Source organism: Streptomyces sp. SS8, from assembly GCF_054072955.1.
Map to the genome: position 1 here is coordinate 1 of NZ_JBSVCZ010000016.1, position 56346 is coordinate 56346.

The 56346-nt window shown below is 73.2% G+C and carries 53 protein-coding genes and 7 tRNA genes (1 of these 60 only partly in view); 15 read left to right on the forward strand and 45 right to left on the reverse strand.

The window, feature by feature from the left end:
* Window positions 1–112 precede the first annotated feature (112 nt).
* The 7 genes from ACW69E_RS16620 to rpsD form a co-directional block, all read right to left on the reverse strand.
* Entirely contained in the window at window positions 113–958 is an 846-nt protein-coding gene (locus ACW69E_RS16620) for a shikimate dehydrogenase (RefSeq protein ID WP_457499030.1), read from the reverse strand.
* The gene (gene mltG, locus ACW69E_RS16625) at window positions 955–2811 is read right to left on the reverse strand and encodes an endolytic transglycosylase MltG (protein WP_457499031.1); all 1857 of its coding nucleotides are present in this window, start codon (window positions 2809–2811) and stop codon (window positions 955–957) included. Before mltG ends, ACW69E_RS16620 begins: the two co-directional genes overlap by 4 nt.
* 127 nt (window positions 2812–2938) lie before the next feature.
* Window positions 2939–3406, reverse strand: coding sequence for a Holliday junction resolvase RuvX (gene ruvX, locus ACW69E_RS16630; protein ID WP_457499032.1), 468 nt, complete (start codon window positions 3404–3406; stop codon window positions 2939–2941).
* Window positions 3406–6069 carry an alanine--tRNA ligase gene (alaS, locus tag ACW69E_RS16635; protein WP_457499033.1) on the reverse strand — a complete coding sequence of 888 codons (2664 nt, stop codon included), beginning with the start codon at window positions 6067–6069 and terminating at the stop codon, window positions 3406–3408. The genes ruvX and alaS overlap by 1 nt, the downstream gene beginning before the upstream one ends.
* Window positions 6069–6410 carry a DUF6167 family protein gene (locus ACW69E_RS16640; protein WP_093850789.1) on the reverse strand — a complete coding sequence of 114 codons (342 nt, stop codon included), beginning with the start codon at window positions 6408–6410 and terminating at the stop codon, window positions 6069–6071. Before ACW69E_RS16640 ends, alaS begins: the two co-directional genes overlap by 1 nt.
* Window positions 6411–6417: 7 nt before the next feature.
* Entirely contained in the window at window positions 6418–6855 is a 438-nt protein-coding gene (locus tag ACW69E_RS16645; RefSeq protein WP_412720382.1) for a DUF948 domain-containing protein, read from the reverse strand.
* A 302-nt stretch (window positions 6856–7157) separates the two neighbouring features.
* Window positions 7158–7769, reverse strand: coding sequence for a 30S ribosomal protein S4 (gene rpsD / locus ACW69E_RS16650; RefSeq protein ID WP_457499034.1), 612 nt, complete (start codon window positions 7767–7769; stop codon window positions 7158–7160).
* Window positions 7770–7983: 214 nt separating this feature from the next.
* Between rpsD and ACW69E_RS16655 the strand changes: the two genes are divergently transcribed.
* The gene (locus ACW69E_RS16655; RefSeq protein WP_457499035.1) at window positions 7984–8721 is read left to right on the forward strand and encodes a DUF2470 domain-containing protein; all 738 of its coding nucleotides are present in this window, start codon (window positions 7984–7986) and stop codon (window positions 8719–8721) included.
* A gap of 64 nt (window positions 8722–8785) precedes the next feature.
* Here the strand turns inward: ACW69E_RS16655 and ACW69E_RS16660 are convergent, their stop codons facing one another.
* Genes ACW69E_RS16660 through ACW69E_RS16675 form a run of 4 tightly spaced genes read right to left on the reverse strand, consistent with a single transcriptional unit; the run spans window position 8786 to window position 12944 of the window.
* Window positions 8786–10168, reverse strand: a complete 1383-nt coding sequence (locus ACW69E_RS16660) for a replication-associated recombination protein A (protein ID WP_457499036.1) — start codon at window positions 10166–10168, stop codon at window positions 8786–8788.
* 11 nt (window positions 10169–10179) lie between these two features.
* Window positions 10180–10890 carry a vitamin K epoxide reductase family protein gene (locus ACW69E_RS16665; RefSeq protein ID WP_457499037.1) on the reverse strand — a complete coding sequence of 237 codons (711 nt, stop codon included), beginning with the start codon at window positions 10888–10890 and terminating at the stop codon, window positions 10180–10182.
* Window positions 10891–10948: 58 nt separating this feature from the next.
* Window positions 10949–12208, reverse strand: coding sequence for a histidine--tRNA ligase (hisS, locus tag ACW69E_RS16670; protein WP_457499038.1), 1260 nt, complete (start codon window positions 12206–12208; stop codon window positions 10949–10951).
* Window positions 12209–12221: 13 nt separating this feature from the next.
* Window positions 12222–12944: an MBL fold metallo-hydrolase gene (locus ACW69E_RS16675; protein ID WP_457499039.1), complete on the reverse strand. Its 723-nt coding sequence runs from the start codon at window positions 12942–12944 to the stop codon at window positions 12222–12224.
* A 195-nt stretch (window positions 12945–13139) separates the two neighbouring features.
* On the opposite strand from ACW69E_RS16675, the gene ACW69E_RS16680 reads away from it, so the two are divergent.
* Together ACW69E_RS16680 and ACW69E_RS16685 are read left to right on the forward strand one after the other, a co-directional pair.
* Window positions 13140–14003 carry a peptidylprolyl isomerase gene (locus ACW69E_RS16680; RefSeq protein ID WP_457499040.1) on the forward strand — a complete coding sequence of 288 codons (864 nt, stop codon included), beginning with the start codon at window positions 13140–13142 and terminating at the stop codon, window positions 14001–14003.
* Window positions 14004–14268: 265 nt separating this feature from the next.
* Window positions 14269–15498, forward strand: coding sequence for a DUF349 domain-containing protein (locus ACW69E_RS16685; protein WP_457499041.1), 1230 nt, complete (start codon window positions 14269–14271; stop codon window positions 15496–15498).
* Between the two features lie 93 nt (window positions 15499–15591).
* On the opposite strand, the gene ACW69E_RS16690 is transcribed toward ACW69E_RS16685, so the two are convergent.
* The 15 genes from ACW69E_RS16690 to pgsA all read right to left on the reverse strand — a co-directional run bounded on the left by ACW69E_RS16690 (window position 15592) and on the right by pgsA (window position 31418).
* A complete protein-coding gene (locus ACW69E_RS16690) occupies window positions 15592–18096 on the reverse strand; it encodes a RelA/SpoT family protein (protein WP_457499042.1) in 2505 nt (834 codons plus the stop codon).
* Window positions 18097–18365: 269 nt separating this feature from the next.
* Window positions 18366–18926 (reverse strand): adenine phosphoribosyltransferase, encoded by a 561-nt coding sequence (locus ACW69E_RS16695; protein ID WP_457499043.1) that lies wholly within the window; start codon window positions 18924–18926, stop codon window positions 18366–18368.
* A gap of 4 nt (window positions 18927–18930) precedes the next feature.
* A complete protein-coding gene (gene secF, locus ACW69E_RS16700; protein ID WP_457499044.1) occupies window positions 18931–20052 on the reverse strand; it encodes a protein translocase subunit SecF in 1122 nt (373 codons plus the stop codon).
* A 1-nt stretch (window position 20053) separates the two neighbouring features.
* Window positions 20054–21871 carry a protein translocase subunit SecD gene (secD, locus tag ACW69E_RS16705; protein ID WP_457499045.1) on the reverse strand — a complete coding sequence of 606 codons (1818 nt, stop codon included), beginning with the start codon at window positions 21869–21871 and terminating at the stop codon, window positions 20054–20056.
* A 115-nt stretch (window positions 21872–21986) separates the two neighbouring features.
* On the reverse strand, window positions 21987–22424 hold the full coding sequence (yajC, locus tag ACW69E_RS16710) for a preprotein translocase subunit YajC (RefSeq protein ID WP_457499046.1): 438 nt from the start codon (window positions 22422–22424) through the stop codon (window positions 21987–21989).
* A 163-nt stretch (window positions 22425–22587) separates the two neighbouring features.
* Window positions 22588–23676 carry a Holliday junction branch migration DNA helicase RuvB gene (gene ruvB / locus ACW69E_RS16715; RefSeq protein WP_457499047.1) on the reverse strand — a complete coding sequence of 363 codons (1089 nt, stop codon included), beginning with the start codon at window positions 23674–23676 and terminating at the stop codon, window positions 22588–22590.
* A gap of 164 nt (window positions 23677–23840) precedes the next feature.
* Window positions 23841–24476 carry a Holliday junction branch migration protein RuvA gene (ruvA, locus tag ACW69E_RS16720; protein WP_457499048.1) on the reverse strand — a complete coding sequence of 212 codons (636 nt, stop codon included), beginning with the start codon at window positions 24474–24476 and terminating at the stop codon, window positions 23841–23843.
* Entirely contained in the window at window positions 24473–25126 is a 654-nt protein-coding gene (gene ruvC, locus ACW69E_RS16725) for a crossover junction endodeoxyribonuclease RuvC (protein ID WP_457499049.1), read from the reverse strand. The genes ruvA and ruvC overlap by 4 nt, the downstream gene beginning before the upstream one ends.
* A 156-nt stretch (window positions 25127–25282) precedes the next feature.
* Window positions 25283–26035 (reverse strand): YebC/PmpR family DNA-binding transcriptional regulator, encoded by a 753-nt coding sequence (locus tag ACW69E_RS16730; protein WP_206351465.1) that lies wholly within the window; start codon window positions 26033–26035, stop codon window positions 25283–25285.
* 69 nt (window positions 26036–26104) lie between these two features.
* On the reverse strand, window positions 26105–26698 hold the full coding sequence (pdxT, locus tag ACW69E_RS16735; protein WP_457499050.1) for a pyridoxal 5'-phosphate synthase glutaminase subunit PdxT: 594 nt from the start codon (window positions 26696–26698) through the stop codon (window positions 26105–26107).
* Between the two features lie 120 nt (window positions 26699–26818).
* On the reverse strand, window positions 26819–27748 hold the full coding sequence (pdxS, locus tag ACW69E_RS16740; RefSeq protein WP_457499051.1) for a pyridoxal 5'-phosphate synthase lyase subunit PdxS: 930 nt from the start codon (window positions 27746–27748) through the stop codon (window positions 26819–26821).
* Between the two features lie 253 nt (window positions 27749–28001).
* Window positions 28002–28562, reverse strand: coding sequence for a hypothetical protein (locus ACW69E_RS16745; protein ID WP_457499052.1), 561 nt, complete (start codon window positions 28560–28562; stop codon window positions 28002–28004).
* A 32-nt stretch (window positions 28563–28594) separates the two neighbouring features.
* On the reverse strand, window positions 28595–29767 hold the full coding sequence (locus ACW69E_RS16750; protein ID WP_457499053.1) for a glycosyltransferase family 4 protein: 1173 nt from the start codon (window positions 29765–29767) through the stop codon (window positions 28595–28597).
* Window positions 29764–30711 (reverse strand): phosphatidylinositol mannoside acyltransferase, encoded by a 948-nt coding sequence (locus ACW69E_RS16755; protein WP_457499054.1) that lies wholly within the window; start codon window positions 30709–30711, stop codon window positions 29764–29766. Before ACW69E_RS16755 ends, ACW69E_RS16750 begins: the two co-directional genes overlap by 4 nt.
* Window positions 30708–31418 (reverse strand): phosphatidylinositol phosphate synthase, encoded by a 711-nt coding sequence (pgsA, locus tag ACW69E_RS16760; RefSeq protein ID WP_457499055.1) that lies wholly within the window; start codon window positions 31416–31418, stop codon window positions 30708–30710. The genes ACW69E_RS16755 and pgsA overlap by 4 nt, the downstream gene beginning before the upstream one ends.
* A gap of 286 nt (window positions 31419–31704) precedes the next feature.
* Between pgsA and ACW69E_RS16765 the strand changes: the two genes are divergently transcribed.
* Window positions 31705–33927, forward strand: coding sequence for an elongation factor G-like protein EF-G2 (locus ACW69E_RS16765; protein ID WP_457499056.1), 2223 nt, complete (start codon window positions 31705–31707; stop codon window positions 33925–33927).
* 137 nt (window positions 33928–34064) lie between these two features.
* Window positions 34065–35735 (forward strand): hypothetical protein, encoded by a 1671-nt coding sequence (locus tag ACW69E_RS16770; RefSeq protein WP_457499057.1) that lies wholly within the window; start codon window positions 34065–34067, stop codon window positions 35733–35735.
* A 111-nt stretch (window positions 35736–35846) separates the two neighbouring features.
* On the opposite strand, the gene ACW69E_RS16775 is transcribed toward ACW69E_RS16770, so the two are convergent.
* Window positions 35847–36410 carry an HIT family protein gene (locus ACW69E_RS16775; RefSeq protein WP_457499058.1) on the reverse strand — a complete coding sequence of 188 codons (564 nt, stop codon included), beginning with the start codon at window positions 36408–36410 and terminating at the stop codon, window positions 35847–35849.
* A gap of 105 nt (window positions 36411–36515) precedes the next feature.
* A complete protein-coding gene (thrS, locus tag ACW69E_RS16780) occupies window positions 36516–38495 on the reverse strand; it encodes a threonine--tRNA ligase (RefSeq protein ID WP_457499059.1) in 1980 nt (659 codons plus the stop codon).
* Between the two features lie 251 nt (window positions 38496–38746).
* Between thrS and ACW69E_RS16785 the strand changes: the two genes are divergently transcribed.
* Window positions 38747–39472, forward strand: a complete 726-nt coding sequence (locus ACW69E_RS16785; RefSeq protein ID WP_457499060.1) for an exonuclease domain-containing protein — start codon at window positions 38747–38749, stop codon at window positions 39470–39472.
* A 126-nt stretch (window positions 39473–39598) separates the two neighbouring features.
* Here the strand turns inward: ACW69E_RS16785 and ACW69E_RS16790 are convergent.
* Together ACW69E_RS16790 and ACW69E_RS16795 are read right to left on the reverse strand one after the other, a co-directional pair.
* Window positions 39599–39670: transfer RNA gene (locus tag ACW69E_RS16790), tRNA-Val, on the reverse strand.
* Window positions 39671–39718: 48 nt separating this feature from the next.
* Window positions 39719–40267 (reverse strand): SRPBCC family protein, encoded by a 549-nt coding sequence (locus tag ACW69E_RS16795; protein ID WP_457499061.1) that lies wholly within the window; start codon window positions 40265–40267, stop codon window positions 39719–39721.
* A gap of 164 nt (window positions 40268–40431) precedes the next feature.
* On the opposite strand from ACW69E_RS16795, the gene ACW69E_RS16800 reads away from it, so the two are divergent.
* Entirely contained in the window at window positions 40432–42921 is a 2490-nt protein-coding gene (locus ACW69E_RS16800) for an SCO7613 C-terminal domain-containing membrane protein (RefSeq protein ID WP_457499062.1), read from the forward strand.
* A gap of 190 nt (window positions 42922–43111) precedes the next feature.
* Here ACW69E_RS16800 and ACW69E_RS16805 read toward each other — a convergent pair whose 3' ends face one another.
* The 6 genes from ACW69E_RS16805 to ACW69E_RS16830 all read right to left on the reverse strand — a co-directional run bounded on the left by ACW69E_RS16805 (window position 43112) and on the right by ACW69E_RS16830 (window position 47735).
* A complete protein-coding gene (locus ACW69E_RS16805; RefSeq protein ID WP_457499063.1) occupies window positions 43112–43711 on the reverse strand; it encodes a DUF624 domain-containing protein in 600 nt (199 codons plus the stop codon).
* On the reverse strand, window positions 43708–44616 hold the full coding sequence (locus ACW69E_RS16810; RefSeq protein WP_457499064.1) for a carbohydrate ABC transporter permease: 909 nt from the start codon (window positions 44614–44616) through the stop codon (window positions 43708–43710). Before ACW69E_RS16810 ends, ACW69E_RS16805 begins: the two co-directional genes overlap by 4 nt.
* Complete coding sequence (locus ACW69E_RS16815) at window positions 44613–45617, reverse strand: carbohydrate ABC transporter permease (RefSeq protein WP_457499065.1); 1005 nt, start codon at window positions 45615–45617, stop codon at window positions 44613–44615. Before ACW69E_RS16815 ends, ACW69E_RS16810 begins: the two co-directional genes overlap by 4 nt.
* Before the next feature lie 20 nt (window positions 45618–45637).
* A complete protein-coding gene (locus tag ACW69E_RS16820; protein ID WP_457499066.1) occupies window positions 45638–46909 on the reverse strand; it encodes an ABC transporter substrate-binding protein in 1272 nt (423 codons plus the stop codon).
* A 210-nt stretch (window positions 46910–47119) separates the two neighbouring features.
* Window positions 47120–47191, reverse strand: a tRNA-Val gene (locus ACW69E_RS16825).
* Between the two features lie 79 nt (window positions 47192–47270).
* Window positions 47271–47735, reverse strand: a complete 465-nt coding sequence (locus tag ACW69E_RS16830; RefSeq protein ID WP_457499067.1) for a TIGR02611 family protein — start codon at window positions 47733–47735, stop codon at window positions 47271–47273.
* A 121-nt stretch (window positions 47736–47856) separates the two neighbouring features.
* Here ACW69E_RS16830 and ACW69E_RS16835 point away from each other — a divergent pair, with 121 nt between their 5' ends.
* Both ACW69E_RS16835 and ACW69E_RS16840 read left to right on the forward strand, forming a co-directional pair.
* Window positions 47857–48270, forward strand: a complete 414-nt coding sequence (locus tag ACW69E_RS16835; protein ID WP_003959770.1) for an SsgA family sporulation/cell division regulator — start codon at window positions 47857–47859, stop codon at window positions 48268–48270.
* A 192-nt stretch (window positions 48271–48462) separates the two neighbouring features.
* Complete coding sequence (locus ACW69E_RS16840) at window positions 48463–49023, forward strand: CGNR zinc finger domain-containing protein (protein WP_457499068.1); 561 nt, start codon at window positions 48463–48465, stop codon at window positions 49021–49023.
* A gap of 74 nt (window positions 49024–49097) precedes the next feature.
* On the opposite strand, the gene ACW69E_RS16845 is transcribed toward ACW69E_RS16840, so the two are convergent.
* On the reverse strand, window positions 49098–49340 hold the full coding sequence (locus ACW69E_RS16845; RefSeq protein ID WP_457499149.1) for a hypothetical protein: 243 nt from the start codon (window positions 49338–49340) through the stop codon (window positions 49098–49100).
* A gap of 53 nt (window positions 49341–49393) precedes the next feature.
* The gene (locus tag ACW69E_RS16850) at window positions 49394–49867 is read right to left on the reverse strand and encodes a hypothetical protein (protein WP_457499069.1); all 474 of its coding nucleotides are present in this window, start codon (window positions 49865–49867) and stop codon (window positions 49394–49396) included.
* 141 nt (window positions 49868–50008) lie between these two features.
* On the opposite strand from ACW69E_RS16850, the gene ACW69E_RS16855 reads away from it, so the two are divergent.
* Complete coding sequence (locus ACW69E_RS16855) at window positions 50009–50560, forward strand: DsbA family protein (RefSeq protein ID WP_457499070.1); 552 nt, start codon at window positions 50009–50011, stop codon at window positions 50558–50560.
* A 6-nt stretch (window positions 50561–50566) separates the two neighbouring features.
* Here the strand turns inward: ACW69E_RS16855 and ACW69E_RS16860 are convergent, their stop codons facing one another.
* The 3 genes from ACW69E_RS16860 to ACW69E_RS16870 all read right to left on the reverse strand — a co-directional run bounded on the left by ACW69E_RS16860 (window position 50567) and on the right by ACW69E_RS16870 (window position 53423).
* The gene (locus ACW69E_RS16860; RefSeq protein WP_457499071.1) at window positions 50567–51397 is read right to left on the reverse strand and encodes a GNAT family N-acetyltransferase; all 831 of its coding nucleotides are present in this window, start codon (window positions 51395–51397) and stop codon (window positions 50567–50569) included.
* 89 nt (window positions 51398–51486) lie between these two features.
* On the reverse strand, window positions 51487–52311 hold the full coding sequence (locus ACW69E_RS16865; protein WP_457499072.1) for an aminotransferase class IV: 825 nt from the start codon (window positions 52309–52311) through the stop codon (window positions 51487–51489).
* Window positions 52308–53423 (reverse strand): chorismate-binding protein, encoded by a 1116-nt coding sequence (locus tag ACW69E_RS16870; protein ID WP_457499073.1) that lies wholly within the window; start codon window positions 53421–53423, stop codon window positions 52308–52310. Before ACW69E_RS16870 ends, ACW69E_RS16865 begins: the two co-directional genes overlap by 4 nt.
* 135 nt (window positions 53424–53558) lie before the next feature.
* Between ACW69E_RS16870 and ACW69E_RS16875 the strand changes: the two genes are divergently transcribed.
* From ACW69E_RS16875 to ACW69E_RS16895, 5 genes are all read left to right on the forward strand, one after another.
* Window positions 53559–53631 (forward strand) — tRNA-Gly (locus tag ACW69E_RS16875).
* Between the two features lie 27 nt (window positions 53632–53658).
* Window positions 53659–53729 (forward strand) — tRNA-Cys (locus tag ACW69E_RS16880).
* A gap of 1 nt (window position 53730) precedes the next feature.
* Window positions 53731–53802, forward strand: a tRNA-Val gene (locus ACW69E_RS16885).
* A gap of 27 nt (window positions 53803–53829) precedes the next feature.
* Window positions 53830–53901 (forward strand) — tRNA-Val (locus ACW69E_RS16890).
* Between the two features lie 18 nt (window positions 53902–53919).
* Window positions 53920–53991 (forward strand) — tRNA-Val (locus ACW69E_RS16895).
* Between the two features lie 78 nt (window positions 53992–54069).
* Here the strand turns inward: ACW69E_RS16895 and ACW69E_RS16900 are convergent.
* The 4 genes from ACW69E_RS16900 to ACW69E_RS16915 form a co-directional block, all read right to left on the reverse strand.
* Window positions 54070–54348: a TFIIB-type zinc ribbon-containing protein gene (locus tag ACW69E_RS16900; RefSeq protein WP_206348116.1), complete on the reverse strand. Its 279-nt coding sequence runs from the start codon at window positions 54346–54348 to the stop codon at window positions 54070–54072.
* 134 nt (window positions 54349–54482) lie between these two features.
* Window positions 54483–55448, reverse strand: coding sequence for a phosphotransferase family protein (locus ACW69E_RS16905; protein WP_457499150.1), 966 nt, complete (start codon window positions 55446–55448; stop codon window positions 54483–54485).
* Window positions 55449–55680: 232 nt separating this feature from the next.
* A complete protein-coding gene (locus ACW69E_RS16910; protein WP_457499074.1) occupies window positions 55681–55890 on the reverse strand; it encodes a hypothetical protein in 210 nt (69 codons plus the stop codon).
* Window positions 55891–56129: 239 nt separating this feature from the next.
* Window positions 56130–56346, reverse strand: partial view of a hypothetical protein gene (locus ACW69E_RS16915; protein WP_093850830.1) — the 3' portion only. It continues 26 nt past the right edge of the window; only the last 217 of its 243 coding nucleotides appear in the window; its start codon lies beyond the right edge, outside the window; the stop codon is at window positions 56130–56132.

Genomic DNA, 56346 nt, shown 5'->3' on the forward strand with positions numbered 1-56346 from the left:
TGCTCCTCAGTAGTCCAGGCCCGTGTGTGCACCCGATCTTTTCACGATCGCACCGCGGGACAGGCCGTCCGTCCAGCAGGCGGGACGCCCGTCTCGGCCACCGGTCCCGTTCTCAGGCCGTACGCGCCGCCAGCGCGGCCTCGCCCGCCGCGCGCATCGCGACCAGCGGGGCCGGGGAGCGGCCGGTCATCATCTCGACCTGGAGGACCGCCTGGTGGACCAGGAGGTCCAGGCCGCCCAGGACCCGACCGCCGCGTGCGGACCAGGCGGCGGCCAGCGGGGTCGGCCAGGGCTCGTAGAGGACGTCGAAGAGGGTGCCGGGACGCTCGGGCACGGCCGCCGCCAGGGCGTCGGCGGCGCCCGCGGGCGTGGTGGCGATCACCAGCGGAGCGGTCAGCGCCCGCGGCGCGTCCGCCCAGTCGGCGGTCGTCACCGCCACGCCCAGCCGCTCGCCCCAGCCGCGCATCTCCTCGGCCCGCTCCCGGCTGCGGACGTACGCGGTGACCTCTCCGGCGCAGACCCGGGCGAGCGCCGCGAGCGCGGAGGAGGCCGTGGCCCCGGCACCCAGCACCGCGGCGTGCGGAACGCTTTCCACGCCGCGTTCGCGCAGCGCGGCGACCATGCCGGGGACGTCGGTGTTCTCACCGAGACGGCGGCCGTCCGCGGCGAAGACCACGGTGTTGACGGCCCCGACCGAGGCCGCGGTGGCGCCGACCTCGTCCAGCAGGGGGATGACGGCCCGCTTGAGCGGCATGGTCAGCGACAGCCCGGCCCACTGCCCGCCGCTCGCGGTGAGCTTCTCCAGGAACGGCGCGATGCCGTCCTCGTCCACCTCGAAGCGGTCGTACGACCAGTCGGTCAGGCCCATCTCCCGGTAGGCGGCCCGGTGGAGCACCGGGGAGAGGGAGTGCGCGATGGGCGATCCCAGGACCGCCGCGCGCCTTCCGGCCGGGCTCACTGGCCCTCCCCGTTCTTCTCCTGCTCCGCGTTGTACTTCTCCACGTGCCGGCTGTGTTCCTCGTAGGTGTCGGAGAAGACCGTGTTCTCCTCGGTGATCGACACGAAGTAGTACCAGCCCCCCTCGGCCGGCTCCACCGCCGCGTGCAGCGCCTCGGCGCCCGGGCTGTTGATCGGGCCGGGCGGCAGACCCTTCTTGGCGTAGGTGTTGTAGGGGTGGTCGAACTTGGCCATGGTGCTGGGCGAGGGCACGTCCAGGGTGTACTGGTTCTTGGCGTAGTTGTAGGTGGAGTCGAACTGCAGATAGCCGTTGGTCTCGGTGTTGCCCGGCTTCAGGCGGTTGTAGACCACGCGGGAGACCTTCACGAAGTCGTGCTTGTACTTGCCCTCCGCCTGCACCAGGCTGGCGACGGTGAGCACCTGGAGCGGCGACTCCAGCCCGAGCCGCTCCACATGGCCTTCCAGGTCCGCCTTCTCGAACTCCCGGTCGGCCCGCTCCACCATCTTCCTGAGCAGGTCCTCGGGCTCGGTCTTGTCGCCGACCGTGTACTTGGCCGGGAAGAGGAAGCCCTCGGGGTTGCCCTCGGCCCACTCGGGCAGGCCGATGTCGGCCTTCTCGGCGGCCTTCTCGGTGCTGCCCTCCTCCAGGCCGAGTTTCTCGTCGATCAGCGCGTAGATCTCCGAGGCCCGCTTGCCCTCGGCGATGATCAGGGCGTTCTGGCTGGAGGGGTCGAGCATCATCTCGATGGCCGCCGCCGAGGACATCTCCTTGCGGAGCATGTAGACGCCCGGCTGGATGCTCTGCGCCTTGGAGTTGGCCTGGGACGCCTCGACGAACCCCTGCCGGCTCTTGACCACTCCGGCCTTCTCCAGGATGGCGCCCATCTGTGCCAGCGTGCTGCCCTCGGGGATCTCCACCTGGGTGTCGCCCTTGCCCTGACCGGAGAAGTCGGGCGCGGCTGCGAATCGGCTCTGGTAGAAGTCGTAGGCGAAGTAGCCGGCCGTGCCGACGCCGCCGACCAGGACGAGGACGACGGTCAGGCAGGCGACACCGTTGCGGCCCTTCCTGCCGCCCTTGCCCTTGCCCCTGCGTCCGGACCGGCCGTCGCCCTCGTCGCCGTACTCGTCGTCGCCGTCGTCCGAGAAGAAGGCGTGCTCGCCCTGGTCCGGGCCCGGGTCCCAGCCGGTCTCCTCGTCGGGCCCGGGGCCGGGGTCCGGCTCGTCGCGGCGCCGCCCCTGCCGGGACGGCGAGGGCCGCTGCCCGTACTCCTCGTGCTGCCCGGGCTGTTCGGAGTGTCCGTGCTGCCCGGGGTGGCGCGAGTGGGCGTCCTGGGCTCCGGGGTGACCGGTGTGGTCGGCGTACTGCCCGCCGCCGTACGGGTCGCCCTGCTGCTGTTCCTGCTGCTGCCCGTAGGGATCGCCCTGCTGCTGGTGCTGGTGCCCGTACGGGTCGCCGTACTGCTGCTGGTGCTGCTGGCCGTAGGGGTCGCCCTGCTGCTGCCCCTGGTGCTGCCCGTAGGGATCGCCCTGGTGCTGCTCCTGGTGCTGCCCGTAGGGATCACCGTGCTGCTGGTGCTGGTGCCCGTACGGGTCGCCGTACTGCTGCTGGTGACCGTACTGCTGCCCGCCGCCCTGGGTGTCCCAGTCCTGCTGACCGTAGCCGGGCTGCTGGTGGCCCTGGTGCCGCTGGTGCTGGGGGTGGTACTGCTGCTGTCCGCCGTAGGTGTCCCAGTCGCCGTGCTGGGTCCCCTGCTGGGGTCCGTGGTGCGCTCCGTCGTTCCACCCCTGGTCCCCGTAGAGGGGGTCTTCGGGGTGCCACGGTTCGGAGCCGGTGCCCCGGCCATACTCAGTCATCGATCCCCTAGAGCCGTCGGACGGCAGCCGGTTGCGGTACTCACGGACGCCGCTGTCCGAACTGCCGTCTCCGGCGTACGGCTCGGTGTTCGAACGGCGCCGTCCGAAGCGGAACGTTACCGTACCGCTATCGGGCGGCCGTCTCGACGCACTCCCCCGGGGCCCGACCGGACACCCGCTCGGTCTCCAGGGCGCTCTGCAGGATGACCACGGCCGCGGCCTGGTCGATCCGGCCGCGCCCCTTCTTCGACGAGACGCCCGAGGCGCGCATGGACTGGGCCGCGGTGACGGTGCTCATCCGCTCGTCCACCAGGCGCACCGCCACCGGGGCGACGGCCTCGGCCAATCCCTGGGCGAAGGCCCTCACCCGGGCCGCGGCCGGGCCCTCGCGCCCGTTGAGGGAGCGGGGGAGCCCGACCACGACCTCCAGCGGCTCGTACTCCGCGACGAGTTCGGCCAGCCGGCGGCGGGCGGCCGGGACGTCGCGTCCCGGCACGGTCTCCACCGGTGTGGCCAGGAGCCCGTCGGGGTCGCAGGAGGCGACCCCGATCCGGGCGTCCCCGACGTCGACGGCCAGCCGCCTGCCGCGCCGCATCAGGCGGCCGCCACCAGGCGCTCGACGGCTGCGACGGCCTCGTCGACGGCCTCGGGGTTCTGGCCGCCGCCCTGGGCGACGTCCGGCTTGCCGCCGCCTCCGCCGCCGAGGGCCTTGGCGGCGGCGCGGACGAGGTCACCGGCCTTCAGACCGCGGTCGCGGGCGGCGTCGTTGGCGGCGATGACGGTCAGCGGACGGCCGTTCGCCACCGAGAACAGGGCCACCACGGCCGGGCGTCCGCCCTGGAGGCGGCCGCGCACGTCGAGGACGAGCTTGCGCAGGTCGTCGGCGGTCGTGCCGTCGGGGACCCGGGCGCCGACGAAGGCGGTCCCGTTGACGTCGCGGGCGGAGGAGGCAAGGCCCGCGGCGGCGGCCAGGACCTTCTCGGCGCGGAAGCGCTCGATCTCCTTCTCGGCGTCCCTCAGCTTGGCGAGCATCCCGGAGATCTTCTCCGGGAGCTCCTCGGGACGGCCCTTGAGCAGGTCGGTGAGCTGGGAGACCACCGTGTGCTCGCGGGCGAGGAAGTTGTAGGCGTCCACGCCGACCAGGGCCTCCACACGGCGCACACCGGAGCCGATGGAGGACTCGCCCAGCAGCTTCACCAGACCGAGCTGGGCGGTGTTGTGCACATGGGTGCCGCCGCACAGCTCCTTGGAGAAGTCTCCGATGGTCACCACGCGGACCCGGTCGCCGTACTTCTCGCCGAACTCGGCGATGGCGCCCTGCTTCCTGGCCTCCTCCATGCTCATCACCTCGGCCATGACGTCGAGTTCACGGGCGAGGACCTCGTTGATCCGCTGCTCGACGTCGGTGAGGACGGTGCCGGGCACGGCGGTCGGCGAGCCGAAGTCGAAGCGGAAGCGGCCCGGGGCGTTCTCGGAGCCGGCCTGGGCGGCCGTCGGGCCGAGCGCGTCGCGCAGCGCCTGGTGGGTGAGGTGGGTGGCGCTGTGGGCGCGGGCGATGGCCCGGCGGCGCTTGACGTCGATGGCGGCGTACGCCGAGGCGCCGACGGTGACCTCGCCGACCTGGACGGTGCCCTTGTGCACGGTGACGCCGGGCACCGGCTGCTGGACGTCGCGGACCTCGATGACGGCGCCGGAGTCCAGACGGATACGGCCGGTGTCGGGCTGCTGCCCGCCGCCCTCGGCGTAGAACGGGGTGCGGTCGAGCACGACCTCCACGTCGTCGCCCTCGGAGGCGGCCGGCGCGGGCAGGCCGTTCACCAGCAGGCCGACGACGGAGGTCTCGCCCTCGGTGTCGGTGTAGCCGGTGAAGACGGTGGTCCCGGCGGTGTCGGCGACCTCGCGGTAGGAGCTGAGGTCGGCGTGGCCGGTCTTCTTGGCCATGGCGTCGGCCTTGGCGCGCTCCCGCTGCTCCTTCATCAGGCGGCGGAAGCCCTCCTCGTCCACGGACAGGCCCTGCTCGGCGGCCATCTCCAGGGTGAGGTCGATGGGGAAGCCCCAGGTGTCGTGGAGCAGGAAGGCCTTCTCGCCGGGCAGGACGGCCCCGCCCGCGGCCTTGGTCTCGGTGACGGCGGTGTCGAGGATGTTGGTGCCGGCCTTGAGGGTCTTGAGGAAGGCGGCCTCCTCGGCGAGCGCGACGGTCTCGATGCGCTGCCGGTCGGTGAGCAGCTCGGGGTACTGCTCGCCCATGGTGCGCAGCACGGTGCTGGCCAGCTCGCCCACGACCGGCCGGTCGGCGCCCAGCAGGCGCATGTTGCGGATGGCGCGGCGCATGATGCGGCGCAGCACGTAGCCGCGGCCCTCGTTGCCGGGGGTGACGCCGTCGCCGATGAGCATCACGGAGGTGCGCATGTGGTCGGCGACCACGCGCAGGGAGACGTCGGTGTCCTCGGCGGCGCCGTAGCGCACGCCGGTCAGCCCGCCGGCCGTGTCGATGACCGCGCGCAGGGTGTCGGTCTCGTACATGTTGCGCACGCCCTGCAGGATCATCGCCAGGCGCTCCAGGCCGAGCCCGGTGTCGATGTTCTTGCTGGGCAGCTCGCCGAGGATCGGGTAGTCCTTGCCCCGGCCCGGCCCCCGCTCGTACTGCATGAAGACCAGGTTCCAGATCTCCACGTAGCGCTCGTCGTTGACGGCCGGGCCGCCCTCGGGGCCGAACTCCGGGCCGCGGTCGTAGTTGATCTCGGAGCAGGGGCCGCAGGGACCGGGCACGCCCATGTCCCAGTAGTTCTCCTCCTTGCCCAGGCGCTGGATCCGCTCGGCGGGGACGCCGACGACGTCGCGCCAGATGCGCTCGGCCTCGTCGTCCTCCTCGTAGACGGTGATCCACAGCTTCTCCGGCTCAAGGCCGTAGCCGCCCTTGTCCTGGGGTGTGGTGAGCAGCTCCCAGGCGAGCTTGGCGGCGCCCTCCTTGAAGTAGTCGCCGAAGGAGAAGTTGCCGCACATCTGGAAGAAGGTGCCGTGGCGGGTGGTCTTGCCGACCTCCTCGATGTCCGGGGTGCGCACGCACTTCTGCACGCTGACGGCGCGCTCGTACGGCGGGGTGGCCTCGCCCAGGAAGTACGGCTTGAAGGGCACCATTCCGGCGGGGACCAGCAGCAGCGTCGGGTCGTCCGCGATCAGCGACGCCGACGGCACGACGGTGTGCCCCCGCTCCTCGAAGAAGCGCAGCCAGCGGCGGCGGATTTCAGCCGACTCCATCAGTGGTCCTCATTCCGGTCGTACGGGTGGGTGGCTCCGAGGGCGGGGCGGTGCGGGGCCCGCCCGGCGATCCCCCGGCGTTCTTCTGCCTGGCCGGCGGCCCCGGGGTCGGCGGGGGCCGTCAGTCCCAGTGCGTCGTTCAACTCGATCTCCCGCTGTGCCATTCCGGCGCGGACGTCGAGCGCGAAGTCCTTCAGCCGGTGCCCGGCCGCCACGGCCTGGTCCGCCGCTCGTACGGCGAGGCTGTCGGGCGCGAGGCTGCGCAGCTTGCGGTTGACCTTGGTGGTGGCCCAGACGCCGGTGGCGGCGCCGGCACCGAACCAGAAGGCACGGCGGAACACGGTGGGATCAGTCCTTTCCGTCGCGGCGCCGGCCGGTCCCCCGGCGCGCGGCCGGCACGGACCGGCCCACGACGACGGAACGCCTCGACCGCGGCGGGTCGCTCCTGCGGCCGAGGGCGCGGCGCACTCCGTAACCGAACGCGGCGACCTTCACCAGCGGGCCGCCGAAGGCGGTGGAGACGGTGGAGGAGAGCGCCGAGGCGTTGGCGGTGACCTCCTGGACGTCGGAGGCGATGGCGTCCACCCGGCTGAGCTGGCTCTGCGCCGAGCGGACGGTCTCGGACGCCTCGGTGAGGAGGGGGACCGCACGCTCGGTCACGTCCGTCACCAGTCTGGTCGCCGCCTTGAGCGTCTGTGCGAGCCTCACCAGCACCACGGCGAGGAACGACACCAGGATCGCCCAGAAGACGGCCACCAGGAGGCCGGCCACCTCTCCACCGGACACGCTGCACCGCTTCCCTCGGGTCGTATGGGGTCGGCCGCCGCGTCCTGCGGTTCGTGGGGGTACCTGCCCACCGATCTCACGGGTGCGACGGCGGATACCGACCTTATCGCGCCGCGGGCCGTCGCCCGTACCGCAATTCCTTCCGGCCGGCGGGCGGGGCGGTGTGTGCGGCCGCGCGCCGCGTGCCGGGGCGGGCGGTACGCCGCGGCCCTCCTGCCGCGCGGCGCGGCGGGAGGGCCGGGGACCTGGAGGTCCGGGCGTCCGTGCCGCCCGGACCCGGGCGGCACGGGCAGGCCGGAGGATCAGCGGGCGTAGTACTCGACGACGAGCTGCTCGTCGCAGACGACCGGGATCTCCCTGCGGTTCGGGTCGCGGTCCAGGCGGAAGGCCAGCGCCTGGAGATTGACCTGGAGGTAGCGCGGGGTCTCGCCGTCGGGCGCGTAGCCGCCCTCGCGCGCCACCAGGAAGGGGTGCTTGGCGCGGCTGCGCTCGCGGACGGACACCACGTCGTCCGGGCGGACGCGGAAGGAGGGCTTGTCGACCTTGCGGCCGTTGACCTCGATGTGGCCGTGCACGACCATCTGGCGGGCCTGGTAGATGGTGCGGGCGATGCCCGAGCGCAGGACGAGCGCGTCCAGGCGGCGCTCCAGCTCGACGACCAGGGCCTCGCCCGTCTTGCCCTCGGCCTTGCGGGCACGGTCGTAGGCGCGGGCCATCTGGCGCTCGCTGATGTCGTACTGGGCGCGCAGCCGCTGCTTCTCCAGCAGCCGGACCTTGTAGTCGCTGTTCTGCTTGCGGCCCCGGCCGTGCTCGCCCGGCGGGTACGGGCGCTGCTCGAAGTACTTCACGGCCTTCGGGGTCAGCGCGATGCCGAGCGCACGCGACTTCTTGACCTTGGGACGCGACTGGTTCACGTTGAACGGACCTCCGTGTAATTTAGGTGAGCCTAACCTTAGCGGAGGAGAACGCATGTTTCGACCTGGGAGCCCCCTGCCCGGCACCGGTCCCGCACACGGCGGCGCCCCCGGCGGCAGTGCCGGAGCCGCCGCCGGGGCGGAGAGCGCGAGGAGGGGTCAGCCGCGTCCCGGGGCTGAGCCTGACACACGGCGGCCTGGAGCTGCCGAGCGGATGCGTACCCTCGTCGAGTCGAACGCCTCGGCCGCCCTGGTCATTCCCGGCGCTGACCCGGCCGGTCCGCAGTGGCCGGGCCAGGGCTGCTGCGAGTCCCGCGCCGTCACCCCCGAGGGGGACGTGCTCCTGCTGGTCCCGGCCGCCTCCCCGGCCGCCCGGGCCGCGGCCCACGCCCGGGACGGCGAGCTGGCCGCCGTGATGGAGATCACGGACGTGGCCCCCGTCGCGGTGCCCCACCGCGTTCGCGGCCGGGCCGGGGTGGCGGGCTGGCTCACCCCCGTGCCCGGCGGCGAGCGGGCGGCCTGCGCCCGGTTGCTGGCCGGGCGGCATCCCTCGGGGCCCCTTCCCGGCGCCGCGTGGACACCGCTGCGCCTGGAGGTCGGCGAGGGGTGGATCGGCGATCTGTGGGGCGAGGGGCACGTCGAGCCGGACGAGTTCGCCGCCGCGTCGCCCGACCCCCTGGCACGCCACGAGGCCGAGCTCCTTCAGCACCTGGCCGCCGCCCACGGCGACCTGCTGCGCGGGTTGTGCTCGCTGCTGGGCGAGCGGGAGCGGGCCTGCGGCGCCTGGGAGGCCGTGGTGCCCGTGGCCCTGGACCGCTTCGGACTGCGGGTGCGGTTCCGTGCGGACGGGCGGAGCTTCGACGCCCTCTTCGACTTCCCCCGGCCGGTACGGGACGCCTCCGGGCTGCGCCACGCGATCCGGGCCCTGTTCGAGGCCGGCTCCACGCCCTGACCGGGCCAAAGGCGCCGTGGGGAGGACCGCGAGGCCCGGCGGTCCGCCGGGGCCTGCCGGCCCCTCAGGGCCTGTCCGGCGGCGCCCCCTCCTCCCGCGGTTCCTCCCGCAGCCGGGCCCGCACCCGCTCCGCCACCTCGGCGTACCGGGCCTCCGCCCCGTACCGCGTCGGCTCGTAGTAGCGCCTGCCGTGGACGCCGTCCGGGGCGTACTGCTGCGCGGCGATGCCGCCGGGCATGTCGTGCGGGTACCGGTACCCCTCGCCGTGGCCCATCTTCCTCGCGCCCTGGTAGTGGCCGTCGCGCAGATGCCGCGGCACGGGGCCGGCCAGGCCCGCCCGTACGTCCGCCAGGGCCGCGTCGATCGCCAGATAGGCGGCGTTGGACTTCGGGGCGAGGGCCAGGGCCACGGTCGCCTGGGCGAGTGTGATCCGCGCCTCGGGGAAGCCGATCATCGCCACCGCCTGGGCCGCGGCCACGGCGGTCTGCAGTGCGGTGGGGTCGGCCAGGCCGATGTCCTCGCTGGCGGAGATCATCAGCCGCCGGGCGATGAAGCGCGGGTCCTCCCCCGCCTCGATCATCCGGGCCAGGTAGTGCAGGGCCGCGTCCACGTCCGAACCGCGGATGGACTTGATGAGCGCGCTGGCCACGTCGTAGTGCTGGTCGCCGTCGCGGTCGTACTTCACCGCCGCCCGGTCGACGGCATCCTCCAGCGTCGCCAGGGTGATCTCGCCCTCGCCCTTGTCCAGGGCCGCGCCCGCGCCCGCCTCCAGCGCGGTGAGCGCACGGCGCGCGTCGCCGCCGGCTATCCGCAGCAGATGCGCCTCGGCGTCCCCCGGCAGCTCCACCGAACCGCCCAGCCCGCGCTCGTCGGCGACCGCCCGGCGCAGCAGCCCGCGCAGGTCGTCGTCGGTCAGCGGCTCCAGGGTGAGCAGCAGCGAGCGGGACAGCAGTGGGGAGATCACCGAGAAGTACGGGTTCTCCGTCGTCGCCGCGACGAGGGTGACCCAGCGGTTCTCCACCGCCGGCAGCAGCGAGTCCTGCTGCGCCTTGCTGAAGCGGTGGATCTCGTCCAGGAACAGCACGGTGTCCTTGCCGTAGGCGCCCGACGAGCGCCGCGCGCCGTCGATGACGGCCCGGACCTCCTTGACCCCGGCGGTGATGGCCGACAGCTCCGTGAAGCGCTTGTCGGTGGCCCTGCTGACGACGTGGGCCAGGGTCGTCTTGCCGGTGCCCGGCGGCCCCCACAGGATCACCGACGACGGCCCCGCGGGCCCCTTCCCGCCCTCGCCGACCAGGCGGCGCAGCGGGGAGCCGGGGCGCAGCAGGTGCTGCTGGCCGACGACCTCGTCGAGGGTGCGCGGGCGCATCCGGACCGCCAGGGGCGAGGCGGAGGGGTCCTTCTCCTGGCGCTCCTCGGCGGCGGCGGTGAACAGATCCGGTTCCACGGAACGCAACCCTAAGTCACGCCGCCGACAGCCACGGCCGACGGCGGCGGCATCCGGGAGCGCGACGGCCGGAAGTTCCACCAGCGGGTCAGGATCAGCATGCCGATGATGCCGATGTGGACCGCCGGGATCACCCAGTGGAACTCCCGCACACCCTCGCGCAGCCAGGCCGGGGCGGGCAGGAAGCCGTTGTGGATGTTGCGGAAGGTCGTGTACCAGAACATCAGCAGGGTGGCGACCCAGGCCAGGTTGCACCACAGGCACAGCGCGCCGATGTTGTACAGCGACTGGTACATCAGCCAGGTGCAGAAACCGACGCCGAAGAGCATGCCGGCGTTCATCGTCAGCCAGTACCAGCGCGGGAAGCGCGCCCCGGCCAGCAGGCCCATGCCGACGGCGACGATCATGCCGTAGGTGACCAGGCCGAGCACCGGGTTGGGGAAGCCGAACGCCTCCGCCTGGGCGCTCTCCATGATGTTCCCGCAGGAGACCACCGGGTTCAGATCGCACGCCATGTCCAGCGTGTCCCCGGCGAGCTCGGCCTCCAGCAGCCTGAACTTGTCGACCGTGATCACCCAGGCGGCGAGCACCCCGGCCAGGCCGGTGATCACCAGCAGCAGGGCGTAGGCGCGGCCCGCGCCCACGGCGCCCCGTGCGGGCGGCCCGCCGCCGTCGTCGCCGGTGCGGGCCGCTTCGTCCCGGGGTGCCGTGGTCGTCGTCATGGTCGAGTCATCCCGTCGTCTCAGGTGGGGTTCTTCATTGTGCACAACGCACAACGAGTCAGGCGAGCTTCCGTCGCAGTTCCGCCACCACACCGTCCAGCGGCACCGGGACCTGCTCGCCGCTGTCGAGGTCCTTGACCTGTACGACCCCCTCGGCCAGATCCCGCTCCCCGGCCACGACGGCGTACGCCGCCCCCGAGCGGTTGGCCGACTTCATGCCGTTCTTCAGACCGCGGCCGCCGTACGCGAAGTCCGTCGCGATCCCCTGCCGGCGCAGCTCGGTGACCACGCCGAACAGCGCGCGCCGCGCCTCCTCGCCCAGCGGTACGGCGAAGACCTGGGTGCGCGAGGGCGCCGGGAGCTCCACGCCCTCGGCCCGCAGGGCCAGGACCGTGCGGTCCACGCCCAGCGCCCAGCCCACCGAGGGCAGCGGCGGGCCGCCGATCATCTCCGACAGACCGTCGTAACGGCCGCCGCCGCCGACGGCGGACTGCGAGCCGAGCCCGTCGTGGACGAACTCGAAGGTGGTGCGGGTGTAGTAGTCCAGGCCGCGCACCAGCTTCTGGTCGTCCTCGAACTCCACCCCGGCCGCCGTCAGCAGCCCGCGCACCTGCTCGTGGTACTCCTTGCACGCCTCGCACAGGTGGTCGGGCATCATCGGCGCGCCGGTGAGCTGCTTCTGCACGGCCTCGCGCTTGTCGTCCAGCACACGCAGCGGGTTGATCTCGACGCGGGCGCGGGTGTCCTCGTCCAGGTCGAGTCCGCGCAGGAAGTCCTGGAGGGCCGCGCGGTAGACCGGGCGGCACTCGCGGTCGCCCAGGGAGTTCAGCAGCAGCCGGAAGTTCCTCAGCCCCAGCGAGCGGTACGCGTCCACCGCCAGGATGATCAGCTCGGCGTCCAGTGCCGGGTCCTCGGCGCCCAGCGCCTCGGCACCGACCTGGGAGAAGTGCCGGTAGCGGCCGGCCTGGGGTCGCTCGTAGCGGTACTGCGAGCCTGAGTACCAGACCTTCACCGGCAGCGCGCCGCGGTGCAGGTTGTGCTCCAGCACGGCGCGGACGACCGGCGCGGTGCCCTCGGGGCGCAGCGCCAGGCGGCTGCCTCCCTTGGTGGTGAGGGTGTACATCTCCTTGGTCACGATGTCGGTGGACTCGCCGACACCGCGGGCGAACAGCTCGACGTTCTCGAAGCCGGGCGTCTCGATGTAGCCGTAGCCGGCGCGCCGCAGCGGCGCGGAGATCGCCTCGCGCACCGCCAGGTAGTCGGCCGACTCCGGAGGGATCAGGTCGTAGGTGCCCTTGGGGGCGGAGAAGGTGCTCACGTCTTCTTCGTCGTCACATTCCTCGTCGCGGGGCGGCGGTGCCGCCTCCCGTTCCGAACGGGCCGCCGGCGGCCACCTCCCGCAGGAACGGGTTGGTGGCGCGTTCGCGGCCGATGGTGGTCTGGGGGCCGTGGCCGGACAGCACCACGGTCGAGTCGTCCAGGGGCAGGCACACGCGTGCCAGCGACCGCAGGATCTCGGCGTGGTCGCCGCCGGGCAGGTCGGTGCGTCCGATGGAGCCGGCGAACAGCAGGTCGCCCGAGAACAGCACCGGCGGGACGTCGGCCTGCCCGGGCGTCCGGAAGGTCACCGACCCCCTGGTATGGCCCGGCGCGTGCGAGACGGTCAGCTCCAGCCCGGCCAGGGACAGCACGGCGCCGTCGGCCAGCTCCTCCACGTCGTCCGGCTCCCCCACGGAGAGCTCGCCCATCAGCGGCTGCCCGATGGAGCGGCCCAGCCACTTCTCGGGGTCGCTCATCATCTCCCGGTCCTCCGGGTGGATCCAGGCGGGCACACCGTGCGCGCCGCACACCGGGACCACGGAGGCCACGTGGTCGATGTGGCCGTGGGTGAGGACGACGGCGACCGGCTTGAGGCGGTGCTTGGCTATGGCCTCCTCGACGCCTTCGGCGGCCTGGTGGCCCGGGTCGATGATCACGCACTCCTCGCCCGCGGCGGGGGCGACCAGATAGCAGTTGGTCCCCCAGGCCCCGGCGGGGAACCCGGCAATGAGCACGATCGTCCTTCGGTCGTCCGGCAGGGGATGCCGCGGCCGTCAAAACCGGCCGCGGGCAGCGGTTACAGAGCCTACCGGCGACGGGACGGAGCCCGCGAACCCGTATCCCGTATACCGTACGGCCCAAGCTGTGGCACACGTGTGCGTACGCACGCCTCGTACAGAACGCCCCGAAGGATTCGAAGGAGACGATCCGTGGTCAGCAGTGAGCAGCGGCGCAAGCAGCTCGCCCGCGAGAAGTACCTGCGTCAGCAGCAGAGGCGGGCCGAGGCACGGCGCAAGGGGCGGATCCGCAACGCCTCCATCGCGGGCGGCCTGGCCCTGGTCCTGGCGGCCGGCGGCGCCTACGCGGCCGCGGGCGGCCTGGCGGCGGACGACGAGAAGACCGACAACGCCTCCGCCGAGCCCTCCGCCCCGCCCACCAGCAAGGCCCCGGACCCGTGCGAGAAGCCGGCGAAGGGCGAGCCGAGCGGGAAGCACTGGAAGAAGGAGCCGAAGATGTCGATCGACACCTCGGCCACCTACACGATGAAGCTGGAGACCACCTGCGGCGACATCGAGATCGAGATGGACGCCGCCAAGACGCCGCGCACCGTGAACTCCTTCGAGTTCCTGGCCGGTGAGGGCTATCTCGACCACTCCCCGTGCCACCGCCTGGTCGACCAGGGCATCTACGTGCTGCAGTGCGGCGACCCGACCGGCACCGGCACCGGCATGTCGAAGGACGGCAAGGTCCAGCAGCCCGGCTACTCGATCCCGGACGAGAACCTCGACGACCCGAAGGTGAAGAAGGGCACCTATCCGGCGGGCACGGTCGCCATGGCCAACCGGTACAACGCCCAGACCGAGGAGGGCCGGGACACCGGCGGCAGCCAGTTCTTCCTGGTCTACCAGGACAGCCAGCTCCCCCCGGACTACACCCCCTTCGGAACCGTCACCGAGGGCATGGACGTTCTGGAGAAGATCGCCGAAGCCGGTATGACGCCGGACCCGCAGACGGGCAACACCAAGCCGAACGCGACCGTGGTGATCGACAAGGCGACGGTGCGGAAGAAGTGATCCGCGGCGGCCGGTGCCCCGTCCGTGCCCGGAGCGGTCGGTCCGGGCGGCCGCTCCGGGCGGTCCCGGGAGCGGATTTCGGTCGCCCGGGATGCGGACAGGGCGGGCACCGGTCGCCTATGTTTGGCGTTGTAGGGGGTGCCTGCGCCGACGGTCGGGCAGACCCTCCGGCCGGGCCGGTCGCATCCGGCCGCCGGCCGTATGACAACTGTGGACGATGCCGGGGAGCGCACGCCTCCCGTCGGCATCATGTGGAGGAGGCGCTGTGAGCAGCGACCCGTGGGGCCGCGTCGACGAGACGGGGACCGTTTACGTGCGTACCGCCGACGGCGAGAAGGCCGTCGGCTCGTGGCAGGCCGGAGCCCCCGAGGAGGCCCTGGCCTACTTCGAGCGCAAGTACGACGGCCTGGTCGTGGAGATCGACCTCCTTGAGCGCCGGGTGAGGACCACCGACCTGTCGGCCAAGGACGCCCTGGCCGCCGTCGGGCACCTGCGGCAGCAGGTCGACCAGGCGCACGCGGTGGGCGACCTGGAGGCCCTGGGCAGGCGGCTGGACCAGCTCACCGAGCTGATCGAGACCCGCCGGGAGGAGCGCAGGGCGGCCCGGGCCCGGCAGGCCGAGGAGGCGCGCAAGGCCAAGGAGGCGCTGGTCGCCGAGGCCGAGGAACTCGCCGCCAGCGACCAGTGGCGGGCCGCCGGGGAGCGGCTGCGTGCCCTGGTGGACACCTGGAAGGGCCTGCCCCGGCTGGACCGCAAGTCCGACGACGAGCTGTGGCACCGCTTCTCGCACGCCCGCTCGGCCTTCTCCAAGCGGCGCAAGGCCCACTTCGCCTCGCTGGACGCGCAGCGCGAGGAGGCCCGGCGGCGCAAGGAGAAGCTGGTCGCCGAGGCCGAGGCCCTGTCCGGCTCGACGGACTGGGGCCCGACGGCCGCCCGTTACCGCGAGCTGATGCAGGACTGGAAGGCCGCGGGCCGGGCCCAGCGCGAGCACGAGGACAAGCTGTGGCAGCGCTTCCGCGGCGCCCAGGACGTCTTCTTCGCCGCCCGCGGCGAGGTCTTCGCCGAGCGGGACGCCGAGCAGCGGGAGAACCTGGCCCGCAAGGAGGAGCTGGCCGCCGAGGCGGAGAAGCTGCTCCCGGTCACCGATCTGAAGGCGGCCCGTGCGGCCTTCCGCGCGATCAACGAGCGCTGGGACGCCGTCGGCCATGTGCCCCGGGACGCCCGGGCCGGGATCGAGGGCCGGATGCACGCGGTGGAGCGGGCGATCCAGGAGGCCGAGGAGGCCGAGTGGCGCCGTACCAACCCCGAGGCCCGGGCGCGGGCGGAGGGGCTGACCGGCCAGCTCCAGGACGCCGTGGACAAGCTCCGCGCGCAGATCGACAAGGCCCACGCCTCCGGCAACACCGCCAAGGCCCAGAAGCTGGAGCGGGAGCTGGAGGGCCGGCAGGCTCTGCTGGACCAGGCCCTCAAGGGGCTGCGGGAGTTCAGCGGCTGAGGAGACGGAACGCGTGACGGGGGCGGCCCCGGCGCCTTCGGGGATGAAGGCGCCGGGGCCGCCCCCGTGTCCGTGCGGGCTGTCCGTGCCGGGCTACGACCGGCGGGCCGAGGTGACGCGGTAGACGTCGTAGACGCCCTCCACCCCGCGTACCGCCTTCAGCACGTGCCCGAGGTGCTTGGGGTCGCCCATCTCGAAGGTGAAGCGGGAGATGGCCACCCGGTCCCGGGAGGTCTGGACGGCCGCGGAGAGGATGTTGACGTGCTGGTCGGACAGCACGCGGGTGACGTCCGACAGCAGCCGGGAGCGGTCCAGCGCCTCGACCTGGATGGCGACCAGGAAGACCGAGGACTGGGTCGGCGCCCACTCGACCTCCAGCATCCGCTCCGGCTCGCGCGAGAGCGAGTCGACGTTGACGCAGTCGGCGCGGTGGACGGAGACCCCGTTGCCGCGGGTGACGAACCCCAGGATCGGGTCGCCGGGCACGGGGGTGCAGCAGCGGGCCAGCTTGACCCACACGTCCTCCACGCCCTTGACGATCACGCCCGGATCCGTGCTGGAGCGCCGCTTGGCGCGCCGGCGCATGGGCGGGGCGGTCTCGGCGATGTCCTCGTTGGCGGCCTCCTCGCCCCCGATGGCCTGGATCAGTTTCTGGACGACGTTCTGCGCGGAGACATGGCCCTCGCCGATGGCGGCGTAGAGCGCCGAGATGTCGGGGTAGCGCATCTCGTGCGCCTGGGTGACCAGGGAGTCGCCGGTGAGGATGCGCTGGATCGGCAGGTTCTGCTTGCGCATGGCCCGCACGATGGCGTCCTTGCCCTGCTCGATGGCCTCCTCGCGGCGCTCCTTGGAGAACCAGGCGCGGATCTTGTTGCGGGCGCGCGGCGACTTGACGAAGCTCAGCCAGTCGCGGGAGGGGCCGGCGCCGGGCGACTTGGAGGTGAAGACCTCCACCAGGTCGCCGTTGTCCAGAGTGGACTCCAGCGGCACCAGGCGCCCGTTGACGCGGGCGCCGATGGTGCGGTGGCCGACCTCGGTGTGGACGGCGTAGGCGAAGTCCACGGGGGTGGCACCCGCCGGGAGCGCTATGACGTCGCCCTTGGGCGTGAAGACGAAGACCTCGTTGCGCGAGAGGTCGAAGCGCAGCGACTCCAGGAACTCGCCCGGGTCCTCGGTCTCCTTCTGCCAGTCCAGCAGCTGCCGCAGCCACGCCATGTCGTTGACGGCGTCGCCCTTCTTCGCGGGCGCGTCGGTGCGGACCTTGGAGGCGCCGGCGACGGCCTCCTGCTTGTACTTCCAGTGCGCGGCGATGCCGTACTCGGCGCGGCGGTGCATGTCGTAGGTGCGGATCTGCAGCTCGACCGGCTTGCCGCCGGGCCCGATGACCGTCGTGTGCAGCGACTGGTACATGTTGAACTTGGGCATCGCGATGTAGTCCTTGAACCGCCCCGGCACCGGGTTCCACCGGGCGTGGACGGTCCCCAGCGCCGCGTAGCAGTCGCGGACGGTGTCGACCAGGACGCGGATGCCCACCAGGTCGTAGATCTCGGCGAAGTCTCGGCCCCGCACGATCATCTTCTGGTAGACGCTGTAGTAGTGCTTGGGGCGGCCGGTGACGGTCGCCTTGATGCGGGCGCCGCGCAGGTCGGCCTGGACCTCGTCGATGACGGTCGCCAGGTACTCGTCACGCTTGGGCGCGCGTTCGGCGACCAGGCGGACGATCTCGTCGTACATCTTGGGGTAGAGGATCGCGAAGGCGAGGTCCTCCAGCTCCCACTTGATGGTGTTCATGCCCAGGCGGTGGGCGAGCGGGGCGTAGATCTCCAGCGTCTCGCGGGCCTTCTGCTCCTGCTTCTCCCGCTTGAGGTAGCGCATGGTGCGCATGTTGTGCAGGCGGTCGGCGAGCTTGATGACCAGCACCCTGGGGTCCTTGGCCATGGCGACGACCATCTTGCGGACCGTCTCGGCCTGGGCCGCCTCACCGAACTTGACCTTGTCCAGCTTGGTGACGCCGTCCACCAGCAGGGCCACCTGGTCGCCGAAGTCGCGGCGCAGGGTGTCCAGACCGTACTCGGTGTCCTCGACGGTGTCGTGCAGCAGGCCCGCCATCAGAGTGGCCGGATCCATGCCCAGCTCGGCGAGGATGGTGGTGACGGCCAGCGGATGGGTGATGTACGGGTCGCCGCTCTTGCGCTTCTGCCCGCGGTGCCACCGCTCGGCGACCTGGTAGGCGCGCTCGATCTGTCGCAGCGTGGCGGTGTCGGACTTGGGGTCGTTGCTGCGGACGATCCGCAGCAGCGGCTCCAGCACGGGGTTGTAGGGGCTGGAGCGCTGGACGCCGAGGCGGGCCAGGCGGGCGCGGACGCGGTTGGAGGAGCCCGAGCGCCCGGAGACGCCCGAGACGGCGCGGGTGGCCGAGACCTTCTCCCGGGCGACCGCGTCGTCGCGCTTTCCGCCCGCCGGCGAAGCGGTGGACGGCGACGGTTTCGGGGTGCCGCCTCGCTTGCCGGCCGCGGTGGCGCCCGCAGTGGAGGGCCTCGCCGGCTTGCCGGCGTCCTGCTGCTGCGCTGCGGTGAGCGGCTTGGCCTCGTCTGGCAAGGGCAACTCCTCGGTGGGCCCCTCCTCGCCGACGGCGTGCGGAGGGCGGTTCCGGCCGGGAACAGGCCGGACTGCCATGGTATCCACCCCTGCCCCGGAACGAGCCGGGCGCCGGTGCGGGGCGGCGCCGGGTGTCGGGGGGCGGGGGCAGGTGCCGGACGCCTTCGAGGGTGTCACAGGCAAAGGACCGGGCGCGACGCGGGGGACGGCCCGGAGTGCTCCGGGCCGTCCCCCGCGCGAAATCGGTGCCGCGGTGGCACCGGCCGCTCTCAGACGGTGATCACCACGTCCAGCGGAGCGCCCTCCAGCGCGGCCTCCAGCCTGGTCCGGCCGGGCAGGAAGCCCAGCTCCATCAGGACCGCGACCCCGGCGACCTGCGCCCCGGAGCGGCGGATCAGGCGCAGCGACGCCTCGGCGGTGCCGCCGGTGGCCAGCACGTCGTCGATCACCAGCACCCGGTCCTCGGGGCTGAGGTCCTCGGCGTGGATCTCGATCTCGGCGCTGCCGTACTCCAGCTCGTACGCCTGCGCCAGGGTGGCGCCGGGCAGCTTGCCCGCCTTGCGCACGGGGACGAAGCCGATGCCCGCCCGTACCGCCGCCGGGGCAGCCAGGATGAAGCCGCGTGCTTCCAGGCCCACCACCTTGGTGGCGCCGCGCTCCCGGGCGAGGCCGGCCAGCGCGTCGGTGAGGGCGGTGAAGGCCTCGGGGTCGGCCAGGAGCGGGGTGATGTCCTTGAACAGCACTCCCGGCTTGGGGTAGTCGGGCACGTCGCGGATCCTGCTGAGCAGCAGGCCGCGCAGCGACTCGAAGTCGGCGGTGACGGAGATCATCGGGTCACCGCCGCCTTCCGGAGGGGCGCCCGCGGCTGCCGGACTCCGGCGAGCGGGGCCCGCCGACGGATCCGGCCGTCGCGGCGGTGGGCTCCGCGGACGGACGCGCACCGGAACCCGCGCTCTCGCCCGGCTCCTCGGCGTCCTCCGCCCCGTCGCCGCCCTTGGCCCGCTTGGCCAGCGTCCGCCGGTCGTGGGCCTTGATCTCGGGCGAGCGGAGCTTGAAGTCCACCACGATCGGGGTGGCGATGAAGATGGAGGAGAACGTACCGGCGGTGAGGCCGATGAACAGCGACAGCGAGATGTCCTTGAGCATGCCGCCGCCGAGCAGGCCGGTGCCGATGAACAGCAGCCCGGCCACCGGCAGCAGGGCGACCACCGAGGTGTTGACGGAGCGGACCACGGTGGCGTTGATGCCGAGGTTGGCCAGCTCGTCGTAGGTGTGGCGGTTCTGCTTGAGCAGGCCCCGGGTCTTCTCCTTGACCTTGTCGAAGACCACCACCGTGTCGTACAGCGAGTAGCTGAGGATCGTCAGGATGCCGACCACCGTGCCCGGGGTCACCTCGAAGCCGACGATGGCGTAGACACCGATGGTGACGACCAGGTCGTACATCAGGGCGCCCATGGCGCCCACCGCCATCCGCCACTCGAAGGCGATGGCCAGGTAGACGCTCACCAGGATCAGGAAGACGATCAGGCCCTGGATCGCCTTGCTGCTCATCTGGTCGCCCCAGCTCGGGCCGACCAGCTCGGTGTCCAGCTGCTTGGCCTTGAGGCCGAGTTCGCCGGCGAGGGCCGCGCGGGTCTTCTCCGACTGCTCGTTGTCCAGCCCGGTGACCTGGATGCGCAGCGCGCCGCTGCCCAGCTCCTGGATCCGGGGCTCGGTCCCGGAGACCTCCTGGGCCGTCTCGCGGGCGTCCTCGACCGACATCTGGGTGGGCGGGGTGGTGAAGACGGCGCCGCCCTGGAACTCGATGCCCATGTACAGGCCGCGGGCTCCAAGGCCCACCAGGGAGACCAGCATCAGCAGCAGCGTGACGCCGTACCAGAGCTTCCGCTTTCCGACGAAGTCGTAGCTGGCCTCGCCGCGGTACAGCTTGCCGCCGAGATCACCGAATCGTGACATCTCAGGCCTCCTTCGGTTCGGCGGGGGCGGCGACCGCGGCGCGGCGGCCCCGGTACAGCGGCGGGGTGACCCCGAGCCGCTTCGGGTCGAGTCCGGACCACGGATGGCCGCTGGTGAAGAACTTGCGGCCGGCCATGATCGTCATCATCGGCTTGGTGAGCAGGAAGACGATGGCCAGGTCCAGCGCCGTCGTCAGACCGAGCACGAAGGCGAAGCCCTGGACGGAGCCGATCGAGACGATGAACAGCACGATCGCGGCGATGATCGAGACCACGTCGGAGACCAGGATGGTCCGCCGGGCACTGGGCCAGGCCCGCTCGAAGGCGGCCCGGACGGAGCGGCCCTCGCGGATCTCGTCGCGGACCCTCTCGAAGTAGACGATGAAGGAGTCCGTGGTGATGCCGATGGCCACGATGGCGCCGCAGATCGCCGGCAGGCTCAGCGCGAAGCCGATGGCCGGGCCGAGCAGGGTCATGATCACGTAGGTGAGGATGGCCGCGGCCACCAGGCTGGAGATCGCCACCAGCGCCAGCACCCGGTAGTAGAAGAGCAGGTACGCGACGACCAGCGCCAGGCCGATGGCTCCGGCGATCAGGCCCGCCTTGAGCTGCTCGGAACCGAGGGTGGGCGAGATGGTGGTCACGTTGCTCTCCTCGAAGGAGAGCGGCAGGGCGCCGTAGGAGAGGATGTTGGCCAGTTCCTCGGCGGACTGCTGGTTGAAGCTGCCGGAGATCTCGGCGCTGCCGCCGCCGAGCCGCTCGGAGACGCGGGGGGCGGAGACGACCTGGCCGTCCAGCACGATCGCGAACTGGTTGCGCGGCTCGGCCTGGGTGGAGAGCTCCTCGGTGATGTCGGCGAACTTCTCGGCGCCGTCGGAGTCGAACTCCATGGTGACGATCCAGCCCTGGGCCCGCTGGTCGTCGAAGAGGGCGGCGGCGTCGGTGACGTCGGTGCCGGGAACGGCGACGGGTCCGAGCCCGTACTTGTACAGCCCGCTCTCGTCACAGGAGGCGATGGTCTCTGAGTTCTCCGCCTCGGCTGCGGCCTGGCGGGCTTTGGAGCGGCCCTCGTCGGTGGCGCAGTCCAGCGCGTCGAGCTTCTTCTGCAGGTCGGCCGGGATGCCGGCGTCAGGTGCCGGGGCCGGCTGCGAGGGCTCGGGGTCGGCGGGCTCGTCGGCCTTCTCGTCCCCGGGCTCGGAGGCCGGGGGGGTGGGCGACTGGGAGCCGTCGGCCAGCAGGTCCTCGGTGAGGGCGCGGCCCTGGGTGGAGGCCCCGGGCGAGGGAGTCGCGGAGGAGTCGCCGGACTTCTCGCCGTCCGTCGCCTCCTCGGCCTTCTCGGTGTCTTCCGCCTTCTCGTCCTTCTCACCGGCGCCGGACGGGCTGGCCGAGGGATCCGGCTGGGGCGGGGCCCCGGACGCGACGGTCAGGACCGGGCGGAACGCGAGCTGGGCGGTGGTGCCGACCTGCTCGCGGGCCTGCTTCTCGTCGGTGCCGCGCGGGATGTTGATGACGATGTTCTCGGCACCCTGCGTCCGCACCTCGGCCTCGGCGACGCCCAGACCGTTGACCCGTCGCTCGATGATGGAGACGGCGGTGTTCATGTTGGTCTCGTTGATCGCCTCCTCCTTGCCGGGCTGGGCCTTGGCCGTGAGCGTGATGCTCGTGCCGCCGGCGAGGTCGATGCCCAGGCGGGGCGTGGTGTGCCCGGAGAGGAACATGCCTCCGGTGAGCGCCACCATCGCCACCAGGATGAGCGCCAGGGAACGCCACGGCCGTCCCTGGGTGCCCGGTGATCTGCGACCTTTCTTCGGTGCTGCCACCTTCTCGTGTCTCCCTGTCCAACCGCCCGCGCTCGAATGGTCGCCGCGCGGCGCGCGAAGTGGTCGTAAGGACATGCGGTGCCGCCGGGCCCGTCGGGGCCGGCGGCGGGACGACTCACTTGGAGTCGTCGTCGCCCTTCCGCTTTGCGTCCCCGGTCTCCGCGTCGTCGGCGGAGGAGTCCGTCTTGCTCAGGTCGGTCTTGTCCACGCCGCCTTCGGAGACCAGCGAGGAGGCGTCGTCCGGGACGACGGGGGCGTCCGCGTCGTGGTCCTCGCCGTTGACGATGCGCTCGTACTCGTCGGCCTCCAGCACGGCGCCGACGGCGTTCTTGGCGTAGATCGCGTGCACGCCCGGCGCGACCTCCAGGAGGACCGTGTCGGAGTGGACCTCCTTCACCAACGCGTACATGCCACCGATCGTACGGATGCCTGTGCCTGGCTCCATCCGGTCGCGCATCTGCATGGCCTGCTGCTGCTTCTTCTTGGCCGAGCGCGTCATCAGGAGCATGGCCCCGATGAGGATGATGAAGGGGAGGAGAAGTCCAATATCCACGGCGGAAGGTTTCCTTCACACGACCGCTGGGAAGCGGCCTGGTATTCGGGGGTGGTCATGCCCTCCGGGACGGAGGGCATCGGCGGAGTCTAAGCGAGCCCGCGCCTGGGGAACAACGTCAAGCATCGCACTGGGGTTCCGCGAAGGGCGAGTTCGCACGCCGTCACGATCCGAAGAGACCGGGCTGGCCCGGTCCGCCCGGTGCGGACGCCGGCGGCTGCCGGGGCGGGGTGAGCCCCATGTGCTCCCATGCGGCGGGCGTGGCGATCCGGCCCCTGGGGGTGCGGGCCAGCAGCCCCTCGCGGACGAGGAACGGCTCGGCGACCTCCTCCACCGTCTCGCGCTCCTCCCCCACCGCGACCGCCAGCGTGGACAGACCGACCGGGCCGCCGCCGAACAGCCTGAGCAGGGCGTCCAGCACCCCCCGGTCCAGCCGGTCCAGACCGCGGTCGTCCACCTCGTAGACCGCCAGTGCCTGGCCCGCGATCTCCCTGGTGATCAGACCGTCGGCCCTGACCTGGGCGTAGTCGCGGACCCGGCGCAGCAGCCGGTTGGCGATGCGGGGGGTGCCGCGGGAGCGGCCGGCGATCTCGGCGGCGCCCTCGGCGTCTATCTCCACGTCCAGCAGCCGTGCGGAGCGGTGGATGACCTGCTCCAGCTCGGCCGGCTCGTAGAACTCCATGTGGGCGGTGAAGCCGAAGCGGTCTCGTAGCGGCGGTGGCAGCAGACCGGCCCGGGTGGTGGCGCCGACCAGGGTGAAGGGCGGCAGCTCCAGGGGGATGGCGGTGGCGCCGGGGCCCTTGCCGACGATGACGTCGACACGGAAGTCCTCCATCGCCATGTAGAGCATCTCCTCTGCGGGCCGCGACATGCGGTGGATCTCGTCGAGGAAGAGGACCTCGCCCTCGGTGAGTGAGGAGAGGATCGCGGCCAGGTCCCCGGCGTGCTGGATGGCCGGGCCGGAGGTGATGCGGATGGGGGCGCCCATCTCCGCCGCGATGATCATGGACAGGGTGGTCTTGCCCAGGCCGGGGGCGCCGGAGAGCAGTACGTGGTCGGCGGTGCCGCCGCGGGCGCGGGCGGCGCGCAGCACCAGGTCGAGCTGTTCGCGCACCTTGGACTGCCCGACGAACTCCGCCAGGTCCTTGGGGCGCAGCGCGGCCTCGACGGCGGTGTCCTCGCCGTCGGCGGCGGCTCCGACCAGGCGCTCGGCGCTTCCTCCGGCGTGGCCGGGGTGACCGTCCCGGGTCATGACGGCCTCCCCGGGGTGCCGGCCGCCGGGGAGGCGGTCGCAGCGGTGGCCGGGGCGGGGATCCGGTCCGTGGTACGTGGGCGGGGCGGGGGGTGCGGCGTCATCGTCGGTCTCTCGTCGGTCCTTCGCCGGTTCCTGCCGCCGCGGCGGCGGGGACCGGCTTCTCAGCGTGCGCGGTTGAGGGTCTGCAGGGCGGCGCGGAGGAGCTGGGGCACCGGCGGCCGGCCGCCCTCGGCCAGCACCGCCTCGGCCTGCGGGGTGACGGCGGTGACCGCGTCCTCGGCCTCGCGGGGGGCGTAGCCCAGGCCCACCAGGGCGGCGTGCAGCTGCTCCCGCCAGCCGGGCTCGCCCGCGGCGGGGCCGGGACCCCGTCCGGCCGCGGCGGCCCCGGTGCCCAGTGGCTCGCCGAGCCTGTCCTTCAGCTCCAGCAGCAGCTTCTGCGCGCCCTTCTTCCCGATGCCCGGCACGGCGGTGAGCGCCTTCTCGTCCCCGGTGGAGACCGCCAGCCGCAGCGCGTCGGGGCTGTGGACGGCGAGCATGGCCTGGGCCAGCCGCGGGCCGACGCCGCTGGCCGTCTGGAGCAGTTCGAAGACCTGCCGCTCGTCGTCGTCGGCGAAGCCGTAGAGCGTCAGGGAGTCCTCGCGGACCACCAGGGAGGCGGCCAGCCTGGTGTGCTCGCCGACCCGCAGGTCGGCGAGGGTGGCGGGGGTGCAGTGCAGGGCCATGCCCACTCCCCCGACCTCGATCACGGCGGTGTCCGGGGAGAGGGCGGCGACAGGTCCGGATACGAAGGCGATCATCGGCTGTCCTTCGGGGTGCGCTGGGTTCGCCGGGCGGGCGCGGCGGGCGGCGCGGCCCCGGGTGCCGGGGCCGGTCCCGCCACCGCCGCGGACGCGGTCCGGGCGGCGTGGGCCTGCCGGCGGTGGAGCCGCTGGTGCCGGGCCTGCTGGAGTCTGGCCTGCTGGAGCCGGTCCTGGGCGGGGGCTCGCCAGATGTGGCAGATGGCCAGTGCCAGGGCGTCGGCGGCGTCGGCGGGCCTGGGCGGGGCGTCCAGCCGCAGCAGCCTGGTGACCATGGCCCCGACCTGGGCCTTGTCCGCCCGGCCGGTGCCGGTGACCGCGGCCTTGACCTCGCTGGGGGTGTGCAGGGCGACCGGGAGGCCGCGCCGGGCCGCGCAGAGCATGGCGACCGCACTGGCCTGCGCGGTGCCCATCACGGTGCGGACGTTGTGCTGGCTGAACACGCGCTCCACGGCGACGACGTCGGGCCGGTGCTCCTCCAGCCACTCCTCTATGCCGCGCTCGACGAGCACCAGTCGGTCGGGCACCTCCGCGTCGGCGGGGGTGCGCACGACGCCGACCCCGCCCATCCGCAGCGGCCGGCCGGCCGTCCCCTCCACCACGCCGATGCCGCAGCGGGTCAGCCCCGGGTCCACGCCGAGCACGCGCACCGCGGCCCCCTTCCGTCCACTGGTCGTTCGATCACCTGTTCCCGCAGGCTATCGGCTACCACCGACAACGCCGGAGGGCGACACGGAAGAGGGCCGGCGCCGGGTCCCGCGCCGGGCTCGGGCTCAGGCTGCGGCTCGTACGTCCGGAGGACCGGGTCAGGCCTCGACCTTGGCCATGACGTCGTCGGACACGTCGAAGTTGGCGAAGACGTTCTGCACGTCGTCGCTGTCCTCCAGCGCGTCGATCAGCTTGAAGATCTTGCGGGCGCCCTCCTCGTCCAGCTCCACCTGCATGGTGGGGACGAAGTTCGCGTCCGCCGAGTCGTAGTCGATGCCCGCCTTCTGCAGAGCGGTGCGCACCTCGACCAGATCGCTCGCCTCGCTGAGGACCTCGAAGGACTCCCCGAGGTCGTTGACCTCCTCGGCGCCCGCCTCCAGGACGGCGGCCAGCACGTCGTCCTCGGTCAGGTCGCCCTTGGGGACGATCACGACGCCCTTGCGGTTGAACAGGTACGACACCGATCCCGGGTCGGCCATGGAGCCGCCGTTGCGGGTCATGGCGACGCGCACGTCGGAGGCCGCGCGGTTGCGGTTGTCGGTGAGGCACTCGATCAGGACCGCGACACCGTTGGGACCGTAGCCCTCGTACATGATCGTCTGGTATTCGGCGCCGCCCGCCTCCAGACCCGCGCCCCGCTTGACCGCACGGTCGATGTTGTTGTTGGGGACGGAGCTCTTCTTCGCCTTCTGGATGGCGTCGTAGAGGGTGGGGTTGCCGTCGGGGTCGGCGCCGCCCAGCCGGGCCGCGACCTCGATGTTCTTGATCAGCTTGGCGAAGAGCTTGCCGCGCTTGGCATCGATCACGGCCTTCTTGTGCTTGGTGGTTGCCCACTTGGAGTGGCCGGACACAGCCTCGCTCCTTCATGTCGCCAACAGGGGAATCAACGGGCCGATACTACAGCCGGTGACACCGGCGGTTCACCGTGCGGCCGAGCGCACCATCCCGGTGAAGAGCCTGTGCACACGGTGGTCCCCGGTGAGTTCGGGGTGGAAGGCGGTGGCCAGCAGGGGGCCTTGGCGCACGGCGACGGGGTGGCCGTCGAAGACCGCCAGCACCTCCACGTCCGCGCCGGTGGACTCCACCCAGGGAGCGCGGATGAAGACGCCCTCGACCGGCCCGCCCTCGACCCCGGCGACGTCGACGGAGGCCTCGAACGACTCGTTCTGCCGCCCGAAGGCGTTGCGGCGCACGATCATGTCGATCCCGCCGACCGTCTCCTGGCCGGAGCGGGGGTCGAGGATCTTGTCGGCGAGCATGATCATGCCCGCGCAGGAGCCGTAGGCCGGCATGCCCGAGCGGACCCGCTCGCGCAGCGGCTCCATCAGCCCGAAGGCGGTGGCCAGCTTGGAGATGGTGGTGGACTCGCCGCCGGGGATCACCAGGCCGTCGACCCCGGCCAGCTCCCCGGGGCGGCGGACGGTACGGGCCTCGGCGCCGGCCGCCTCCAGCGCGGCGAGGTGTTCGCGGACATCGCCCTGGAGGGCGAGGACTCCGATGGCGGGGGTGGTCACGGGGCGCACCTCTTCGGGGACGTACGGGACGGTATGGGGGAGCAGTACGGGCGGTACGGTCCCGGGCGGCCCGCGGTGCGCGGGCCGCCCGGGCCGAGGGGGCGCGGTGCGCGCCGCGGGTCACCAGCCGCGGCCGGCGAACCTCTCGGTCTCGGTCAGGGTGTCGCAGTTGATGCCGACCATGGCCTCTCCCAGACCGCGGGAGGCGTCCGCGACGACCTTGGGGTCGTCGTAGAAGGTGGTGGCCTTCACGATGGCGGCGGCGCGCTTGACCGGGTCGCCGGACTTGAAGATGCCCGAGCCGACGAAGACGCCCTCGGCGCCGAGCTGGCGCATCAGCGCGGCGTCGGCCGGGGTGGCCACACCGCCGGCGGAGAACAGCACGACCGGCAGCTTGCCCAGCTCGGCGACCTCGCGGACCAGCTCGTAGGGGGCGCGCAGCTCCTTGGCGGCGGCGTACAGCTCGTTGTTGTCGTAGCCGCGCAGGCGGGCGATCTCGTTCTTGATCTGCCGCAGGTGGCGGACGGCCTCGACGACGTTGCCGGTGCCGGCCTCGCCCTTGGAGCGGATCATGGCCGCGCCCTCGGCGATCCGGCGCAGGGCCTCGCCCAGGTTGGTGGCGCCGCAGACGAAGGGCGTGGTGAAGGCCCACTTGTCGCTGTGGTTGACCTCGTCGGCCGGGGTGAGGACCTCGGACTCGTCGATGTAGTCCACGCCGAGCGCCTGGAGGACCTGGGCCTCGACGAAGTGGCCGATGCGGGACTTGGCCATCACCGGGATGGAGACGGCGTCGATGATCCCCTCGATCATGTCCGGGTCGGACATGCGGGCCACACCGCCGTCCTTGCGGATGTCGGCGGGCACCCGCTCCAGCGCCATGACCGCGACGGCGCCGGCGTCCTCGGCGATCTTCGCCTGCTCCGGCGTGACCACGTCCATGATCACACCGCCCTTGAGCTGCTCGGCCATGCCGCGCTTGACGCGCGCGGTGCCGGTCTCGGGGGCCGGCGCGGAGGCGGTTTCGGGCGTGCTGGAAGGCGTGGTGGACAAGGTGCGACCTCACTCGGCGACGGTGACAGCGGTTAGGACGGGCCGGGACCGGCCGGAACGCTGGACGGCGGCGTACGGCACCGGCCGGCGGCCCCGGCTGTCCGCGCGGTTGGGCGCGGCAGCCGTACGGTGAACCCATCGTAGGCCAGTTCGATTCCCCGGCGGGCCCGTCGCCCGGTCCAGTTCACGGTGATCCCTGCTACAGGACCGATGAAACGGAACAACCGGCCCCCGTGAAAGGGCCAATCGGAAGTCAGTGGCCTTCCCCCAGCGGGCCCGTCCGGTCCGCCAGGACCGCCGGCGGCTCGTCGTCCATCTCGAAGGCCAGCGGGAAGGGGGCGTGTCCGGCCAGCCGGAACCAGCGCACCTTGCGGTGGCGGCGCAGCGCGCGGGCGGCCCGCACCGCGTCGTTGTGGAAGCGCCGCGCCATGGGCACCCGGCGCACCGCGGCGGCCAGTTCCTCGGCGGTCGCCTCGCCGCCGGGCGCCGCCCGCACCGCCTCCAGCTGCGCGCCCTCGGCGAACACCGCCCGCAGGGCCTGGCTGAGCTCGCTCTCGGCGACCTCCCGCTGCTCCTCCTCGGCCTGCCGGGCGTCGTGGGCGGCCTGGTACAGCACAATGGAGGCGGCCGGGTCCAGCACCCCCGCGGTGGCCAGCTCCTGCGCGACGGAGGCACGCCGCAGCAGCTGCGCGTCCAGGGCGGCGCGGGCCGCGTCGATCCGGGCGTGCAGCCGGTCCAGGCGTCCGGCGGTCCAGCTCAGGTAGACGGCGACGAGCAGCAGCGCGGCCGCGATCCAGAAGATCGTGGTGGTCACGGTCGGAAGGTCCCTCTCGGTTCAGTCCCGGTTCAGTCCCGGGTCAGGCCCAGCCGGGCCCGCAGCCCCGCCCGCTCGTCCGGCGCGACCGAGGCGGCGCCGTCGGTGACGGTCTCGTAGACGGACAGGATGTCCGCGCCGACGGTGGACCAGTCGAAGCGGCGTACATGGCGGCCGCCGCGCTCGCGCAGCTCCGCGCGGCGCCGCGGGTCGTCCAGCAGGCGCACCGCGGCGGCGGCCAGCGCGTCGGCGTCCTCGTTGGCGTACAGCTCGCCGGCCTCTCCCCCGTCCAGCACCTGGGCGAAGGCGTCCAGATCGCTGGCGAGCACCGGGGCCCCGGCGGACATCGCCTCCACCAGGATGATGCCGAAGGACTCGCCGCCGGTGTTGGGGGCGATGTACAGGTCCACGCTGCGCAGCAGCCGGGCCTTGTCCTCGTCGCTGACCATGCCCAGGAACTCCACGCGGTCGTGCAGCTCGCGCGGCAGGCCGGCGACGGCCTCCTCCTCGTCGCCGCGTCCGGCCACCAGCAGGCGGGTGCCGGGGCGCTCGGCGAGGATGTGTGGCAGTGCCCGCATCAGCACGGGCAGGCCCTTGCGGGGCTCGTCGATGCGCCCGATGAAGCCGATGGTGTTCCCGCCGTCGCGGCCCTGCCACTCGGCCTTGGGCTCGGCGTCCGCGAAGAAGCCCACGTCCACGCCGTTGGGGATGACGACCGCGTCCCCGCCCAGGTGCTCGACCAGGGTGCGGCGGGCGTACTCGCTGACCGCGATCCGCGCACTGATCTTCTCCAGCGCGGGCTGCAGGATCGGGTAGGCGGCGATCATCGCCCGCGAGCGCGGGTTGGAGGTGTGGAAGGTGGCCACGATCGGCCCCTGCGCCGCCCAGCAGGCGAGCAGGGAGAGCGAGGGTGTGGCGGGCTCGTGGATGTGCAGGACGTCGAAGGCGCCCTCGTGCACCCAGCGGCGCACCCTCGCCGCCGACAGGAAGCCGAAGTTCAGCCGGGCCACCGAGCCGTTGTACGGGACGGGGACGGCCCGCCCGGCCGGTACGACGTACGGCGGCAGGGGGGTCTCCTCCTCTGCCGGGGCGAGGACGGACACCTCGTGCCCGAGGGCGGTGAGGTGCTGGGCCAGGTCCCGGATGTGGAACTGGACGCCGCCGGGGACGTCCCAGGAGTAGGGGCAGACGATGCCGATCCTCACCGCTTCCCCGCCTCCCGGCCGTCCGGGCCCGCCTGCGCCCCGGTCTCCGCGCCGCTTTGCGGTGCGAGGTCCGCCGACCACAGTCTCTGCAGCATGTGCCAGTCCTCGGGATGCTCGGCGATGCCCGTCGCGAAGCCGTCCGCCACCGCCTGGGTCATGGCGGCGGCCTTCTCCTTGCGGGTGCCCTCGGCGGGCGCCTGGACCGGCGGCAGGACGCGTCCCTTCATCACGGGCGTCTCGTCGAACCACAGGTACGCCGGGAGCAGCGCGGCCCCGGTCTGCAGCGCCAGCATGGCCGGGCCGGCCGGCATCCGAGCCGGCTCGCCGAAGAAGTCGACCTCGATGCCGGAGGAGGACAGGTCCCGGTCGGCCACCAGTGCCACCAGACCGCCCGCGCGCAGCCGCCGGGCCAGGGTGCCGAAGGCGGCTCCGCCGGTGTGCGGCAGCACCTCCATGCCCAGGCCCTCGCGGTAGGCGACGAAGCGGTCGTACAGGGTCTCGGGCCTGAGGCGTTCGGCGACGGTGGTGAACGGGATGCCCAGGCCGGTGGTGAGGTAGGCGCCGGCCAGGTCCCAGTTGCCCATGTGCGGCAGCGCCAGGATCACGCCGCGGCCGGAGCCCAGCGTGTCGGTGAGCCGGTTCAGGTCGGTGACCTCGACACCGTCGCGGACGCGCGCCGCGTCCCACACCGGCAGCCGGAAGGACTCCATCCAGTAGCGCAGGTACGAGCGCATCCCCGCGCGGGACAGCTCGGCCAGCCGCTCGGGGCCCGCCGCGGGGACCACCCGGGCGTAGTTGGCCTCCAGACGCAGCACCCCCTGGCCCCGGCGCCGCCAGGCGGCGTCGGCGATCGCGCGGCCCAGGGCCGCGGCCGCGGGTTCGGGGAGGCGCTTGACCGCGCCCCAGCCCAGCCCGTACAAGGCGTCGGTCATCCGCTCCCTCATGAGCTGCCCCCTCCCTGCTCGGTCGCGGCGGCCCCGTCGCGCCCCGGCTCCGTGGCCCCTCCCCGGGCGGGGGCGGCGTCGGCCTCGGCGGCCTCCCGCCGGACCGTCACCATCCGCTGCAGGATCGTCACCAGGCTGCCCACGGCCACCACCCACAGGGCGACGGGCAGCAGGATCCCGATGTACGGGACGCCGAAGGTGGTCTCGAACCCGGCGAGTCCGGCGCACACCAGGGTGATCACCAGCCGCTCGGCACGCTCGACCAGGCCGTTGACGTTCACCGGCAGGCCGATGCTCTCGCCGCGCGCCTTGGTGTACGACACGACCTGGCCGCTCGCCAGGCAGAAGATCGCCACCGCGCACAGCACCGGGTCGCCGCCCCCGCCCGCGTACCACAGCGCGATGCCGCCGAAGACGGCCGCGTCGGCGACGCGGTCGAGGGTGGAGTCCAGGAAGGCGCCCCAGCGGCTGGAGCGGCCCGACTGCCGCGCCATGGTGCCGTCGACCAGATCGGAGAAGACGAACAGGGTGATGACGACGGTGCCCCAGAAGAACTCGCCGCGGGGGAAGAAGGCCAGTGCCCCCGCCATGACTCCACCGGTGCCGATGAGCGTGACCGTGTCGGGGCTGACCCCCAGCCGGAGGAGCAGAGCGGCGAACGGTGTGAGAACACGCGTGAAGAACGCACGCGCGTACTTGTTCAGCATGGCCTTCCCGGAGGTCGAGGTGGGCCGGCGGCCGGGGGGCCGTCGGCGCGCCCATCGTAGCCAGCCGCACCCGGAGCGCCGCCGGTGCGTCACGGCGGCCGCCGCTTCCACCCCTCCCGTCCCGATTCACCCTTGGACATTCCGCTTTGCCGCCGTTGCCCACAGTGCAGGCGAATGCCACGTATGGACGGACCCCGGCGGCGGTGGAAAGCTCGAAGGAGCACCTCTGGTGCGATCCGGCACACAGACCATCCGACCCAGCCGCGCGGACCGGAAGGCGGAGGACATGGGCGACAGGACGAGTACGCACACCGGGGCCGCGGGAAGGGCGCCGGTGGCCGACCGGCCCGGCTCCATACGGAACGTGGTGCTGGTCGGCCACAGCGGCGCGGGGAAGACGACCCTGGTCGAGGCGCTCGCCCAGACCTCGGGGGCGCTGCTCCGGGCCGGCCGGGTCGAGGACGGCACCACCGTCTCCGACCACGACGGGATCGAGCACCGGCAGCAGCGCTCGGTCCAGCTCTCCCTGGTCCCCGTGGAGTGGGACGGCGTCAAGGTCAACCTCCTGGACACCCCCGGCTACGCCGACTTCACCGGGGAGCTGCGGGCCGGTCTGCGGGCGGCGGACGCGGCCCTCTTCGTCGTCTCGGCCGCCGACGGCGTGGACGGGTCGACCCGGCTGGTGTGGGAGGAGTGCGCCGCCGTCGGGATGCCGCGCGCCATCGTCGTCACCCATCTGGAGGCATCGCGCGCCGACTTCGGGGAGATGACCGACATCTGCCGCCGGGTCTTCGGCGGCGACGACCCCGACGCCGTGCTCCCGCTGTACCTGCCCATGCACGGGGATCCGCCGGAAGGGCAGCCCGACGGACACGCGCCGGTCGCCGGGCTGATCGGGCTGCTGTCACAGAAGGTCCTCGACTACTCCTCGGGCGAACGCGCCGAGCGCGCCCCGGACCCCGAGCACCTCCCGCTGATCGCCGACGCCCGCGCCCGGCTGATCGAGGGCATCATCGCCGAGAGCGAGGACGAGACCCTGATGGACCGCTACCTCGGCGGCGCGGACCTCGAGGCGGAGACGCTGGTGCGGGACCTGGAGAAGGCCGTCGCCCGCGGCGTGTTCCACCCCGTCCTGGCCGCGGCCCCCGCCGCTGGGGGAGCCCGGCAGGGCCTGGGCACGGTGGAGCTGCTGGAGCTGGTCACCCGCGGCTTCCCCACTCCTGAGGAACGCGAGGTCCCCCCGGTCACCGCCCCCGACGGCCGGCCCCGGCCCCCGCTGGAGTGCGACCCCGGCGGCCCGCTGGCCGCCGAGGTGATCAGGACCTCCTCCGACCCCTACGTCGGGCGGATGTCGCTGGTGCGGGTCTTCTCCGGCACCCTGCGCCCGGACGTGCCCGTGCACGTGTGCGGCCACGGCCTGACCGACCGCGAGGGCGCCCCCACCGGGCAGCACCATGACGCGGACGAACGCGTCGGCGCGCTGACCAGCCCCTTCGGCGGGCAGCAGCGGCATCTGCCGAAGGCCGTGGCGGGCGACCTGGCCTGTGTCGCCAAACTCTCCCGCGCCGAGACCGGCGACACCCTGTCGGACAAGGGCGACCCGCTGGTGATGGAGCCGTGGGTGATGACCGACCCGCTGCTGCCGGTGGCCGTCCAGGCGCACGCCAGGAGCGACGAGGACAGGCTCTCCCAGGGGCTGGCCCGGCTGACCGCCGAGGATCCCACCCTGCGTCTGGAGCAGAACCCCGACACCCGCCAGCTGGTGCTGTGGTGCATGGGCGAGGCCCACCGGGACGTGGCCCTGGAGCGGCTGCGCACCCGCTACGGCGTCCGGGTCGACGCGGTGCCCCACCGGGTGGCCCTGCGCGAGACCTTCGCCGAGCGGGCCACAGCGCGCGGGCGGCACGTCAAGCAGTCCGGTGGCCACGGCCAGTACGCCGTCTGCGAGATCACCGTGGAACCGCTGCCGGCCGGCTCGGGCGTCGAGTTCGCCGACGAGGTGGTGGGAGGCGCGGTGCCGCGCCAGTTCATCCCTTCGGTGGAGAAGGGGGTGCGGGCCCAGGCCGCGCGCGGGGTGGCCACCGGTCACCCGCTGGTGGACGTGCGCGTCACCCTCGTCGACGGCAAGGCGCACTCGGTGGACTCATCCGACGCCGCCTTCCAGACGGCGGGCGCCCTGGCCCTGCGCGAGGCCGCCGCCGGCGCGCGGATCCACCTGCTGGAGCCGGTCGACGAGGTGCGGGTGACGGTCGCCGACGAATACGTGGGCGCGGTGATGAGCGATCTGTCGGGGCGGCGCGGCCGGGTGGTGGGCACCGAGCAGGTCCTCGGCGGCAGCACCCTGGTGCGCGCGGAGGTCCCCCAGTCGGAGATCGGCCGCTACGCGGTGGACCTGCGTTCCCTCTCGCACGGCACGGGCCGCTTCACCCGCTCCCGCCTGCGCTACGAACCGGTGCCGCGGCAGGTCGCGGAGCGGCTCCGCGGGCAGGCCGAAAGCCGCGCGGCGTGACCCCCCGGTGACGGTACGCTGAGCGCTGCGGCGTCGGGCGCGGCACGGACGGGCACCAACAGGTGTGCGGCGGGCCGTGGTTGGGAACGGTCGGTACGAGCCTGACGTCGGACGGCGCGAGCGGAGTGGGGGCACCATTGGCGGGCTTCGATGACGTCGAGGGCGGCGCGTACGACTTCAGTCCCGGCGCGCAGGTCCCGTTGACCGTGGCGGGCGGCGGGCAGACCGCCCCCACCCAGGCACTGGCCTCGGCCGCCTACCGCGACGGCCCGGTGACGGACCTGCTCGCGGCGAACGATACCGCCAAGGTCTCCGCGCCCCGCTTCTCGCTGTTCGAGCCGAATCTGGGCGAGGCCTTCTCCCGCGCGGTCCAGTCGCGGATGCTCGGCGGCGCCCGCAAGGCGCTGATCCAGTCCTTCGGCTGCGAGCCGCAGATCGTGGTCGAGCACTGCCTGGCGGCCAACCGCATCCGCCGGGAGCGCGACGCCCGGCTGACGGTGGTGATGGTGCTCTTCGGAGTGCTCTTCCTGCCCGGCGTCCTGCTGTGGCTCGGGGGCTTCCAGCTGCGCCGCACCCTGGCGGGCGCACAGGACCGCCGGGCCGGGGCACTGGGCATGGGCGTGCTCATCGCCTTCGGCGTGCTGGCGGGAGTCTTCGTGCTGAAGCTGCCGTTCACCGGCTTCTGGGCGATCTACCTGCGCGTGATGCTCGTCGCCCCGGTCGTGGGCTGGCTGCTGGCCAAGCAGATCTGCGAGCGCTACGCCAAGGACCTGCGCTCCCGCTGGGAGGGCCTGCTGTCGGGCGGCGGCGTCGGCGCCAAGATCCCCGAGGCCGTGCCGCACGCCCCCGGCGACGCGGGTGCGGAGAGCATAAGGCTGAATCTGGCCAAGCTGACGGCCGAGCAGCGCAGCAACGTGGTCTTCTACGCCGGCCCCAAGGGGATACTCGGCATGGGCCCGCGCTGGGGCAGCTGGCAGCTGGCCGAGGAGCTGGTGCCGGCCTCCCCCGGCACCGAGATCAACCCCTTCCGCAGCTGGGACGTGGCACGCGCGATCCACGACCAGCTGCGGATGCTGGAGCGCACCCCGCTGCACACCGGCGGTTTCCCCAAGCCCTCCGTCCGGCACTGGGTGGTCGCCCCTGTCGGGGAGGGCGCCTCGGAGGTCTCCCGGCCCGACGGTCAGAACGTCGAGGCGTACAGCGTCAAGGAGTTCGAGGTCCAGCGGATCTGCAACGAGCAGCAGTTCGGCAGCGGCAACCGCCACTACCTCGGCGTCCAGTTCGTGCTGTGGGACGGCCAGCTCGTGCTCAATCTGCTGATCAACGTGACCGTGCTGCACCACACCCTGCGCATCGAGGTCACCGGCCACGCGCTCGGACCGGTCCACCCGGTGTTCTTCTCCAAGCCGTCGCCGAGGAAGAAGACGGTCTCCAAGTCCGTCCGGTTCTGGGAGACCAAGGACATCGAGCTGCCGCTGATCCAGCCCAGTGAGGTGGTGCGGCTGGCGGCCCGCGCCCCGCTGACGTGGTTCCCGCCGGTGCTGGACTTCCTGGGCGGCAAGCTGAGCCTTCCCGAGCCCTTCGGGCTGCGGCACGTGTGGGCCGACAAGCCCTGGCGCCACCGCTTCATGGCCGACGACGCCCTGCGCGCGGCCACCCCGGTGCTGCGGGTGGTGCACGCGGCGGCCCTGAAGGTGCTCAAGGAGAACAACGTGGACATCGAGAAGTTCAACGCCCGTTCCCTGAACCTCAGCGGCCAGGTGCAGGGCGTCGAGCCGGGCAACGCCGACGTCTACAACGCCTCCTGATCCGCCCCGGAGGGTCATACGGCCGCGCGGGGCCCGTACGAGCACCGGTTCCTCCGGTCGTACGGGCCCCGCGGGTCCGTGTGCGGCGGGTCCGTGTGCGGCGGGTCGGGCTCAGGCCCCCGCGGGCCACTTCTCGGCCAGCATGCGCCGGGTGTCGGCCAGCAGCTGCGGCAGCACCTTGGTGTGGCCCACCACCGGCATGAAGTTGGTGTCGCCTCCCCAGCGCGGCACGATGTGCTGGTGGAGGTGGGCGGCGATCCCGGCGCCCGCGACATCGCCCTGGTTCATGCCGATGTTGAACCCCTGCGCCCCGGAGGCCGCGCGCAGCGCCTTCATGGCCCGCTTGGTGTAGTCGCCAAGCTCCACCGTCTCCTGATCGGTGAGGTCGGTGTAGTCGGCGACGTGCCGGAAGGGCACCACCATCAGATGGCCGCCGTTGTACGGGTAGAGGTTGAGCACCGCGTACACCAGCTCGCCGCGGGCGATCACCAGCCCGTCCTCGTCGGACTTGGCCGGGATCGTGCAGAACGGGCAGCCGTCACCGGCGCCCGGGCCGCTCGGCTTGTTCTCCCCCTGGATGTAGGCCATCCGGTGGGGCGTCCACAGGCGCTGGAAGGCGTCCGGCGACCCCACTCCGATCTGCTGCTCCGGCTCGCTGCTCATGCGGGCCAGCATAGGACTTCACCGGCCCGCGGCGGGTCGGTGGGGCCGGGCGGCGAAGGCGGGGGCGTGCCTGCTGGAACGCCGGCGCTCCAGCAGGCACGCCCCCTTGCACGGCGGTCAGACCTGGACGCGGTCCTCGACGGCCCTGGCGATCTCCGCGAGCGCCTCGTCGACCGGCACGCCGTTCTTCTGCGAGCCGTCGCGGTAGCGGAAGCTGACCGCGCCCGCCGCCATGTCGTCGTCACCGGCGATGACCATGAACGGCACCTTGCTCTTCTGCGCGTTCCTGATCTTCTTCTGCATCCGGTCCGAGGAGGAGTCCACCTCCACCCGCAGCCCCTTCGCCTTCGCCCGGGCCGCGAACTCCTCCAGATAGGGCACGTGGGTGTCGCCGATCGGGATGCCGACCGCCTGGACCGGGGCCAGCCAGGCCGGGAAGGCCCCCGCGTAGTGCTCCAGCAGCACGGCGAAGAACCGCTCGATGGAGCCGAACAGCGCGCGGTGGATCATCACCGGCCGCTGCCGGGAGCCGTCGGGGGCGGTGTACTCCAGGTCGAAGCGCTCGGGGAGGTTGAAGTCGACCTGGATGGTCGACATCTGCCAGGTCCGGCCGATGGCGTCGCGTGCCTGCACCGAGATCTTGGGGCCGTAGAAGGCGGCGCCGCCCGGGTCCATGACCAGCTCCAGACCCTGCTTCTCGGCGGCCCGGCGCAGGGTCTCGGTGGCCTCCTCCCAGTTCTCGTCCGTCCCGATGAACTTCTCCGGGTCCTTGGTGGACAGCTCCAGGTAGAAGTCCTCCAGGCCGTAGTCGCGCAGCAGGTTCAGCACGAAGGTCAGCAGCGAGTCGAGCTCGTCCGCCATCTGCTCCTTGGTGCAGTAGATGTGCGCGTCGTCCTGGGTGAAGCCCCGCGCCCGGGTCAGGCCGTGGACGACGCCCGACTTCTCGTAGCGGTACACGGTACCGAACTCGAACAGCCGCAGCGGCAGTTCGCGGTAGGAGCGCCCCCGCGCGTCGAAGATCAGGTTGTGCATGGGGCAGTTCATGGGCTTGAGGTAGTAGTCCACGCCCTCGTCGAGCTGCATGGGCGGGTACATGCCGTCGGCGTACCAGTCCAGGTGGCCCGACTTCTCGAACAGCTTCCCCTTGGTGGCGTGCGGGGTGTAGACGAACTCGTAGCCCGCCTCCTCGTGCCGCCTGCGCGAGTAGTCCTCCATGGTGCGGCGGATGATGCCGCCCCTGGGGTGGAAGACGGCCAGGCCGGAGCCGATGTCCTCGGGGATGGAGAACAGGTCCAGCTCCGCGCCGAGCCTGCGGTGGTCGCGCTTCTCGGCCTCGGCCAGGAACTCCAGGTACGCCTTCAGCTCGTCCTTCGACGGCCAGGCGGTGCCGTAGATCCGCTGGAGCTGCGGGTTCTTCTCGCTGCCCCGCCAGTACGCGGCGGCCGACCGCATCAGCTTGAACGCCGGGATGGTGCGGGTGGTGGGCAGGTGCGGACCGCGGCACAGGTCCTTCCAGCACAGCTCGCCGGTCTTGGCGTCGAGGTTGTCGTAGATGGTCAGCTCGCCGGCGCCGACCTCGGCCGACGCGCCCTCGGCGGCCTCGGCCGCGTTGCCCTTGAGCCCGATCAGCTCCAGCTTGTACGGCTCGCCGGCCAGCTCCTCGCGGGCCGCCTCGTCGTCGGTCACGCGGCGGGAGAAGCGCTGGCCGCGCTTGACGATCTCCTGCATCCGCTTCTCGATGCGCTTGAGATCGTCCGGGGTGAACGGCTCGGCGACGTCGAAGTCGTAGTAGAAGCCGTCCTTGATCGGCGGGCCGATGCCGAGCCTGGCCTCGGGGAAGAGGTCCTGCACGGCCTGGGCCATGACGTGCGCGGTGGAGTGCCGCAGGATGTTCAGCCCGTCCTCGGAGGAGATCTCCACGGGCTCGACCTCGTCGCCGTCGGCGACGGCGCAGGCCAGGTCCCTCAGCTGTCCGCCGACGCGGGCGGCGACGATCGAGCGGTCGCCGGCGAAGAGATCGGCGGCCGTGGTGCCCGTGGTCACCACGCGTTCTTCCCGCTCGGAATCGCGCTGGATGATCACACGGACGTCCGTCACCGGTCTCTCCTGACTGCTGTCGTCTCGGGTCTCCCCGTCTCGGGATCGGCCCGAGGCGCGGACGATCGCCGCGCACCGTGAATCGTACCGAGCCGGACGCCCCGGCCGCGAAACGGTTACGGCCCTCTCCAGGGACGCCGGGGTTGGCCGCGAGCCGGGTGAGGTATCAAGACGGGCGACGGGCGTACGCGCCGCCGTGTGCGCCCGCCCGCCGGGACGGTCCCGGTCTCGACACGGAGGGGAAGCAGAGCATGACGGTGTGGTACGAGGGACCGCTCGCCGCATTCGACACCGAGACCACGGGGGTGGACCCGGAGCGGGACCGGATCGTCTCGGCCGCGCTGGTGGTGCAGGACGCGCCGGGGGCCGAGGTGCGCGCCGTGCGCTGGCTGGTGGACCCGGGGGTGCCGGTGCCCGAGGGGGCGGCGGCGGTGCACGGTCTGACCGGGGAGCACCTGCGCGAGCACGGCCGCCGCCCGGCGGACGCGGTCGGGGAGATCGTGCGTGCCCTGGCGGAGCGTGCGTCCGAGGGGCTGCCGCTGGTGGTGATGAACGCGCCGTTCGATCTGACGCTGCTGGACCGGGAGTCGCGGCGGCATCACGGCACCTCGCTGACCGATGCCCTCGCGTCCCCTCCGCTGTGCGTGCTGGACCCGCGGGTGCTGGACAAGCATCTGGACCGCTACCGCAAGGGCCGCCGCACCCTGGCCGCGCTGTGCGGGCACTACGGCGTGGAACTGGCCGAGGCCCATGACGCGGCCGCCGACGCCGCGGCGGCGCTCGAGGTCGTGCGGGAGGTGGGGCGCCGCCACGCGCGGCGGCTGTCCTCGATGTCTCCGGCCGAGCTCCACACCCTGCAGTCGGTCTGGCACGCGGCCCAGGCACGCGGGTTGCAGGCGTGGTTCGCCCGCAACGGGTCCGACGAGGCGGTCGATCCGGCGTGGCCGCTGCGGACGGAGGTCCCGGCCACGGTCTGAGAGCGGGCCGGGAGCTGTCCGGGGCCGGTCCGGGGCCCTTGGGGCCGCTTCGGGGAAGGCGGCCGGGAGGCCGGGCGCGAAACGCGGGAGGCCGGTTCCGTCGAACGGAACCGGCCTCCCGGGCGGTGGGCGATACTGGGATCGAACCAGTGACCTCTTCGGTGTGAACGAAGCGCTCTCCCGCTGAGCTAATCGCCCCTGCGGTGCCCTGCGGCACGACGAGAACCATACAGGGAGCGCGGGTGTTCATCCAAACTCCTTCCCGCGCCCTCCCGGTGGGACCTCCCCCAGCCGGCGGCGCAGCCCGCGGTGCCCGGCACGCATCATCAGCGCGTGGTTGGCCGCGAACAGCGGACGGCCGGGCAGGGCCAGCAGCCGCAGCAGGGGCCTGCGGGCCTCCACCTCCTGCTCGAAGACGGCACGGGTGCCGCCGGCGCGCGGGGCGGCGGGGCCGTGCGGGCCGTCGCGCGGGGCGAGCCGCCAGCGGGCCCAGCCCTCCAGGTCTCCGTCCATCTCGATCGCCAGGGCCCGGGCGGCGGGGTCGCGGAGGGTGAGCCGGGCGGTGATCCGCAGGTCGTAGGGGAGCAGGGAACGGATACGGGCGGAGCCGGCCGCCCGTCCCCCTCCCCCGCCGCCGTCCTCCCGCCAGACGACCTCGCGCACCTGCGGCCACCACTCGGGGTACTCCCCGGCCCGCTCCAGGACGGCGTAGACGTCCCCGGGCGGTGTGTCCAGATCCCAGACGCCGCGGAAGCGGTAGTGGCTCAGGCCCACCGCGTCACCCTCCCTCCGCACGGGGCGCGGTGGTACTCAGGGCCTCCTGAGTACCACCGCGCATGCCCGCTCGCCCTCGCGCGCGCCACACTCCGCGCATGCCGAACCTCCCACCGCCTGCCTACTGCCCCGGTTGCTCACTGCCACTCGCTCCCGGTGCGCCGGCGACCGCCTGCCCCCGGTGCGTGCTGCCGCTCACCGGTCCGGTGCCGCAACAGGTGCGGGAGATCGACGCCGAGTTGTGGCGGCTGGAGGCCCGGCGCACCGAACTGCTGTCCCTGCGCGGGCAGTTGCTGGCCGGGTTGCGCTCCTGCGGCCCCGGGGGCGGCGGCCGGGCGGATGCCGTCCCCCGTGTTCCCCCGGCCGGCCCGCCCACCCCATCGACCACACCTGCCGCCCCGCCGGCCGCGCGGAACGTGCTGCTGGCCCTCGGCGGGGCGCTGCTGGCGGTCGCGGTGACCGCCTTCACCCTGGTGAGCTGGGGCCGGCTGGGCATCGGGGAGCGCTCGGCGGTACTGGGCGCGCTGACGCTGCTGGCGCTGGCCGTGCCCGCAGCGCTGCTCCGCCGCGGGCTGGTGGCGACGGCCGAGGCGGTGGCCTCGCTGGGTCTGGTCCTGCTGCTGCTCGACGCCTACGCGCTGCACCGGGTGGCGCTGCCGGAGGCAGGCGGCGCCGGCTACGCGGCGGTGGCGGCGGCCGTGACCGCCGCGCTCTGGGCGGGGTACGGGGCGGCGCTGCCCCGATTGCGCGGCCCGCTGCCCACCGCTCTGTGCCTCGCCCAGCTCCCGCTGCCGCTGTGGGCGCTGAGCGCGGACGGCGGCCCGTACGCCTTCTCCTGGGCTCTGCTGGCCACGGCGGCCGGTGACGCGGCGGTGGCACTGTGGTGTGCCGGACGCGGACGGCGGGCGCCGGCGGTGACGGCTCTCGCCACGGGCTGTGCGCTGGGGGCTCCGGGGCTGCTGACCGCCGCCGTGCTGGCCCTGACGGCGGTGGGGTGGGCCGATTCGGCTCACGCGACCGCGCTGCTCGCGGTGGCCGCGGCGGTGCTGCTGTACGCGGCCCGCCGTCTCGCCCGTGCGGCGCCCCGCGCGGAGGCGGCGCCCGCGACGCCTGCGCCGGGCGCCGTGGCGTCTGCCGCCGTGGCGGGGCTGGCCGTGCTGGTGGCGGGCGGTGCCGCGCCGTGGAGGGCGGGGGTGCTGCCGGAGCCGGGGTGGCCGGTGCTGGGTTTCCTGCTGTGCGCGCTGGCGCTGGGGGCGGTCCCGGTGGGGGAACGGTCCGTGGCGGCGGGGCTGCGGCTGGCGTCCGCAGCGGTGTGCGCCGGCGCCGCGCTGTGGGCGCTGCCCGCCGTGGCGCGGCTGGTGCTGGGGCCGCTGGGCTGGGTGTTCAGGGCCTGGGACGGTGCGCCGCGGGGCGCCCGGGCCGCGGTGGCTCCGGCGCTGGGCTGGCCGTACGGGATGGCGCTGCCGGTGGTGCTGGGCACGCTGGCGGTGGCGTCGGCCGCGGTGGGCCGGGGCCTGGGGGCTGGGGCGCGGATGCCGCGGGAGTGGCGCGCGAGGGCCTGCGGGGGCGCGCTGGTGGCGGCGGGCGCGGCTGCGGCCGTACTGCCGGTGGTGCTGGATCTGCCGTACCGGGTGGCCGTGGTGCTGCTGGTGGCGCTGGTGGTGGTGCTGCTGGCCGTCTCGGTGGGTCCGCCCCTGCCGGGCGCGGCCGGGGCGTCTCCGGTGACCGCGCTGGTGGCGGCGGTGGTGGCGGCCGTGGCGGTGAGCGGCTGGTCCCTGGCCGAACCGGCGATGACGGTGGCCGTTCTGGGCGCGCTGGCCGCGGCCTTCGCCGGGGCGGCGGTGGCCGCGCGCGTCACAGCCGTGGTGGGGCCGGTGGCGGCCGTGGCGGCGGTGCTGTGGTCGGGCGCGTTCGCGGCCGCCGTGCCCCTGGCCCTGGACGTGCCGCCGCACCGGGCGGCGTTCGCGGTGCTGGGCGTCGCGGTCGCCACGGTGCCCCTGGCGGCCCGGCTACGGGGGCGCCCGGCCGGAGTGCCGGTGGAGTGCGCCGGGTACGCCGTCGCCGCCGCGGCCGTCGCGCTGACGGTCGCGGAGCCCGTCGCGGTCTCCCTGGCTCTGGCCCTGTGCGGGGTGGCCGCGGGGGGTGTGGCGCTGCGTGCGGAGCGCAGGCCGGTCGCGGCGTACGCGGGGGGCGCGCTGCTGGTGTCGGCCTGGTGGGTCCGGCTGGGGAGCTGGGAGGTGACCTCGCCGGAGGCGTACACCCTGCCGGTCACCGTCGCCGCACTGGCTGTCGGCCATCTGCACCGGATCCGGCCGGAGGTCTCCTCCTGGGCGGCGTACGGCCCCGGGCTGGCGACGACCCTGGTGCCGAGCCTGGTGGCGGTCTGGGCGGACGCGCACTGGCCGCGCCCGCTGCTGCTGGGCGCCGCCGCGCTGGCCCTGACCGTGCTGGGCGCACGGTCGCGGCTGAAGGCCCCGCTGCTGATGGGCGGGGGCACCGCCGCTCTGGTCGCCGTGCACGAACTGGCCCCCCATGTCGTCCAGGTGGCCGGGCTCCTGCCCCGCTGGGTTCCGCCCGCCGCGGCGGGCGTGCTGCTGCTGCTCGCCGGCGCGACCTACGAGCGGCGGTTGCGGGACGCCCGGCGGCTGCGCCGCGCGGTGGGCCGGATGCGCTGACGGGCGGCACCAGGGCGGGAAGGCCGGGAGGGGCGGACGGGAGCCTGGACCGTCCGCCCCGGTCCGGTACGGCCTCATCCCGGGGGCGGAGCCGACCAGTGCAAGACGCCCAGGACCGTGCCGCCGCGGCAGGACAGGCGACCGGACGGCCCCGAGCGAGCCCGAGCGGCGACCGGCCCGGGGGACTCGGTCAGGTGCGGCCGTACCGCCGCTCGACGGCGACCGCGCAGGCGGCCAGGCAGCCGAGCGCCGGGGCGATCAGGGGCGGCAGCATCCAGGCGGCGACGCCGACCACGGCCAGCCCTCCGGCCAGCAGCAGCGAGCCGCCCGGCTCGCTGCGAAGAGTGCGCCGGGCGGCGGCCCGGGCGGTGCGGGCCCAGTCGTCGCCGGGCCGCCAGGCGGCGGCGGTGCGCAGCCCGGTCACCACCACGGCCACCGCGGCGGCGGCGCCGACCGCGGCCACCGCGGGGCCTGCGGGCAGCAGTCCGGAGGAGGCCACCCGCAGATCGAAGGCGAGCAGTGCCAGGGCGGCCCACCACAGCAGCGAGAACCGCCAGCCGGTGCGTACGGCGGCCGCCCACTCGGCGGCGAACCGCCGCCACCCGGCCTGCTCGGCGTCCAGGTACCGCCGCAGGTGCCCGCAGGCGGCGGCGAACGCGGGCAGTGCCGTCACCAGCGCGAGCGCGGCGAGCAGCAGCCACACCCCGGCCAGCAGGCACTCGGCGAAGAGCGCGAACCGAGCGGCGGGGGGCCGCCGGTCCGTACCCGCCTCGGCGCTCGTCGCGCTCATCCCTTGAGCCCCGAGGTGGCCGCGCCCTCGACGAGGTAGCGCTGGAAGGCGAGGAAGAACAGCAGTACCGGCAGCAGGGCCGCGACCGACATGGCGATCATGCCTCCGTAGTCGGCGAGGCTGTCCTGGTCCATGAACATCTTCAGACCGAGCGAGACGGTGTACTTGTCGGGCTCGTTGAGGTAGATCAGCGGCCCGAGGAAGTCGTTCCAGGCCCAGATGAAACCGAAGATGGCACTGGTGATCAGCGCCGGGCGGCACAGCGGCAGCACGATCGTCCAGTAGATCCGCCAGTGGCCGCAGCCGTCGATACGGGCCGCCTCGTCCAGCTCCCTGGGGAGGTTGCGCATGAACTGCACCATCAGGAAGACGAAGAACGCGTCCACCGCGAGGAACTTGCCCAGCAGCAGCGGCACATAGGTGTTGATCAGCTCCATCTTCTGGAACAGCACGTACTGCGGCACCAGCAGTACGTGGACGGGCAGCAGCAGGGTGCCGATCATCAGCGCGAACAGCACGTTGCGGCCCGCGAAGCGGATCCGGGCGAAGGCGTACGCGGCCAGGGAGCATGAGATCAGCACACCGGCCACCGAACCCAGCGCGACCAGCAGCGAGTTCACGAAGAACGTCTCGATGCCGATGCCCGCGATCCCGTCGGCGAGCCGCTCGTAGTTGTCGGTGAGCGGATCGGTGGGCAGCAACTCCGTGCTGCCCACGATCTCGTCGCCCGGTTTGAGGGAGCCGCCCAGCACCCAGACGACCGGGTAGAGCACCACGGCCAGCAGGGCCAGCGCCCCCAGGTGCCACAGGGCCGACCGCACCCTGCCGCGCGCCGGGGCGCCGGCGCCGGTGCGCGGGGGGCGGGCGGTGCGGACGGGACGGACGGTGCCGGTGGGCGCGCTCATCGGCCCCCCTCCTCGTAGTGCACCCAGCGTCGCTGGGACCAGAACAGCACGGCGGTCACCACGGCGATCCCGGCGAGCAGCATCCAGGCCATCGCGGAGGCGTACCCCATGCGCAGATTGGAGAAGCCCTGCTCGTACAGGTACCAGGTGTAGACGAGCAGCGAGTCGCCGGGGCCGCCCGCGCGTCCGCCGGGTCCGGCGATCACGAGCGCGGAGGTGAAGATCTGGAAGGAGTGGATGATCTCCAGCAGCAGGTTGAAGAAGAGCACCGGGGAGATCATCGGCAGGGTGATGGAGCGAAACCGCCGCCAGGCGCCGGCGCCGTCCACCTCGGCCGCCTCGTACAACTCGCGCGGCACCTGCTTGAGGCCGGCCAGGAAGATGACCATCGGCGCGCCGAACTGCCAGACCGACAGGGCGATCAGGGTGGGCAGCGACCAGTCCGGGTCACCGACCCAGCCGCCGCCGTCCCAGCCGAACAGGCTCAGGGAACGGTCGACGACCGCGTCGTCCTGGAACAGGGCCCGCCAGACGATGCCGATGCTCACGCTCGCCCCGATCAGCGAGGGGGCGTAGAACGCCGAGCGGTAGAAGCCCTGCCCCTTGCGGGGCCGCACCAGCAGCATGGCCACGCCGAGCGCGACCGCGAGCTTGAGCGGGGTGGCCACCAGCACGAACACGGCCGTGACCCGCACCGACGTCCACCAGCGGTCGTCGGAGAACATCTCGGAGAAGTTCTCCAGGCCCACCCAGCGGGGCGAGTCGAAGAGGTTGTAGTCGGTGAAGGCCAGATAGAGGGAGACGAGCATCGGCCCCAGCGTCAGCAGCAGGATGCCGACGCACCACGGGGAGAGGAACAGATAGCCGGCCAGGGTCTCCCGGCGGGCCCGCCGCCGCGCGGCGGCGGGCCGGGAGGCGGGGGCGGAGGGGGCGGGGCGGCGAGGACTCCTCGCCGCCCGTTCCTGCTCCGTCCCGGCCGGTGCGGGGGTTTCGGTACGCATCACGGGACGTTCTCCTCGGATCAGGAGCCGAGGGCGGTCTTGGCCTCGTCGAAGAACTGGGAGACCGCTTCGTCGACGGACACCGAGCCCTGTGCCATCGAGCGGTAGATGCTCAGGAAGGCCGCCTCGACGGTGTCGGTCCCGGCCGGGTGGGGCGTGATCGGCTCCAGCCGGTCGGTGACGCTCTTCTCGTACTCGGCGATCCTGGCGTCGGGCCCCTCGGGCTCGTAGGCCTCGAACTGCGCGTTGGTCGGCAGCACTCCGCGGTTGTAGCCCATGATCTTCCCGACCTCGGGGTCGTTGACCATGAAGTCGATGAACTTGGCGACCTCCTCCGGATGCTTGGTCCGGGCGGAGGCGCTGAGCATCAGGGAGGAGAGGTACTGCGCGGTGCGCTCGCCGTCCATGGTCGGGACGGGCGCCAGGGCGAGCTCCCGGTCCGTCTCGGAGACGTAGCGCGCCAGGAAGTTGTCCCAGGTGAACTCGGCGGCCGACAGACCGGCGCTGACCTCGGACTTGGGCAGGACCTGCGCGGCCTGTTTGGCCGGGACGAGCAGGCCGTCGTCGATCTTGGCGCGGTGGTCGCCCCACCACTTCCTCAGATCGGCCTCGGTGAAGCCGAGCCCCTCCTCGGTGAAGAACGCCTTGCCCTCCTGGCGCAGGCGGAGGTCGTACAGGTACATCACGCCGCCGTTGCTGCTGGCGCCCCAGAACTTCTCCCCGGGCTCGCTGATCTTCTCGACGGCCGCGTCGAAGTCCTTCCACGTCCAGCCCTGCTCGGGGGTGACGCCGGCCTCCTCGAACGCCTTGACGTCGTAGACGAGGGTGAAGGTGTTGGCCCCCACCGGCACGCCCAGCAGTTTCCCGTCGATCTCACCGGCCCTGCCGAGCCCCTGGCGGAAGTCGTCCAGGTCCAGATTGCCCGCCTTCACCTGGGGGTTGAGGTCCAGCAGCAGGTTCTTCTGGCCGTACTTGCGCAGGAAGGCATGGGAGTTCTGGAAGACGTCCGGCGGATTGCCGCCCGCGGCCTGGGTGTTGAACTTCGTCCAGAAGTCGCCGTACTCCTGGAAGTCGGTCTTGACCTCGATGCCGGGGTTCTCCTTCTCGAACAGGTCTATGGTCCTGTTGATCAGGTCGGCCCGGTCCTGCGCACCCCACCAGGAGTAGCGGATGGTCACCTTGCCGTCCGCGCCCGCGTCACCGCCGCCGCACCCGGAGGCGAGCAGCCCCAGCGCGGCCAGACCGGCCCCCATGGCCCGCAGACCCGCGGCCCTGCTCCGTCGAGAACTCATCGAAACGCCCCTCCCGGGCGGGTTCGTCCCGCCACCCCGGTTGTTTGAAACGTTTTAGGCAAGCGCTTGCCGGGCTAACTTAGGGACGCGCGGCAGAGGCGTCAACGGTTCGGACGGAATTCACCGCCGGGCATCCGGAGCGTATGCGGGCGGACACGAAGAGGCCGGGGTCCCGGCAGGCTTCGAGCCTGCCGGGACCCCGGCCTTCGGTGGGCGATACTGGGATCGAACCAGTGACCTCTTCGGTGTGAACGAAGCGCTCTCCCGCTGAGCTAATCGCCCGGGTGCGGCGACAACATTACCGCATGTCAGCGACTGCCCGTGCCCCCCTCGCGCCCTCCGGCCCGGCCGCCCCGCCGGCTCAGCCCGCGACGTCCCACGGCATCGCCAGCCCGTACCGGGCCAGATACAGGCCCACCAGGACCGCGGCGACGGCCACACCGAGCGCCGTGAGCGTCATGTTGCGGCGCCGCACCTTCGGGTCGAGCGCGCGCCTGGCCGCCTCGGAGACCTTCCGCCGCGTCCACCGCAGGACGATCTGGGCCCAGACGAACTCCGTCGCCCAGACCGCCAGCCCCGTGAAGATCACCAGCCAGCCCGGCCCCGGCAGCGCCAGCATCAGCACTCCGGCGAACACGATGGCGAGCCCGACCAGGAAGACCCCCACCTGCCAGCTCAGATGGAGCGCCCGGGACGCCTTGATGAAGCGTGGCGCCCGTGAACCGAGGGCCCGTTCCTTACTCTCGGTTTCCACCCGCCCCAGATTACCCGAGCCCTCCGAGCCGTTCGCCCGAACAGACCACCGACCAAATCCCCATTCCTCCATCTGAATGATGCGAAGGGAAGCAAAAGGGGCAGAGGGGTTTACACCCCTCCCGTAGGTGGCATGTCGATTTCGCCGACGTGCGAATCCCCGAGCGCACACTGAGCGAAAGGCCCTGGCGCTTATGAACACCACGGTCAGCTGCGAGCTGCACCTGCGCCTCGTTGTGTCGAGCGAGTCCTCCCTGCCTGTACCCGCGGGCCTGCGGTATGACACGGCCGATCCCTACGCCGTGCACGCCACCTTCCACACCGGCGCCGAGGAGACCGTCGAGTGGGTCTTCGCCCGCGACCTCCTCGCCGAAGGCCTGCACCGTCCCACAGGCACCGGCGACGTCCGTGTCTGGCCGTCCCGCAGCCACGGTCAGGGCGTCGTCTGCATCGCTCTCAGCTCACCCGAGGGCGAGGCGCTGCTGGAGGCCCCCGCACGGGCCCTGGAATCCTTCCTCAAGCGAACGGACGCCGCAGTCCCCCCCGGCACCGAGCACCGGCACTTCGACCTCGACACCGAGCTCTCCCACATCCTCGCGGAGAGCTGACAGCCGCCGGCACCCCGCTGCCGTCCGACTCGGGGCGACGGCTCGGGGCCCGGCCCTCCTTGCCCAGCGACGGCGACGCCGCCGCCACGTACCACCGTGGCGGCGGCGTCGCCGTGTCCGGGAGAGGCTAGAGTCTCACCGCAGCAAGGCCCGCAGGGCTGCCGACGACAGACCGGCCAGGGAGCCACGACCGTGCTGATCAACCACGACACCCGGTGCGCCCTCGACGCCGTCGTCGACCTCCTGAACACCGCGCCCGACGAGCACACCCCCGACACGCTCACCGACACCGGTGCGCTGCGCGCCTTCGTCGAACGCAACGCCGTCAGCGACGTGGGTGCCCTGGACGAGACGGACCTGGCCGCCGTACGGGAGGTGCGCGACCGGTTCGGGCGGGTCTTCGCGGCCTCCGACGCGCACCACGCGGCCGAGCTGGTCAACGCACTGGTGGCCGCCGCCGGCACCACGCCCCGGCTCACCGACCACGACGGCTACGACTGGCACATCCACTACTTCGCGCCGGGCGCCTCCCTCGCCGACCACCTGGCCGCAGACGGCGGCATGGCCCTGGCCTTCCTGGTCGTCGCCGGTGAGCGCGAGCGGCTGCGCCGCTGTGCCGCCCCCGACTGCCGCCGCGCCTTCGTCGACCTGTCCCGCAACCGCTCGCGCCGTTACTGCGACAGCCGCACCTGCGGCAACCGTCTGCACGTGGCCGCCTACCGGGCGCGGCAGCGCGAGGCCTCCGGGAACTGACCGGCCCGCCCGGCGTCCGCCCCGGCCCGGCCGGAAGCGCCGCGGACACCGGGAAGCGGAGGGCGCGGCGGCGGTCAGAGCAGTAAGAGGTCGTGCACCGCCGCCAGGAAGACCAGCGCGCCGATGACGGCCAGGAAGAGCATCAGCGGTGGCTGGGAGAGGGCGAACAGGCAGCCGCGGGGCTCGGGCGGTCCGCCGGGGAGTCCCGCGGGCGGTCCGCCGGACCGGATGCCGTGACCCGCCTCACGCAGGGAGCCGGGGGCACGGGCCTCGGGTGTCTCGGTGGTGTCGTGCATCTCGCCGCGATGATGGCGCAGGCAGGAGCACCGCGCGGTTCAACACACCAGCGCGCGGGCACGGTTCACCGGATTCAGATGCCGTGCTTCTTCAGAATCGCTTCGATGTCCGAGAAGTCGTCCGCGTCGGTCGCCCCCGCCCCGGGACGTCCCTCACCGCCCCTGCCTCGCTTGTCGCCCTCGCCGCCGAGGGCCGGCCGGGAGGCACCGGACTCCGTCGCGCGGCGTGCGCCGCGCCCGGATCCGCCCTCGCGGGCACGCGTACGCCTGCCGGCGGCGCGGCCCACCACATACAGGACGAGGGCGGCGGCGAGCACCCCGAAGCCGGCCCAGACCGTGGGTTTGAGCACCAGGTCCGAGGCCCAGGCCGCCACCGCCCCTCCGATCTCGCCGAACATTCCCAGCAGGCCGGACATCGCCAGCCCGACGGGCACCAGGGACAGGGCCGCTATGCGGGTGGCCGCGGCGAAACGGCGGCGGTAGGCCGTCAGGAAGGCGACGGCCAGTCCCGCCGCGGAGAGCGCCGCGCAGACGGTCGTGGTCAGCATGTATCCATCGTGCCGCCTCCCGCCCCGTATGTGCCATGTTCCGCCCCGCGATCTCGGGGGGATTTCCGGGCCGTCTCCTCCTGCGGGCCCCTCGCGCACCTCCCGCTCCCCTCCCCGGGCCGGGCTGGGAGACTTGTCCGCATGAACGACACCCGCCCCACCCGCCCCGTCCTGGACGTCTGGTACGAGCTGCAGTGCCCCGACTGCGACCGGGCCATGGCCGACCTGCGCGCGCTGCGCGAGCGGTACGGCGACGCCCTGGAGATCCGGCTGCGCCACTTCCCACTGGACAAGCACCGCCACTCCTACGCCGCCGCCCAGGCCGCCGAGGAGGCGTACGCGCAGGGCCGCGGCGACGAGTACGCCCGGGCGGTCCTGGCCCGCGCCGGTGAGCTGGGAGAGCGCGGCGAGGAGCTGCTGCTGGAGGTGGCCCGGGAGCTGGGCCTGGACGCCCAGGAGATGGACACCGCCCTGATCGACGGGCGGCATCTGCTGATCGTCGACGCCGATCAGGCCGAGGGCCGGGCGATCGGGGTCACCGGCACCCCGACCTATGTGATCGGTGGTGAGCGGCTGGACGGCGGGAAGAGCCAGGAGGGGCTGCGCGAGCGCATCGAGGAGATCGCCGACCGGCTGCTGGCCGGAGCCGGGGAGCGGGAGGGGTCCGGGGAGGAGGCCGGGCAAAACGGTTAGGAACGCTCAGATCAGCGGCTTGTGCAGATGGTGGGCGGTCGGCCGGTGGCCGAGTGACTCGTACAGCCGCAGGGCCGCGGTGTTGTCCGTGAAGACGTGCAGCCCGAGCGTGCGCACCCCGGCCGCCAGGCACTCGCGCTCGGCGGCGAGCATCAGCGTCCGGCCGTGGCCCCGGCCGCGGTGCGCCGGGGCGACCTCGACGTCGAAGACCCAGGCACCGGGCCCGCGCGCATGGGCCGTCGCCAGCCAGAGCGTGCCGACGTCCGCTCCCCCGTGGACGAGGACCCGCAGGGCGGTGCCCGCGGTGTCCGGTCCGCCGGGCAGCAGCCCGGCGTGGTCCGCCCCGGACCTGGCGCGGGCCCGTGCCGGGTCCATGCCCCGCTCGGTCCAGAGGCGGGCGTAGGCCTCCCGGCGGCTCTCCAGCCATGCGGGGTACTCGTCCGCCTCCAGGGGGCGCACCGTGCTGCCCGGTGGCAGTGCGGGCGCCTCGGACAGTTCCTTGGCCATGCTCCGGCCGCGCTCGGTGTAGCCCAGGGCCGCGGCCAGCCGCAGGGCGGGGCCGGCGTCCGCCGGGACGCTCGCCTCGATCCGGCGGCAGCCCCAGCCGCGCAGCACCTCCTCGGCCGCGAGCGCGGCGACGGTGGCCCGGCCGCGGCGGCGGTCGGGCCCGTGGACGGCGAGCTCCTCGATGCGGCCGGCCGACGGGCCGAAGCGCTCGTCCGTGGCCAGGCGCAGACGGCCGGCGGGGCGGCCGTTGACGCAGATGTCGTACGAGCGGGAGCGGGCGCCGTCCGCGGCGCGCCGCTCGGGTCCGGTGGGGCGCAGGGTGGTGGTCATCGCCTGGGTTCTACCCACCGCGGCGCCCCGCTGTCACCCGGCGCGGGGAGAACCGGGGCTCCGGTCGCCTTGGAGGTGCGGCCGCCGGCTCACGGGTCGATGTCGGCCGCCGAGCGCTCGGCGAAGATCCGCATCGCCTTGGCCGTGACCGGCCCGGGCGCGGAGGGCAGTTCACGTCCGTCGACCCGGTGGACGGCCTGGACGTCGCGCAGGGTGGAGGTGAGGAAGACCTCCTCGGCCCGCTCCAGGACGTCCAGCGGCAGGTCGGTCTCCCGCGCCCCCGTCCACTCGGCCACCAGTGCGCGGGTGATCCCGGCGAGGCAGCCGGAGGCGAGCGGCGGGGTGTGCACCTCGCCGTCGAGGACGACGAAGACGTTGGAGCCGGTGCCCTCGCACAGCCGCCCGACGGTGTTGCCGAACAGGGCCTCCGAGGCGCCCTGCCGGCGGGCGTGGGCCAGCGCGACGACGTTCTCGGCGTACGAGGTGGTCTTCAGGCCGGCCAGCGCGCCGCGCTCGTTGCGGACCCAGGGGACGGTGACGGCGGCGGTGGTGTCGGGACGGGGCTTCGCCTCGCCGAGGGCGACGACCAGGGTGGGCCCGGCGTCACCGCGGTCGGAGCCGAGGGGGGAGAGGCCGCCGGTGTAGGTGATCCGCAGCCGGCCCAGCGGCACGGGGTCGGCCTCCACCACGGCGGCGCAGGCGCGGCGCACCTCGTCCAGGTCCGGCTCGGGCAGGCCCAGGCCGCGGGCGGAGGCGGCCAGGCGCTCCAGGTGGCGGGTGAGGGCGAAGGTGCGCCCGCCGGCGGCCTTGACCGTCTCGAAGACCCCGTCGCCGACGGTCAGCCCGTGGTCGAGCACGGACACCCGTGCGGCGTCGGCGTCCCGCAGCTCTCCGTCCACCCAGATCAGCGTCATGCTCCAGCTCCTCCGGTCCCGCCTGCCGTGCCCGCCGCGCCGGTGGCCCGGACCGCGACGCTCGCGGGAGGCGTCTTCGCGTACTCCCCCGACGCTACCGTGAGCAGCCGCTCCGCCTTCAGCTCGGTCTCCTCCCACTCCCGCTCCGGGTTCGACCCCCAGGTGATCCCGGCGCCGGTGCCGAAGCGCAGCACCGGGCCGCCGGGAGCGGCGCGGTCGATCCAGAAGGTGCGGATGCCCACGGCCAGTTCCCCGGTGCCGCGGTCGGCGTCCACCCAGCCGATGCCGCCGCAGTACGGGCCGCGCGGGGCGGTCTCCAGCGAGCGGATGACTCGCAGGGCGCTGGACTTGGGGGCGCCGGTGACCGACCCGGGCGGGAAGGTGTGCTCCAGCAGTTCGGCCCAGCCGGCCCCGGGCGCCAGTTCGCCGCGGACGGTGGAGACCAGATGGACGAGCCCGGGGTGCGGCTCGACGGCGCACAGGGCGGGGACGGTGACCGATCCGGTGGCGCTGACTCGGCCGAGGTCGTTGCGGACCAGGTCCACGATCATCACGTTCTCGGCGTGGTCCTTGTCCAGCAGGTCGGCGGCGGTGCGCCCGGTGCCCTTGATGGGGCGGGACTCCACGGTGCGCCCGCGGCGGGCGAGGTAGAGCTCGGGCGAGGCCGTGGCGATCTCGACGCCGTGGGCGGGGAGGCGGACGGTGCCGGCGTGGGGGGCGGGGTTGCCGCGCGCCAGGAGCGCGGTCAGTTCGTCGGGGTCGGCGGCGGCCGGGTCGGGCAGCGGCGCGGTGAGCACACGGCAGAGGTTGGCCTGGTAGACCTCGCCGGCCGCTATGTGCTCGCGTATGCGCCGCACGCCCGCGGTGTAGGCGGCGCGGTCCAGGGAGGACGTCCAGGCGCCGGTGTCCGGTCCGCGCCAGTGCCCCGGCCGGGGGCGGGGCACGGGGGAGGGCCGCACGTCGCCGAAGCGGGCGCAGACCAGGCGCCCCTCGAAGTCGGCGACCACCGCCCACCAGCCCGTGGAGTCCAGGGCGGCGGGGTCGCTGGTGACGTCGCGCAGGTCGGTGGCGACAAGGCCGCCGAAGCGGGCTATAGGGGCCGGATCGTGCACGCGGTGAGTCTATGGCGGGCACGCTGGGGAAACGGAATTTGAGCTGGCCCGGGAATCCGCTAGAGTTCATGTCGTCACCGAGCGCGGCAGCGGGAGGTGGCGGCAGCTCCCGAGCATCGCCCCGGGAGAGGCACTGCGGACGTAGCTCAGTTGGTAGAGCACCACCTTGCCAAGGTGGATGTCGCGAGTTCGAGTCTCGTCGTCCGCTCGATGGGGGCCTCGCGGCCCCCGCGCTGGTGGAGTGGCCGAGAGGCGAGGCAACGGCCTGCAAAGCCGTCTACACGGGTTCAAATCCCGTCTCCACCTCGGACGATTAGCTCAGCGGGAGAGCGCTTCCCTGACACGGAAGAGGTCACTGGTTCAATCCCAGTATCGTCCACTGAGGGCCCCTCGGGGTCCTTGTTCCGCGCGATTAGCTCAGCGGGAGAGCGCTTCCCTGACACGGAAGAGGTCACTGGTTCAATCCCAGTATCGCGCACGCGGCACACCGCACTGCGGACGATTAGCTCAGCGGGAGAGCGCTTCCCTGACACGGAAGAGGTCACTGGTTCAATCCCAGTATCGTCCACATCCCGAAGGGCCGGAGCCTGTTGCTCCGGCCCTTCTCCGTGTTCCGGGCCGTCCCGCGGTCACGGCCGGAGTCCGGTCAGGAGGAGAACAGCATCCGGCTGAAGCTCTTGTGGCGACCGTGATGACCGTGGTGGCCGTGGTGCGGGGCTCCCCAGGCGGGAGGGGCCGGCGGGTAGGGCTGGGCGGCCGGGCCCGGCGGGGGCGGGGCCGGCTGCGACCACTGCGACTCGAGACGGGTGAGCGCCTCCAGCTCCCCGTAGTCGAGGAAGACCCCCCGGCAGCCGCCGCACTGCTCGATCTGGACTCCGCTGCGGTTGTACGTCTGCATGTGCGCTCGGCACTTGGGGCACTGCATCGTCTCTCGCCTCCGTGGCGGTAGGGACCGTGTGGTTGTACAGACGCGCCGCGGGGCGTTCCGGATGCGTCCGCGTACCGGTCAAATCGGTGGGGCGGGCCGTCCGGACGCGCCCGGCGCAGGGCTCGCGGGCTTCACCAGGATCCCGCGATGCGGGAACAGGCGTCGATCAGGGCGCGGTCGGTCTCGTCCGGCGCGCGGCCCTCGGCCTCGGCTCCGACCAGTGCGCGGGCCGCCAGTTGGACGGTCAGGGCCCGCGCGGGGGCGTCCAGTCGCGGCCAGGGGTCGCGGGGAGGGCCGTCCGGGCCGCCGGGGAGCGCGGTGCCGCCCGCGGCCCGGTAGGCGCCCAGGAAGCGGCCGAAGTCCGCGGGGGCCAGCAGCCCGGTGGCGAACCAGGCGGCGGGCCGGGCCAGGTCCCAGGCCGGATCGCCCAGGCCCAGGTCGTCGATGTCGATGAGGCGCCAGGGGCCGTCGGGCGCCGGGTGCCGGACGAGTTGGCCCAGATGGAGGTCGCCGTGGCACAGGGCGTCCGCCCGCGGCGGCGGGGCCTCGTCGCGCGTCCACGCGGGCAGGGCGGCCCAGGCCGCCTCGACGGCCCGTACCGCGGCGGTGCGGCGGACCGTGCGGCGCAGGGATTCCAGGGCGCGGGCGGCCTTGGCGGGGCCGCGCATCGGCGGGAGCGGTCCGGGTAGCGCGGCGGGCGGTACGGCGTGCAGGCGGGCGAGCAGCGTGCCGAGCGCCTCCCAGGGGGCGGCCTCGGGTGCGCCGGGGTCCACGGGGGTGCCGTAGGGCCACAGGGTCACCGGGCGGCCGTCCGGCAGGGTGTCCACAAGCCGCCTCCTCGGCCCCGCCCCCGTCTCCGGGGCCCCGGTCCACGGGCCTTCGGCGGCGGGCAGTGGCGCGAGCAGGACGTGACGCAGCAGCGGATGGGCGGCGACGTCCAGCCGGAGCGCGAGCCGTTCGAGGCCGCCGCCAAGGGCGTGTGCCTTGGCCACGACGCTCCCGCCGCGTACGACGGTGGCGTCGGCCCGCTCGGCCAGCACCACGGGCCGGCCGGCACCGGCGGTCGTGAGGCGGGGGGACGCCGCGGCGTCGGCCAGGGCCGCCCGGTGGGCGAGATGCGCGATGAGCGGTGCGTGCGCCACGGTGTTCCTGCCCTCCCGGGCCCGCGGGCACGGGCCGTGCGGCGGATCGTACGGCCCAAGGCGGCGCGGTGCCCGGGCAGTTCCCCAACTGCCCGGGCCCCACGCCGTCCGCCGTACCCCCGTCCCCACGGGGTTGGGTGACCGGATGTCCCGGCTCGGGCCGCTCTCCCGAGCCCGGGGCCCTGTGTCAGAGCCCCAGCAGTCCGGCCACGGACGACGCCTGTGTGATCACCGCTTCCACTCCGCCGAAGACGACGGCCAGCAGGACGGCCAGCGGAAGGACCATGACCGCTGCCACCAGCGGGTGGCGGCGTCCGCCCGGCCGGGTGCCGAGGGCGGCGAGGTCCGCCAGGCGTCCCTGCGTCCGGGACGCCGGGCGCTGTGCTGTGTGCGCCATGGTTCCGCTCCTGTCGTGGTACGGGGCGGCGGGTGTCTGACCTCGGGGGACGAGTGCTGCACCCGCCGCTTGAGAACAACACTAGGAGCCGGGGGCGTCCCCGGTCGTCATGCCCGCGTACCGAACGGAGGCCTCCCGCAGGATGACTCCTTTCCGCCCCGGGTACTCCCCAGGGTGGAGAGGCGCCTTCCGGGGCCCGGGTCTTCCCGGAGGGGAGGGGCCCTCGCCCGCGCCGCCGGTCAGCGGGCCGGCTCCTGTGCGGCGTCCTCCCTCGGCACCGGGTGCTCGACCAGGGCCAGCACCCGGTTGGCCATGAAGCGCGCGGTGCGCACCACCGTGCCGCTGCGGGTGATCTCGCTCACCTCCACCACTCCCCTGCGCACCTGCGTCTCCACCCGCCGACCCGCACGCGTGGCCGCCATCTCATAGGTACGGGTGGTGTCTCCGGCGTCCACC

Coding starts and splice junctions, on each gene's coding strand:
- ACW69E_RS16695 (WP_457499043.1), bottom strand. CDS start 18,926: ATGATCTCCGTCACCGCCGACTTCGAGTCGCTGCGCGGCCTGCTGCTC.
- ACW69E_RS16665 (WP_457499037.1), bottom strand. CDS start 10,890: ATGACGACGACCACGGCACCCCGGGACGAAGCGGCCCGCACCGGCGAC.
- ACW69E_RS16755 (WP_457499054.1), bottom strand. CDS start 30,711: ATGAGGGAGCGGATGACCGACGCCTTGTACGGGCTGGGCTGGGGCGCG.
- ACW69E_RS16765 (WP_457499056.1), top strand. CDS start 31,705: ATGGGCGACAGGACGAGTACGCACACCGGGGCCGCGGGAAGGGCGCCG.
- ruvX (WP_457499032.1), bottom strand. CDS start 3,406: ATGCGGCGCGGCAGGCGGCTGGCCGTCGACGTCGGGGACGCCCGGATC.
- ACW69E_RS16820 (WP_457499066.1), bottom strand. CDS start 46,909: ATGAGTTCTCGACGGAGCAGGGCCGCGGGTCTGCGGGCCATGGGGGCC.
- ACW69E_RS16810 (WP_457499064.1), bottom strand. CDS start 44,616: ATGAGCGCGCCCACCGGCACCGTCCGTCCCGTCCGCACCGCCCGCCCC.
- ACW69E_RS16805 (WP_457499063.1), bottom strand. CDS start 43,711: ATGAGCGCGACGAGCGCCGAGGCGGGTACGGACCGGCGGCCCCCCGCC.
- ACW69E_RS16775 (WP_457499058.1), bottom strand. CDS start 36,410: ATGCTGGCCCGCATGAGCAGCGAGCCGGAGCAGCAGATCGGAGTGGGG.
- ruvB (WP_457499047.1), bottom strand. CDS start 23,676: ATGACCCGGGACGGTCACCCCGGCCACGCCGGAGGAAGCGCCGAGCGC.
- secF (WP_457499044.1), bottom strand. CDS start 20,052: ATGTCACGATTCGGTGATCTCGGCGGCAAGCTGTACCGCGGCGAGGCC.
- ACW69E_RS16865 (WP_457499072.1), bottom strand. CDS start 52,311: ATGACGCTGATCTGGGTGGACGGAGAGCTGCGGGACGCCGACGCCGCA.
- ACW69E_RS16835 (WP_003959770.1), top strand. CDS start 47,857: ATGAACACCACGGTCAGCTGCGAGCTGCACCTGCGCCTCGTTGTGTCG.
- alaS (WP_457499033.1), bottom strand. CDS start 6,069: ATGGAGTCGGCTGAAATCCGCCGCCGCTGGCTGCGCTTCTTCGAGGAG.
- ACW69E_RS16830 (WP_457499067.1), bottom strand. CDS start 47,735: ATGGAGGAATGGGGATTTGGTCGGTGGTCTGTTCGGGCGAACGGCTCG.
- ACW69E_RS16850 (WP_457499069.1), bottom strand. CDS start 49,867: ATGCTGACCACGACCGTCTGCGCGGCGCTCTCCGCGGCGGGACTGGCC.
- pgsA (WP_457499055.1), bottom strand. CDS start 31,418: ATGCTGAACAAGTACGCGCGTGCGTTCTTCACGCGTGTTCTCACACCG.
- ACW69E_RS16860 (WP_457499071.1), bottom strand. CDS start 51,397: ATGACCACCACCCTGCGCCCCACCGGACCCGAGCGGCGCGCCGCGGAC.
- ACW69E_RS16785 (WP_457499060.1), top strand. CDS start 38,747: ATGACGGTGTGGTACGAGGGACCGCTCGCCGCATTCGACACCGAGACC.
- ACW69E_RS16815 (WP_457499065.1), bottom strand. CDS start 45,617: ATGCGTACCGAAACCCCCGCACCGGCCGGGACGGAGCAGGAACGGGCG.
- ruvA (WP_457499048.1), bottom strand. CDS start 24,476: ATGATCGCCTTCGTATCCGGACCTGTCGCCGCCCTCTCCCCGGACACC.
- ACW69E_RS16855 (WP_457499070.1), top strand. CDS start 50,009: ATGAACGACACCCGCCCCACCCGCCCCGTCCTGGACGTCTGGTACGAG.
- mltG (WP_457499031.1), bottom strand. CDS start 2,811: ATGACTGAGTATGGCCGGGGCACCGGCTCCGAACCGTGGCACCCCGAA.
- ACW69E_RS16910 (WP_457499074.1), bottom strand. CDS start 55,890: ATGGCGCACACAGCACAGCGCCCGGCGTCCCGGACGCAGGGACGCCTG.
- ACW69E_RS16655 (WP_457499035.1), top strand. CDS start 7,984: ATGCGTACCCTCGTCGAGTCGAACGCCTCGGCCGCCCTGGTCATTCCC.
- ACW69E_RS16900 (WP_206348116.1), bottom strand. CDS start 54,348: ATGCAGTGCCCCAAGTGCCGAGCGCACATGCAGACGTACAACCGCAGC.